General features: G+C 71.1%; 64 protein-coding genes and 2 pseudogenes (1 of these 66 cut by a window edge). 46 read left to right on the top strand and 20 right to left on the bottom strand.

Annotated elements, in window-relative coordinates:
* Positions 1–64, top strand: the end of a protein-coding gene (gene gluQRS, locus VFR90_RS00475; protein WP_326403923.1) for a tRNA glutamyl-Q(34) synthetase GluQRS. It extends 953 nt beyond the left edge of the window; the window shows 64 of its 1,017 coding nt (coding positions 954–1,017); its start codon lies off the left edge, out of view; the stop codon is at positions 62–64.
* A gap of 97 nt (positions 65–161) precedes the next feature.
* Positions 162–563, top strand: a complete 402-nt coding sequence (locus tag VFR90_RS00470; RefSeq protein WP_326403922.1) for a response regulator transcription factor — start codon at positions 162–164, stop codon at positions 561–563.
* Between the two features lie 29 nt (positions 564–592).
* Here VFR90_RS00470 and VFR90_RS00465 read toward each other — a convergent pair whose 3' ends face one another.
* A complete protein-coding gene (locus VFR90_RS00465) occupies positions 593–1,231 on the bottom strand; it encodes a response regulator (RefSeq protein WP_326403921.1) in 639 nt (212 codons plus the stop codon).
* Between the two features lie 71 nt (positions 1,232–1,302).
* Here VFR90_RS00465 and VFR90_RS00460 point away from each other — a divergent pair, with 71 nt between their 5' ends.
* From VFR90_RS00460 to VFR90_RS00430, 7 genes are all read left to right on the top strand, one after another.
* Positions 1,303–2,688, top strand: coding sequence for a CHASE3 domain-containing protein (locus VFR90_RS00460; RefSeq protein ID WP_326403920.1), 1,386 nt, complete (start codon positions 1,303–1,305; stop codon positions 2,686–2,688).
* A gap of 152 nt (positions 2,689–2,840) precedes the next feature.
* On the top strand, positions 2,841–3,008 hold the full coding sequence (locus VFR90_RS00455) for a DUF1328 domain-containing protein (protein ID WP_326403919.1): 168 nt from the start codon (positions 2,841–2,843) through the stop codon (positions 3,006–3,008).
* Positions 3,009–3,073: 65 nt separating this feature from the next.
* Positions 3,074–3,433: a hypothetical protein gene (locus tag VFR90_RS00450; RefSeq protein WP_326403918.1), complete on the top strand. Its 360-nt coding sequence runs from the start codon at positions 3,074–3,076 to the stop codon at positions 3,431–3,433.
* A gap of 13 nt (positions 3,434–3,446) precedes the next feature.
* Positions 3,447–3,854 (top strand): hypothetical protein, encoded by a 408-nt coding sequence (locus tag VFR90_RS00445; protein ID WP_326403917.1) that lies wholly within the window; start codon positions 3,447–3,449, stop codon positions 3,852–3,854.
* The gene (locus tag VFR90_RS00440) at positions 3,851–4,522 is read left to right on the top strand and encodes a hypothetical protein (protein WP_326403915.1); all 672 of its coding nucleotides are present in this window, start codon (positions 3,851–3,853) and stop codon (positions 4,520–4,522) included. The genes VFR90_RS00445 and VFR90_RS00440 overlap by 4 nt, the downstream gene beginning before the upstream one ends.
* 9 nt (positions 4,523–4,531) lie before the next feature.
* Entirely contained in the window at positions 4,532–4,771 is a 240-nt protein-coding gene (locus tag VFR90_RS00435; protein WP_326403914.1) for a hypothetical protein, read from the top strand.
* Complete coding sequence (locus VFR90_RS00430) at positions 4,768–5,310, top strand: ferritin-like domain-containing protein (protein WP_326403913.1); 543 nt, start codon at positions 4,768–4,770, stop codon at positions 5,308–5,310. Before VFR90_RS00435 ends, VFR90_RS00430 begins: the two co-directional genes overlap by 4 nt.
* A 71-nt stretch (positions 5,311–5,381) precedes the next feature.
* Here VFR90_RS00430 and orn read toward each other — a convergent pair whose 3' ends face one another.
* Positions 5,382–5,957, bottom strand: a complete 576-nt coding sequence (orn, locus tag VFR90_RS00425) for an oligoribonuclease (RefSeq protein WP_326403912.1) — start codon at positions 5,955–5,957, stop codon at positions 5,382–5,384.
* A 62-nt stretch (positions 5,958–6,019) separates the two neighbouring features.
* On the opposite strand from orn, the gene VFR90_RS00420 reads away from it, so the two are divergent.
* The 7 genes and pseudogenes from VFR90_RS00420 to VFR90_RS00395 all read left to right on the top strand — a co-directional run bounded on the left by VFR90_RS00420 (position 6,020) and on the right by VFR90_RS00395 (position 10,618).
* A complete protein-coding gene (locus VFR90_RS00420; RefSeq protein WP_326403911.1) occupies positions 6,020–7,285 on the top strand; it encodes a M48 family metallopeptidase in 1,266 nt (421 codons plus the stop codon).
* A 10-nt stretch (positions 7,286–7,295) separates the two neighbouring features.
* Entirely contained in the window at positions 7,296–7,631 is a 336-nt protein-coding gene (locus VFR90_RS00415) for a 4a-hydroxytetrahydrobiopterin dehydratase (protein WP_414676470.1), read from the top strand.
* A 13-nt stretch (positions 7,632–7,644) separates the two neighbouring features.
* Positions 7,645–8,559, top strand: a complete 915-nt coding sequence (gene rsgA, locus VFR90_RS00410) for a ribosome small subunit-dependent GTPase A (protein ID WP_326403909.1) — start codon at positions 7,645–7,647, stop codon at positions 8,557–8,559.
* A 116-nt stretch (positions 8,560–8,675) separates the two neighbouring features.
* Positions 8,676–8,909, top strand: a pseudogene (locus VFR90_RS17660) (cyclic nucleotide-binding domain-containing protein); the annotation flags it as partial.
* 58 nt (positions 8,910–8,967) lie between these two features.
* The gene (locus tag VFR90_RS00405) at positions 8,968–9,480 is read left to right on the top strand and encodes a response regulator (protein ID WP_326403908.1); all 513 of its coding nucleotides are present in this window, start codon (positions 8,968–8,970) and stop codon (positions 9,478–9,480) included.
* Between the two features lie 98 nt (positions 9,481–9,578).
* Positions 9,579–10,001: a hypothetical protein gene (locus tag VFR90_RS00400; protein ID WP_326403907.1), complete on the top strand. Its 423-nt coding sequence runs from the start codon at positions 9,579–9,581 to the stop codon at positions 9,999–10,001.
* 26 nt (positions 10,002–10,027) lie between these two features.
* The gene (locus VFR90_RS00395) at positions 10,028–10,618 is read left to right on the top strand and encodes a serine O-acetyltransferase (protein ID WP_326403906.1); all 591 of its coding nucleotides are present in this window, start codon (positions 10,028–10,030) and stop codon (positions 10,616–10,618) included.
* Positions 10,619–10,666: 48 nt separating this feature from the next.
* On the opposite strand, the gene VFR90_RS00390 is transcribed toward VFR90_RS00395, so the two are convergent.
* Both VFR90_RS00390 and VFR90_RS00385 read right to left on the bottom strand, forming a co-directional pair.
* A complete protein-coding gene (locus tag VFR90_RS00390) occupies positions 10,667–12,004 on the bottom strand; it encodes a DEAD/DEAH box helicase (RefSeq protein WP_326403905.1) in 1,338 nt (445 codons plus the stop codon).
* A gap of 376 nt (positions 12,005–12,380) precedes the next feature.
* Positions 12,381–13,286: an amino acid ABC transporter substrate-binding protein gene (locus VFR90_RS00385; protein WP_326403904.1), complete on the bottom strand. Its 906-nt coding sequence runs from the start codon at positions 13,284–13,286 to the stop codon at positions 12,381–12,383.
* 112 nt (positions 13,287–13,398) lie between these two features.
* On the opposite strand from VFR90_RS00385, the gene VFR90_RS00380 reads away from it, so the two are divergent.
* Genes VFR90_RS00380 through VFR90_RS00370 form a run of 3 tightly spaced genes read left to right on the top strand, consistent with a single transcriptional unit; the run spans position 13,399 to position 15,730 of the window.
* Positions 13,399–14,367, top strand: a complete 969-nt coding sequence (locus VFR90_RS00380) for an MBL fold metallo-hydrolase (protein ID WP_326403903.1) — start codon at positions 13,399–13,401, stop codon at positions 14,365–14,367.
* Complete coding sequence (locus VFR90_RS00375) at positions 14,364–15,161, top strand: SDR family NAD(P)-dependent oxidoreductase (RefSeq protein WP_326403901.1); 798 nt, start codon at positions 14,364–14,366, stop codon at positions 15,159–15,161. Before VFR90_RS00380 ends, VFR90_RS00375 begins: the two co-directional genes overlap by 4 nt.
* On the top strand, positions 15,158–15,730 hold the full coding sequence (locus tag VFR90_RS00370; protein ID WP_326403900.1) for a TMEM165/GDT1 family protein: 573 nt from the start codon (positions 15,158–15,160) through the stop codon (positions 15,728–15,730). Before VFR90_RS00375 ends, VFR90_RS00370 begins: the two co-directional genes overlap by 4 nt.
* Here VFR90_RS00370 and VFR90_RS00365 read toward each other — a convergent pair.
* A pseudogene (locus VFR90_RS00365) lies at positions 15,727–16,173 on the bottom strand (MFS transporter); the annotation flags it as partial. The gene VFR90_RS00370 and the pseudogene VFR90_RS00365 sit on opposite strands and share 4 nt — an antisense overlap.
* Positions 16,174–16,283: 110 nt before the next feature.
* Positions 16,284–16,745: a MarR family winged helix-turn-helix transcriptional regulator gene (locus VFR90_RS00360; protein WP_326403899.1), complete on the bottom strand. Its 462-nt coding sequence runs from the start codon at positions 16,743–16,745 to the stop codon at positions 16,284–16,286.
* A gap of 55 nt (positions 16,746–16,800) precedes the next feature.
* Here VFR90_RS00360 and VFR90_RS00355 point away from each other — a divergent pair, with 55 nt between their 5' ends.
* Positions 16,801–17,394: a PaaI family thioesterase gene (locus VFR90_RS00355; RefSeq protein WP_326403898.1), complete on the top strand. Its 594-nt coding sequence runs from the start codon at positions 16,801–16,803 to the stop codon at positions 17,392–17,394.
* Positions 17,395–17,524: 130 nt separating this feature from the next.
* Positions 17,525–18,175 (top strand): gamma-glutamylcyclotransferase, encoded by a 651-nt coding sequence (locus tag VFR90_RS00350; RefSeq protein ID WP_326403897.1) that lies wholly within the window; start codon positions 17,525–17,527, stop codon positions 18,173–18,175.
* Here VFR90_RS00350 and VFR90_RS00345 read toward each other — a convergent pair.
* The 3 genes from VFR90_RS00345 to VFR90_RS00335 form a co-directional block, all read right to left on the bottom strand.
* Complete coding sequence (locus VFR90_RS00345) at positions 18,172–18,825, bottom strand: nucleotidyltransferase family protein (protein WP_326403896.1); 654 nt, start codon at positions 18,823–18,825, stop codon at positions 18,172–18,174. The genes VFR90_RS00350 and VFR90_RS00345 overlap by 4 nt on opposite strands.
* Before the next feature lie 185 nt (positions 18,826–19,010).
* Positions 19,011–21,227, bottom strand: coding sequence for a xanthine dehydrogenase family protein molybdopterin-binding subunit (locus tag VFR90_RS00340; protein ID WP_326403895.1), 2,217 nt, complete (start codon positions 21,225–21,227; stop codon positions 19,011–19,013).
* A 10-nt stretch (positions 21,228–21,237) separates the two neighbouring features.
* Positions 21,238–21,699: a (2Fe-2S)-binding protein gene (locus VFR90_RS00335; RefSeq protein WP_326403894.1), complete on the bottom strand. Its 462-nt coding sequence runs from the start codon at positions 21,697–21,699 to the stop codon at positions 21,238–21,240.
* Positions 21,700–21,879: 180 nt separating this feature from the next.
* On the opposite strand from VFR90_RS00335, the gene pdxH reads away from it, so the two are divergent.
* Positions 21,880–22,536 carry a pyridoxamine 5'-phosphate oxidase gene (gene pdxH / locus VFR90_RS00330; RefSeq protein ID WP_326403893.1) on the top strand — a complete coding sequence of 219 codons (657 nt, stop codon included), beginning with the start codon at positions 21,880–21,882 and terminating at the stop codon, positions 22,534–22,536.
* Here the strand turns inward: pdxH and VFR90_RS00325 are convergent.
* The 3 genes from VFR90_RS00325 to msrA all read right to left on the bottom strand — a co-directional run bounded on the left by VFR90_RS00325 (position 22,533) and on the right by msrA (position 25,732).
* Positions 22,533–24,635 carry a TonB-dependent receptor gene (locus tag VFR90_RS00325; protein ID WP_326403891.1) on the bottom strand — a complete coding sequence of 701 codons (2,103 nt, stop codon included), beginning with the start codon at positions 24,633–24,635 and terminating at the stop codon, positions 22,533–22,535. The genes pdxH and VFR90_RS00325 overlap by 4 nt on opposite strands.
* 108 nt (positions 24,636–24,743) lie before the next feature.
* On the bottom strand, positions 24,744–25,133 hold the full coding sequence (locus tag VFR90_RS00320; protein ID WP_326403889.1) for a hypothetical protein: 390 nt from the start codon (positions 25,131–25,133) through the stop codon (positions 24,744–24,746).
* A gap of 41 nt (positions 25,134–25,174) precedes the next feature.
* Positions 25,175–25,732 (bottom strand): peptide-methionine (S)-S-oxide reductase MsrA, encoded by a 558-nt coding sequence (gene msrA, locus VFR90_RS00315; RefSeq protein WP_326403887.1) that lies wholly within the window; start codon positions 25,730–25,732, stop codon positions 25,175–25,177.
* A 120-nt stretch (positions 25,733–25,852) separates the two neighbouring features.
* Here msrA and VFR90_RS00310 point away from each other — a divergent pair, with 120 nt between their 5' ends.
* Entirely contained in the window at positions 25,853–26,707 is an 855-nt protein-coding gene (locus tag VFR90_RS00310) for a YdcF family protein (protein ID WP_326403886.1), read from the top strand.
* A 175-nt stretch (positions 26,708–26,882) separates the two neighbouring features.
* Here the strand turns inward: VFR90_RS00310 and VFR90_RS00305 are convergent, their stop codons facing one another.
* A complete protein-coding gene (locus tag VFR90_RS00305; RefSeq protein WP_326403884.1) occupies positions 26,883–28,484 on the bottom strand; it encodes a UbiD family decarboxylase domain-containing protein in 1,602 nt (533 codons plus the stop codon).
* Positions 28,485–28,739: 255 nt separating this feature from the next.
* On the opposite strand from VFR90_RS00305, the gene VFR90_RS00300 reads away from it, so the two are divergent.
* From VFR90_RS00300 to tolA, 20 genes are all read left to right on the top strand, one after another.
* The gene (locus tag VFR90_RS00300; protein WP_326404192.1) at positions 28,740–29,594 is read left to right on the top strand and encodes a lytic transglycosylase domain-containing protein; all 855 of its coding nucleotides are present in this window, start codon (positions 28,740–28,742) and stop codon (positions 29,592–29,594) included.
* A gap of 115 nt (positions 29,595–29,709) precedes the next feature.
* Positions 29,710–30,960, top strand: coding sequence for a serine hydroxymethyltransferase (gene glyA, locus VFR90_RS00295; protein ID WP_326403883.1), 1,251 nt, complete (start codon positions 29,710–29,712; stop codon positions 30,958–30,960).
* A 32-nt stretch (positions 30,961–30,992) separates the two neighbouring features.
* Positions 30,993–31,436, top strand: coding sequence for a transcriptional regulator NrdR (gene nrdR / locus VFR90_RS00290; protein ID WP_326403882.1), 444 nt, complete (start codon positions 30,993–30,995; stop codon positions 31,434–31,436).
* Between the two features lie 133 nt (positions 31,437–31,569).
* Complete coding sequence (locus tag VFR90_RS00285) at positions 31,570–32,097, top strand: GspH/FimT family pseudopilin (protein WP_326403881.1); 528 nt, start codon at positions 31,570–31,572, stop codon at positions 32,095–32,097.
* Between the two features lie 8 nt (positions 32,098–32,105).
* Entirely contained in the window at positions 32,106–32,510 is a 405-nt protein-coding gene (locus tag VFR90_RS00280; RefSeq protein WP_326403880.1) for a type IV pilin protein, read from the top strand.
* Positions 32,495–33,121 carry a PilW family protein gene (locus VFR90_RS00275; protein WP_326403879.1) on the top strand — a complete coding sequence of 209 codons (627 nt, stop codon included), beginning with the start codon at positions 32,495–32,497 and terminating at the stop codon, positions 33,119–33,121. The genes VFR90_RS00280 and VFR90_RS00275 overlap by 16 nt, the downstream gene beginning before the upstream one ends.
* Positions 33,118–33,831: a pilus assembly PilX family protein gene (locus VFR90_RS00270; RefSeq protein ID WP_326403877.1), complete on the top strand. Its 714-nt coding sequence runs from the start codon at positions 33,118–33,120 to the stop codon at positions 33,829–33,831. Before VFR90_RS00275 ends, VFR90_RS00270 begins: the two co-directional genes overlap by 4 nt.
* On the top strand, positions 33,828–34,301 hold the full coding sequence (locus tag VFR90_RS00265; protein WP_524538605.1) for a prepilin-type N-terminal cleavage/methylation domain-containing protein: 474 nt from the start codon (positions 33,828–33,830) through the stop codon (positions 34,299–34,301). The genes VFR90_RS00270 and VFR90_RS00265 overlap by 4 nt, the downstream gene beginning before the upstream one ends.
* 60 nt (positions 34,302–34,361) lie before the next feature.
* Entirely contained in the window at positions 34,362–35,474 is a 1,113-nt protein-coding gene (ribD, locus tag VFR90_RS00260; protein ID WP_326404191.1) for a bifunctional diaminohydroxyphosphoribosylaminopyrimidine deaminase/5-amino-6-(5-phosphoribosylamino)uracil reductase RibD, read from the top strand.
* A gap of 13 nt (positions 35,475–35,487) precedes the next feature.
* A complete protein-coding gene (locus VFR90_RS00255; RefSeq protein ID WP_326403874.1) occupies positions 35,488–36,108 on the top strand; it encodes a riboflavin synthase in 621 nt (206 codons plus the stop codon).
* Positions 36,109–36,211: 103 nt separating this feature from the next.
* Positions 36,212–37,306, top strand: a complete 1,095-nt coding sequence (gene ribBA, locus VFR90_RS00250; RefSeq protein WP_326403873.1) for a bifunctional 3,4-dihydroxy-2-butanone-4-phosphate synthase/GTP cyclohydrolase II — start codon at positions 36,212–36,214, stop codon at positions 37,304–37,306.
* 136 nt (positions 37,307–37,442) lie between these two features.
* Entirely contained in the window at positions 37,443–37,925 is a 483-nt protein-coding gene (ribH, locus tag VFR90_RS00245) for a 6,7-dimethyl-8-ribityllumazine synthase (RefSeq protein ID WP_326403872.1), read from the top strand.
* A complete protein-coding gene (nusB, locus tag VFR90_RS00240; protein WP_326403871.1) occupies positions 37,922–38,419 on the top strand; it encodes a transcription antitermination factor NusB in 498 nt (165 codons plus the stop codon). The genes ribH and nusB overlap by 4 nt, the downstream gene beginning before the upstream one ends.
* Complete coding sequence (locus VFR90_RS00235) at positions 38,416–39,606, top strand: pyridoxal phosphate-dependent aminotransferase (RefSeq protein ID WP_326403869.1); 1,191 nt, start codon at positions 38,416–38,418, stop codon at positions 39,604–39,606. The genes nusB and VFR90_RS00235 overlap by 4 nt, the downstream gene beginning before the upstream one ends.
* Positions 39,607–39,744: 138 nt before the next feature.
* Positions 39,745–41,187 (top strand): serine/threonine-protein kinase, encoded by a 1,443-nt coding sequence (locus VFR90_RS00230; RefSeq protein ID WP_326403868.1) that lies wholly within the window; start codon positions 39,745–39,747, stop codon positions 41,185–41,187.
* Positions 41,184–41,699 carry a TssQ family T6SS-associated lipoprotein gene (locus VFR90_RS00225; protein ID WP_326403866.1) on the top strand — a complete coding sequence of 172 codons (516 nt, stop codon included), beginning with the start codon at positions 41,184–41,186 and terminating at the stop codon, positions 41,697–41,699. Before VFR90_RS00230 ends, VFR90_RS00225 begins: the two co-directional genes overlap by 4 nt.
* A gap of 80 nt (positions 41,700–41,779) precedes the next feature.
* The gene (gene ybgC / locus VFR90_RS00220) at positions 41,780–42,154 is read left to right on the top strand and encodes a tol-pal system-associated acyl-CoA thioesterase (RefSeq protein WP_326403865.1); all 375 of its coding nucleotides are present in this window, start codon (positions 41,780–41,782) and stop codon (positions 42,152–42,154) included.
* The gene (gene tolQ / locus VFR90_RS00215; RefSeq protein WP_326403864.1) at positions 42,151–42,840 is read left to right on the top strand and encodes a protein TolQ; all 690 of its coding nucleotides are present in this window, start codon (positions 42,151–42,153) and stop codon (positions 42,838–42,840) included. The genes ybgC and tolQ overlap by 4 nt, the downstream gene beginning before the upstream one ends.
* Before the next feature lie 78 nt (positions 42,841–42,918).
* Positions 42,919–43,353 (top strand): ExbD/TolR family protein, encoded by a 435-nt coding sequence (locus tag VFR90_RS00210; protein WP_326403863.1) that lies wholly within the window; start codon positions 42,919–42,921, stop codon positions 43,351–43,353.
* Entirely contained in the window at positions 43,353–44,210 is an 858-nt protein-coding gene (gene tolA, locus VFR90_RS00205) for a cell envelope integrity protein TolA (RefSeq protein WP_326403862.1), read from the top strand. Before VFR90_RS00210 ends, tolA begins: the two co-directional genes overlap by 1 nt.
* Before the next feature lie 120 nt (positions 44,211–44,330).
* On the opposite strand, the gene VFR90_RS00200 is transcribed toward tolA, so the two are convergent.
* The 5 genes from VFR90_RS00200 to bufA1 form a co-directional block, all read right to left on the bottom strand.
* A complete protein-coding gene (locus VFR90_RS00200; RefSeq protein ID WP_326403861.1) occupies positions 44,331–45,227 on the bottom strand; it encodes a DUF4399 domain-containing protein in 897 nt (298 codons plus the stop codon).
* Positions 45,228–45,365: 138 nt separating this feature from the next.
* Entirely contained in the window at positions 45,366–45,830 is a 465-nt protein-coding gene (locus tag VFR90_RS00195; RefSeq protein WP_326403859.1) for a DoxX family protein, read from the bottom strand.
* The gene (locus VFR90_RS00190; RefSeq protein WP_326403857.1) at positions 45,827–46,660 is read right to left on the bottom strand and encodes an HvfC/BufC N-terminal domain-containing protein; all 834 of its coding nucleotides are present in this window, start codon (positions 46,658–46,660) and stop codon (positions 45,827–45,829) included. Before VFR90_RS00190 ends, VFR90_RS00195 begins: the two co-directional genes overlap by 4 nt.
* Positions 46,657–47,628 carry an MbnB/TglH/ChrH family RiPP precursor modification enzyme gene (locus VFR90_RS00185; RefSeq protein ID WP_326403856.1) on the bottom strand — a complete coding sequence of 324 codons (972 nt, stop codon included), beginning with the start codon at positions 47,626–47,628 and terminating at the stop codon, positions 46,657–46,659. The genes VFR90_RS00190 and VFR90_RS00185 overlap by 4 nt, the downstream gene beginning before the upstream one ends.
* Positions 47,629–47,676: 48 nt before the next feature.
* Positions 47,677–47,961: a BufA1 family periplasmic bufferin-type metallophore gene (gene bufA1, locus VFR90_RS00180; RefSeq protein WP_326403854.1), complete on the bottom strand. Its 285-nt coding sequence runs from the start codon at positions 47,959–47,961 to the stop codon at positions 47,677–47,679.
* A 132-nt stretch (positions 47,962–48,093) separates the two neighbouring features.
* Here bufA1 and VFR90_RS00175 point away from each other — a divergent pair, with 132 nt between their 5' ends.
* The 3 genes from VFR90_RS00175 to VFR90_RS00165 all read left to right on the top strand — a co-directional run bounded on the left by VFR90_RS00175 (position 48,094) and on the right by VFR90_RS00165 (position 50,636).
* Complete coding sequence (locus VFR90_RS00175; RefSeq protein WP_326403853.1) at positions 48,094–48,699, top strand: sigma-70 family RNA polymerase sigma factor; 606 nt, start codon at positions 48,094–48,096, stop codon at positions 48,697–48,699.
* The gene (locus VFR90_RS00170) at positions 48,696–48,899 is read left to right on the top strand and encodes a zf-HC2 domain-containing protein (RefSeq protein WP_326403852.1); all 204 of its coding nucleotides are present in this window, start codon (positions 48,696–48,698) and stop codon (positions 48,897–48,899) included. Before VFR90_RS00175 ends, VFR90_RS00170 begins: the two co-directional genes overlap by 4 nt.
* Positions 48,900–49,025: 126 nt before the next feature.
* On the top strand, positions 49,026–50,636 hold the full coding sequence (locus tag VFR90_RS00165; protein ID WP_326404190.1) for a histidine kinase famiy protein: 1,611 nt from the start codon (positions 49,026–49,028) through the stop codon (positions 50,634–50,636).
* 55 nt (positions 50,637–50,691) lie between these two features.
* On the opposite strand, the gene VFR90_RS00160 is transcribed toward VFR90_RS00165, so the two are convergent.
* Positions 50,692–51,066 carry a DUF2784 domain-containing protein gene (locus VFR90_RS00160; protein ID WP_414676468.1) on the bottom strand — a complete coding sequence of 125 codons (375 nt, stop codon included), beginning with the start codon at positions 51,064–51,066 and terminating at the stop codon, positions 50,692–50,694.
* A 104-nt stretch (positions 51,067–51,170) separates the two neighbouring features.
* The coding region (locus VFR90_RS00155; RefSeq protein ID WP_326403851.1) for a hydantoinase B/oxoprolinase family protein at positions 51,171–52,186 on the bottom strand (1,016 nt) is incomplete at its 5' end.

Here is a 52,186-nt window from a genome sequence, read left to right as displayed (position 1 = left end):
GCGCGCGGTCGCCGCCTGGGGCGAGCGGCTCGCGCTGCCGACGACGCCCACCGCCTGGCCGTAGGTGCCGTCCTACAGGGCGGAGCGTGCGCTACCGATGGCCGGAACGCTTGGCATGCCTAGACTTCGGCTGCTTCCACCCCTGCAAAAAGCCTCATCCCATGCCCTCCCGCCGCGTGTTCATCGTCGAGGACAGCCCGGTCATCCGGTCGAACCTGATCGACACGCTCGAGGAGCTGGCACCCGTCACGGTGGTCGGCTGGGCCGAGCGCAAGTCCGAAGCCGTGCAGTGGCTGCGCGGCCACGAGCAGGAGTGGGACCTGCTGGTGATCGACATCTTCCTGAAGGAAGGCTCGGGCCTCGGCGTGCTCGAGGCGTGCAAGGAGCGCGCGCCCGAGCGCAAGGCGGTCGTCTTCAGCAACTACGCGACGGTCGACCTGCGCCAGAAGTGCATCGAGCTCGGCGCCGATGCGGTGTTCGACAAGTCGAACGAGATCGACCAGCTGATCGCCTACTGCGGCTCCACCGAATCGACGGCCAACGGCTCGACGGCGCATTCATGACCCGCGCCGCGCGCGCGCGGGCCGGGCGGCTACTGGATCAGCCCGTTCTTCAGCGCGTAGTAGGTCAGGTCGCTGTTGGTGCTGAGGTTCATCTTTTCCATCACGCGCGTGCGGTAGGTGCTGACCGTCTTCACCGACAGCGACAGGCTCTCGCCGATCGCGCCGATGGTCTCGCCCTTCGCCAGCCGCAGGAACACCTGCAGCTCGCGCTCGGACAGCTGCTCGTGCGGCAGCGCGTCGGCGTTCTTGCCGCCGATCTGGTCGGCCAGCAGCTCGGCCACCGCCGGCGTGATGTAGCGGCGCCCGCGCGCCAGCGTGCGCACCGCGGTGCAGATCTCCTCGGGCTCACATTCCTTGTTCAGGTAGCCGCTCGCGCCCTGCTTCAACAGCGCGGTCGCGTAGTGCGTCTCGGGAAAGGAGCTCAGGATCAGGATCGGCAGCTCCGGCTGCCGGGCGCGGATCGCCGCGAGCGCATCAACGCCGTTCTGGCCCGGCATCGAGACGTCGAGGATCAGCACCTCGAATCCGCCGGCGCGCACCAGGTCGAGCGCCTCGCGGCCGTTGGACGCTTCGGCGACGACCTCGAGGTCGATCTGCTCGTCGAGGAACTGCTTCAAGCCCGCGCGCACGATGGCGTGGTCGTCGACGATCGCGATGCGGATGCCCATGATGCGGTGTGGGTAGGGATGGAGAACGATTCTAGGAGTCGGTCCCTGCGCGAACGTTCGAAAGGGGTGCGATGAAGCTGCCGATGGTCGAACGGCCCGAGCCGGTGCGCGTGCTGGGTTGGAGCTTCGCGCTGGCCGCGATCACCGCGCTTGCGCTGCTGGTCATCAGCGAAACCTCCTACCGGCGTTCGATGGCCGCGCTCGAGGAAACCGAGTCGCTGTACGAGAACCGCAGCGAGATCGGCCGCGTGCTGCGCTACACGATCGACGCCGAAACCAGCCAGCGCGGCTTCTTGCTGACCGGCAGCGACGACTACCTGCGCCCCTACCGCGAAGCCAACCGCCAGATGAGCGTCAGCCTGGAAAAGCTCGCTGCCCACGTGCGCCGCTACCCGGTCGAGGCCGATGCCTATTCGAAGCTGTTCGTGCTGACGCGCACCCGCATGACCGAGCTGGCCGAGACCATGGAGCTCTACCAGCAAGGTCGTCACGATGCCTGGCGGGCCATCGTGGAAAGCGGCATCGGCAAGGAGAACCAGGACCGCATCCGCGACCAGATCTTCGCGATCGTCGATCTGGAGAACCGGCGCCTGGCCCGCTACCAGAAGCAGGTGACGCAGTCGCTGTTGATCAGCCGGCTCGGCGTCGCGACGCTCACCGTGCTCAGCGTGCTGGCCTTCTACTTCTACCTGCGCCAGACGCGCGCCTTGATGGGCGAGCGCGAGCGCCAGCGTGCCGTGCTGCAGCAGGAACGCGACCACCTCGAAGCGCAGGTGCGCCGCCGCACCGAAGACCTGAGTTCGCTGACCCGCAACCTGCAGACGACGCAGGAGGCCGAGCGCAGCCGGCTCGCGCGCGAGCTGCACGACGAGCTCGGCGCGCTGTTCACTTCGGCGAAGCTCGATGTCGCGCGCCTGCAGGCGCGGCTCGGCCCCGCCACGCCCGAGGTGGCCGAGCGCCTCAAGCACCTGATCGCAGCGCTCAACAGCGGCGTCGAGCTGAAGCGCCGCATCATCGAAGACCTGCGGCCTTCGGCGCTCGGCCACTTCGGGCTGAAGGCCTCGCTCGACATCCTGGCGCGCGAGTTCGCGCAGCGCTCGGGTCTTGCCGTCGATGCGCAGATCGCGCCGGTGAGCCTGGGCGAGGAGCAGGACCTCACGGTCTACCGGCTCGTGCAGGAATCGCTGACCAACATCGCGAAGTACGCGCAGGCCAAGCGGGTCGAGATCCGCGTCGCCGAGCGCGAGCACGGCGTCGAGCTGCTGGTCGGCGACGACGGCCACGGCTTCGACCCGGCGCAGGTGCGCCGCGGCGCGCACGGCCTGAGCGGCATGCGCTTCCGCGTCGAGGCGGCCGGCGGCCGCATGAGCGTCGTGACCGGCTCCGGTCAAGGCACCCGCGTGCAGGCTTGGTTGCCCGCGGCGACTGCGCCGGCCGAGACGGCCGCCGCGGCCTGAGTGGCGCTGTGGGCGCGCTCCTACAGCGCCCGGTAGGCAGCGACGACATGCCCGCAAGCGCGCGGACGATGGGCCGCATGCAGGGGCGCTCCTAAATTCGTGTCCACGGCGCGGCGATCCCGTCGCGCTACGCCGACACACAGGAGCACCCCATGCTGCACTACGCCGTCGTCTTTTTCGTCATCGCACTGATCGCCGCGCTGTTCGGCTTCGGCGGTATCGCGGCCGGTGCCGCGGGCATCGCGCAGACGTTGTTCTTCATCTTCGTCGTGCTGGCGGTGATCAGCTTCATCTTCGGACTGATCCGCCGCGGGCGATGACAGGCCTCGGCCCCATCGCCTTCCAAGCGACCTCGACCTCGTCAACCCCAACCAGGAGCTCGACCATGAGCGCACGTCAAGCCGCCACCTCCACCACCACATCGAACGGCCGCAGCCTGCAGGGCTCGATCGAGAGCCTGGCCGACAGCGCAGAGCAGGCCGTGCACAGCCTGCGCGAGCGCGTCGAGCCGAGCGCGTCGCGCTGGGCGACCCAGGCCGAGGACCTCGCCCACCGCGGCATCAACGCCGCGCGGCAGAGCAGCGAGCAGCTGCGTGAACGTGCGCTCGCGGCGAGCGACCGCAGCTTGCAGTACGTGAAGGCCGAGCCGGTCAAGTCGGTCCTCATCGCCGCGGCGGCCGGTGCGCTGCTGATGGCGGTGCTCAGCGCCTCGCGCTCGCGCCGCAACAACCGCTCGTCGTACTGAGCGGCGGCTCGCCATGGGCGCAGCTTCTGGAGCCGGCCTGTTTCCGCTGCTGCGCCTGCTGGCGGGCCAGGCCCCGCTGCTCGTCGAGCACGCGGAGGCCTACGCCGAACTCGCTGCCGAGGAGGTCACCGCCGCGGTCGCCACGGCCCGGCGGCGTCTGGTCGCCTTCGTCGCATGCCTGCTCGCCGGATTGTTCGCGATCGGCTTCGGCGGTGTCGCGTTGATGCTTTGGGGCGCACTGCCGCCCGAGCCGGAGGCGCCCGCACGCTGGCTGCTGTGGCTGGTGCCGCTCGCCTGTGCGATCGGCGCGTTGGTGGCCGCGAAGATCGCGCAGTCCCAGCGCCCGACCCCGGTGTTCGCCGAACTGAAATCGCAATGGCGGCAGGACGTCGCGCTGCTGCATGAAGGGATGCAGCGATGAACGAAGACGCGGGCGACGCGCGCCCCGAGATGGGTGCCGAGCAGCTGCCGGCGCTTGCGAGGCTCCAGGCCAACCGCGAGCGGCTGCGCCGCTCCTGGATCGGCGAGCCCGAGGCGCCACGGCCTGAGCCGAACCCCGAAGCCCAGCCGGAGGCCCACGAATCCTGGCTGTACCGCATGCGCGGCTTGGTCGAGACCGGCTGGTCGCACCACCCGTTGAAGGCGACGCTCGACAACGTCGGTGCGGTCGCAGGCCCGCTGGCCAACGCGGCGCTGCGGCCGCAGGTGCAGCAGCACCCGGTGCGCGTGCTGGCGATCGCCGCCGGCATCGGCGCCGCGATCGTGTGGGTGCGGCCCTGGCGCGTGCTGACCCGCGCGGCACTGAGTTCGCTGCTGCTGTCGGCCCTGCTGCCGCGGCGGCAGATCCTGCGCTGGCTGCTGTCGGGCGGCTGGCGCAAGAGCTTCGGGGCCGGAGCGGCGCGCCGCACGGCGGGCCTGCATGCGCCGCGCTCGGCGGTGCCGGATGCGGCCCCGATGCCGCCCCGGCCGGCGACGCCGCCGGGCGCGGGCAACCAGGCGATGTCCGACAGCGCAGCACCGGTGGCTGCGAGCGCGTCCTACGCGCCCCGTACCTCGACACCGATGGCGGCCGACCATCCGGCTTCCTAGAGTGGCTGCATGGATGTCGTGCTGCAGTGGCTCTCCGATTCGCCGTCGCTGGTGGCCTGGTTCGCGCTTCTGGTGATCGTGTTCGCGGTGTTCATCGGGCTCGGGCTCTACGCCACCAGCCATGACGACGCCGACGAACTGCCACCTGAACGACCCGCCGGTCCCGACCGGCGCCGCCCTCGCCCGCAGCCCGCGTCGCGGCCCGGCTCGCCCCGACCCGAGCTCAACCATCCCCAGGAGTCCCGATGAACCTGAACGACGCCCCCCAGACGCTGCGGCTCGATCGCGAAGCGATCAAGGCAGCCGCCGCCGAGAACCTCGACCAAGGCGCGGTCACGCCCAGCTTCGGTCCGCAGCGCGAAGCCATCGTGCAGCTGCTCAACGACGCGCTCGCCACCGAGCTCGTCTGCGTGCTGCGCTACAAGCGCCACCACTTCACCGCGACCGGCCTCGCCTCGCCGGCGGTAGCCGCGGAATTCATGGTGCACGCGAACGAGGAAGCGGCGCATGCCGACCGGATCGCCGAGCGCATCGTGCAGCTGGGCGGCGAACCGGACTTCGCGCCCGACACGCTGCGCCAGCGCAGCCATGCCGATTACGACACCTCGGCCGATCTGAAGGCGATGGTGCGCGCCAACCTGGTCGCCGAGCGCATCGCGGTCGAAACGTACCGGCAGCTCATCCAGCTGATCGGCGACGCCGACCCGACCACGCGCAGCATGCTCGAAGGCATCCTGCGCGACGAGGAAGAGCACGCCGACGAGATGCGCGACCTGCTCGACCGCTGAGCCGCGACGCTGCAGCGAACGAGGGGCGTGTGCCGCGAGGCGCACGCCCCTTGCGGCTTGCGGCCGGCGCCTCAGAGCGCCAGCAGGTGGCTGCGATAGTGGATCAGCTCGTCGATCGACTCGTGGATGTCGGCCAGCGCGGTGTGCGCCTGCGCCTTCTTGAAGCCTTCGAGCGCCTTCGGCTTCCAGCGCCGCGCCAGTTCCTTGAGCGTGCTCACGTCGAGGTTGCGGTAGTGGAAGAAGCGCTCGAGCGCCGGCATGTCCTTCGCGAGGAAGCGGCGGTCCTGGCAGATCGAGTTGCCGCACATCGGCGATTTGCCCTTGGGCACGAAGCGGCCGAGGAACTCGATCACCTGGCGCTCGGCCTCCGCCTCGTCGATCGTCGAGGCGCGCACGCGGTCGGTCAGGCCGCTCTTGCCGTGCGTGCCCTGGTTCCAGGCGTCCATGCCGTCGAGCACCGCGTCGCTCTGGTGGATCGCGAACACCGGCCCTTCCACGCGGACGGCCAACGCGGGGTCGGTGACCACGACGGCGATCTCGATGATGCGGTCGGCGAGCGGATCGAGGCCGGTCATCTCGAGGTCGATCCAGATCAGGTTCTGCTCGTGCGGCGCAAGGCTCGCGGCGGGGGTGCTGCTGCTGTTCATGAGGGGCTTCGTGGAAGGCGCGGATTGTCGCGCGGCGGGAAGCGGCACGTAGACTCGCCCGCATGTCGTCCACCCTGCCGACGCTGCTCTTCACGGCCTTCCTCGTTGCGTCGCTGCTCACGCGGTGGTGGCTCGCGACGCGGCAGATCCGCCACGTCGCCAGGCACCGCAACGCGGTGCCCGACGCCTTCGCGAAGACCGTGACGCTGCAGGCGCACAGGCGCGCCGCCGACTACACCCTCGACAAGCTGCGCTTCGGCCTGCTGACCTCCGCGATCGGCACGGCCGTGCTGATCGGCTGGACGCTGCTCGGCGGGCTCGACGCGCTGAACCGCACGCTGCTCGCGAGCGTCCAGCCGGTCGTTGGCGACATGGCCTACCAGCTGGCCCTGCTCGCGTGCTTCGCGTTGATCGGCATGGCGCTCGAGCTGCCGCTCGATGCCTGGAGCACCTTCCGCATCGAGCAGCGCCACGGCTTCAACCGCAGCGGCTGGCGGCTGTGGCTGGCCGATCACGCGAAGGGGGTGCTCGTCGGCGCGCTGCTCGGGCTGCCGATCGCGGCGCTGATCCTGTGGCTGATGGGCAGCGCCGGCCGGCTGTGGTGGCTGTGGGGCTGGGGCGCCTGGGTGGCGTTCAACCTCGCGGTGCTGGTGCTCTACCCGACGCTGATCGCGCCGCTGTTCAACCGCTTCGTGCCGCTGGAAGACGGCGCCTTGAAGGCGCGCGTCGAGGCGCTGATGACGCGCTGCGGTTTCGCCGCGCGCGGCCTGTTCGTGATGGACGGCAGCCGCCGCTCGGCCCATGCCAACGCCTACTTCACCGGCCTGGGCGCGGCCAAGCGCGTCGTGTTCTTCGACACGCTGCTCGCCAAGCTATCGCACGGCGAAGTGGAGGCGGTGCTCGCGCACGAGCTCGGCCACTTCAAGCATCGCCACGTGGCCAAGCGGATGCTGTCGATGTTCGCCTTCAGCCTCGCCGGCTTTGCGCTGCTGGGCTGGCTCGCGACGCAAAGCGGCTTCTATGTCGGCCTCGGCGTCGCGCCGAACCTCGGCGCGCCGAACGACGCGCTCGCGCTGCTGCTGTTCATGCTGGCCGGCCCGGTGTTCGGCTTCTTCGTGACGCCGCTGCTGGCGGGCCTGTCGCGCAAGCACGAGTTCGAGGCCGATGCCTACGCCTGCGCGCAGTCGCGCCCGGGCGACCTCGGCAGCGCGCTGCTCAAGCTCTACGAGGACAACGCCTCGACGCTGACGCCGGACCGGCTGTACGTGCGCTTCTACTACTCGCACCCGCCGGCTTCCGAGCGGCTCGCGGCGATGGGTGCCCTGTGACGGCCGCGCCGTGACGCTGCGGCTCGCCGAGCAGCACTGCCTGCCGCAGGACGGCGGCAGCGCCTACACCCCGTACGAGATCAAGGTGCACCTCGCGATGGTCGCGGGCTGGTCGCTGGTGGAGGGGCCGCCGCAGGCGATCGAGAAGACCTACCGCTTCGCGCACTGGCACGAGACCGTCGCCTTCGTCAACGCGCTCGCATGGATCGCGCAGCGCGAGGACCATCATCCGCAGCTCGCCGTCGCCTACGACCGCTGCGCGGTGCGGCTGGACACCCACGCAGTGGGCGGGTTGTCGCTGAACGACTTCATCTGCGCCGCCAGGTTCGACGCGCTCGTCACATGAAGACGCAGCGTTGATGGCGGCAGGCATCGCGATCGTCGTGGCCGGCCACGGCCGCCATTACTTGGTCGAGGACGCGCAAGGCAGGCGCCACCTCGGCCACCCGCGCGGCAAGAAGAGCGAGGCGGTCGTCGGCGACCGCGTGCGCTTCGAAGTCACCGGCGACGCCAGCGCGGTAATCGAGGCGATCGAGCCGCGGCGCAACCTGCTGTTCCGCCAGGACGCCTGGAAGACCAAGGCCTTCGCCGCGAACCTCGACCGGCTGCTGGTCTGGCTCGCGGTCGACCCGAGCTTCGGGGAATCGCAGCTCGCGCGCGCCCTGATCGCCGCCGAGTCGGCGGGCATCGCGACGACCGTCGTCCTGAACAAGACCGACCTCGCCGGCCATGCCGAGCAGGCCGCGCGTCTTGGGCCGTACCGGGCGATGGGCTACGAGGTCGTCGAGCTTTCGTTGAAGACCCGGCGCGACGCGGCGCAGGAGCGGCTTGCGCCGCTGCTGAAAGGTGCGACGACGCTGGTGCTCGGGCCTTCGGGTGCCGGCAAGAGCAGCCTGATCAACGCGCTGCTGCCCGATGCCGGCGCGCAGGTCGGTGAGATCTCACGTGCACTGAACTCGGGCCGCCACACGACGACGAGTTCGCAGTGGTACTGGCTCGATCGCGAGCACGGCAGTGCGCTGATCGACAGCCCGGGCTTCCAGTCCTTCGGTCTGCAGCACGTCGAGCCGGCCTCGCTGGTCGCCTGCATGCCGGACCTGCGCGCGCATGCCGGCGACTGCCGCTTCTACAACTGCACGCACCGCAGGGAGCCGGGCTGCGCGGTGGTCTCGGCAGTGCAGCAGGGCGCCATCAGCGAAAGCCGCTGGCGCATCTACCGCGAGCTGCTCGGCGAGCACGACGCCACCCGCGACGAAGGCCCGCGCCGCGCCTGATCGCGCCGCGACTGTCGCCCCGCGCCGACAGCCTCCCTAGAAGCTCTGTCGGTCAACCGACAGATCGCTCGCAGTTGCAGCGCATTGCGGGGTTCGAAGCCTGCGAGCCGGCGGTCGTGCGTTCGTGGGTCGAAGGCGGCGTGCTGGTGCGCGCGGCACGCGGCGAGTTCGTCTGCCGCCGCGACGACCAACGCCACGAGCTGCTGCTCGTCGTCGAAGGCGCGGTGACGCTGGGCCGGCTGCTCGGCCAGCCGAACGGGCACGTCGCGCTCTACCTGCGCCCCGGCGATCTGCAAGGGCTCGTCGCGCCGTTCGACGGCGGGCCGACCCGCTACGACGGGATGGCGCACGAAGCCTCGCTGCTGTTGACCATTCCGCGGGGCATCGTCACCGAGGCGATGCGCCGCGATGACGCCGTGCGCGACGCTGGTGCGCCACCTCGCGCACCGCAGCCGCATCGTGCACAACCGCCTCTACGACACGGTGCGGCTGCCGCTGGGCGCGCGGCTCGCGCGGCTGGCCGCCGAGGGCGTGCTGCGCGGGCGCAGCGTGCTGCTGGTCGACGACGACCCGGTCGTGCGCCTGATCCTCGGCAGCCACTTGCGCCATGCCAGCGCCGAGGTGGACGAGGCGACGGACGGCAAGGAGGTCGTCGATTGCGCGCTGCGCCAGGGCCGCAGCCACGACGCGATCGTGATGGACGAGCACATGCCGGCGCTTTCGGGCGCGGCCGCGACCCGACGCATCCGTGCGCATCAGGGCAGCCAGGGCCAGCGGCCGACGCCCATCCTCGGCGTGTCGTCGGACGCAGGCGCAAGGACGCGCCGCTTCATCGGCGCCGGCATGAATGCGCATCTCGCCAAGCCTTTCGGCCGCGACGAGTTCATCGCCGCGGTACAGCGGCTGCTCGCCAGCGGCTGAGCCTGCGCTGCCCGCCCTGACAACCGGCACGTCGGACAACGCCTACATGCCGTCAGCGCTTCGGCCGCTTCGGCGCCCGGCGGCGGGTCGCGACAGTCATGCACTTCCTTCGTTGTGGGTGCCATGCCGTGAACCTCTCACCCAGCCGTCACCCGGCTTTCATCGCCATCGCCTGCCTGTCGCTGCTTGCGGCATGGAGCACGCCGGAAGCCGACGTGGCGCCAGGCCAGTCGACCTTGGCACTCGTCGAAGCCCTGCCGCCGACGCTGCGCACGCCGCCCAAGCTCGAAGCAGATTGCCTGACGCACGCCGCCGCACAGCGCGCGCTGTGCGTCTATGCGGCCACGCGCAGCGGCTCGATCGACGCTCCGCCGGCACCCCACATGGCCGCGGACAGCGCGGGCGCGCTTGGCGCGGCGCGCTCGGCGAAGTCGGCCACGCGGTCGACGCATTCGAGCGTGCTCACGACCTCGCTGCTGGACGAAACCCATCGTCTGGAACGCTCCTTGCTGCCCCGTTGATGCGACGCCCGCCCGACTCCGCTCCCATGAGCTATCCACCGATCACGCGCACGCCGCCGCCTTCCACCTTGTCGCTGCACGCCGAGCCCGGGCTGTGGGCCCTGATCCGCGAAGACCTCGCCAACCATGGCGGCCGCTGGGGCGCGCAGGGCTTCTGGGCGCTGGCGGTGCACCGCTTCGGCACCTGGCGCTACCGCATTCGTTCGCCGCTGCTGCGCAAGCCGCTGTCGGCGCTCTACAAGCTGCTGTTCAAGCTGGTGCAGATCGCGGCGGGTATCGAACTGCCTTGCGAAGCGAAGGTCGGCCGCGGTGTCGTCATCGACCACTTCGGCGGGATCATCGTCAGCGGCTACGCGGTCATCGGCGACGGCGTGCGGCTGCGCCAGGGCGTGTCGATCGGCCTCGCTCACTGCGAGGAACCGTGCGCCCCGGTGATCGGCAAGCACGTCGAGATCGGCGCCGGCGCCAAGCTGATGGGCCGCATCACGATTGGCGACCACGCGATGATCGGCGCCAACGCTGTGGTGCTCAAGGACGTGCCGGCGCATCACCTCGCGATCGGCGTGCCGGCGCGCATCCGCTCGCGCAAGCGCGAAGAGGCGGCGATGCCGGCCTGACCGGCAGGGACCCTGCGCCGTGACCGGGAGGGTCCCTGCGCCGCCGCGTCAACGGGTGCGGGCGGCGGGTTCGCGGCGCAGGTCGCGGCCGTAGCCGTTGCCGCCACGGCCGGCGGGGCGCCGTTGTCCATGGCGCTGGCCGGGCAGCGGCTTGGCGGGGCGCGGCCTCGGCGGCGTGGGTTCGAGCCCGGGAATCACCTGCGCCGCGATCGGCTGGCGCGTATAGGCCTCGATCGCGCGGATCTTGCCGCGCTCGCGGTGCTCGGCGATCGTGATCGCGATGCCACTGCGGCCGGCGCGGCCGGTGCGGCCGATGCGGTGCACGTAGTCCTCGGCCTTCATCGGCAAGCCGAAGTTGATGACGTGGCTGATGCTCGGCACGTCGAGGCCGCGCGCAGCGACATCGGTGGCGACCAGCACGCGCACGTGGCCGTCGCGCACGTTCTGCAGGCGGCGGTTGCGCACCGCCTGCGGCATCGCGCCGTGCAGCGCGATCGCGCTATGGCCCTGCTGCTGCAGCTGCTCGGCGATCAGCTCGGTGTCGCCCTGCGTGCTCGCGAACACCACCGCCTGGTCGACCTCGGTATCGCGCAGCCAATGCTCAAGGAGCTTGTGCTTGTGACCCAGATCGTCGGCCCAATGCAGGGTCTGGGTGATGTCGGCATGCACGTCCTGCGCGGTCGCGAGTTCGAGCCGGCCCGGCTTGCGCATCAGCTTGGTCGCGAGCGCCATGATGCGCGGCGCGAAGGTGGCCGAGAACATCAGCGTCTGCTCGCGCGCGGCCGTCGCGTCCTGGATGGCCGCGAGGTCGTCGGCGAAGCCAAGGTCGAGCATGCGGTCGGCCTCGTCGACCACGAGCACCTGGGTCTGCGACAGCACGATCTGCCCGCGCGAATGGAGGTCAAGCAGCCGGCCCGGCGTCGCGATCACCAGTTGCGCGCCACGCAGGTCGTAGAGCTGCTTGCCGAACGGCATGCCGCCGACCACCGTGGCCACTCGCAGTGTGCGCAGCGCATCGCGCAGCGGGTTCTGCTTGGCCTCGCCACGCAGTTGTTCGCTGGCGCCGCGCATCAGGTCGATCGCGTCGGCGCAGACCTGCTGCGCGAGCTCGCGCGTCGGGCACAGCACGACCGCGCGCGGCGTCGCCGCGCGGGTCGCTTCGGCCGGGCCGGCATGGAGCAGGCGATGCAGCAGCGGCAGCAGGAAGGCGGCGGTCTTGCCGCTGCCGGTCTGGCTGCTGACCATCCAGTCGCCGCCGGCCATCGCGGCGGGGATGGCCTGCGCCTGCACGTGCGTCGGCTGGGTGAAGCCGAGCGCGGTCACCGCATGCAGCAGCGGCGCGCAGAGTTGGAGTTCTTGAAAGGTCGAAATGGGAGAGGCAGTCACGAAGCAATTCCGCCGGCTTGACCGGCGGTTCCGTCGGGTCGCGCCTTGCATGCGGCAAGTGCGCGACGGTGGTCCATACATCGGGCCACAGACGGAAGGCGACTTGCGTTGCCATGGCCCTTCGAAAAGGAGACGCGGGAAGCGCCTCGGGGGCCGGACTGTGACGATGCTCGAGCTTCGCTTCGGAGAAACGAAACGCGCCGCTGTTCGAGCGGCGCGGACGGATTGTGGCACGGGGCCAGGCTATCCCGAGCGCAGGCGCGAGCAAAAACCCTCGAATGGCGAGCCGTCGCTGCTTCAGGCCCGCTTGTGCCCGCGGCGGGCGCTGCGCGAGTCGACGCGGCGCGGGCGCGTCGCCCGCGCCGCAAGTCGCCTGTTATGGAGCCGCCGGCTTGTCCGACAGCGCCTTCATGTTCTCCTGCAGTTCCTTGCTCATCGGCACGCCGAGGTTGATGCCCTTCGGCGGGATCGGCGACTGGAACCACTTCTTGTAGAGCTTCTCGAATTCGCCGCTCTTCATCAGGCCGGCGAGCACGCCGTCGACAAGGCCCTTGAACGCCGGGTCATCGCGGCGGACCATGATCGCGTAGGGCTCGACCTGGATCGGCTCTCCGACCACCGCCAGCTCCGCCGGGTTCTGCGACGAGGCGCGCAGGCCGTACAGCAGGATGTCGTCCATCGCAAAGGCTTCGGCACGGCCGCTCTGCACCATCAGCGCCGACTCCGCGTGGTCCTTCGCGCCGAGCAACTCGAAGCCGACCTTCTTCTCGTCGTTGAGGCCGCGCATGATCTTGTAGTTGGTCGTGCCCGTCGTCGAGACAACGTTCTTGCCGGCCAGGTCCTCGAGCTTCTTCACCGGCGAGCTGCTTTTCACGAGGAAGCGCGTGCCGGTGTAGAAGTAGTTGGTCGCGAAGGCCACCTGCTTGCCGCGTTCGACGTTGTTGGTCGTCGAGCCGCATTCGATGTCGATCGTGCCGTTCTGCAGCAGCGGGATGCGGTTGGCGGAGGTCACGGCCTGCAGGTTCACCTTCATGTCGGCGCGGCCGGTGACCTTCTTCACCTCGTCGGCGATGCGGTTGCAGATCTCGAAGCCGAAGCCGACCGGCTGGGCCTTGTCGTCGAGGTAGCTGAACGGGATCGACGACTCCCGATACGCCATCGTGAAGGCACCGCTTTGCTTGACTTTGTCGAGCGTGCCTCCGGCTTGGGCCCAGGCTCCCTGAGCGGCGAGTCCGACCACGGCGCAAGCCGCGACACGCGAGACAAGAGATGAGATCTTCATGGCACATGCTCCCCTGATGGATGTGAGAGGGGCGGAGTGTGGCCGCGCCGCGCGCTCAGGCAAAGCGCCCAGGCAACACGACGGGGAAGCCCCGATTCCTAGAATCGCGCCGATGCAGCAAGCCCGCCCCGACGACCTCTTCGAAGACCTCGGCCACGGCATCACCGCGATCGACACCGGCTTCGTGCGCCCGCGTTTCGACGCCGCCTACCTGATCGTCCACGCGGGCCGCGCCGCCTATGTGGACACCGGCACGAACGACGCGCTGCCGAGGCTGCTCGGGGCGCTCGCCCGCCAGGGGCTCGAAGCGGCCGACGTCGATTACCTGATCGTCACCCATGTCCACCTCGACCACGCCGGCGCCGCCGGCAGCCTGATGCGCGAGCTGCCGAACGCGAAGCTGGTGGTCCACCCGCGCGGTGCGCCGCACATGATCGACCCGAGCGCGCTGGTGAAGGGCGCGAGCGCAGTCTATGGCGACGAGGAGGTCGCGCGTACCTACGGCGTCGTGCAGCCGGTGCCCGCCGACCGGGTGCTCGCGACGCACGACGGCATGACGCTCGATCTGGCCGGCCGGCCACTGCATTTCATCGACGCGCCCGGCCACGCCCGCCACCACCACGGCATCTGGGACGAGGCGAGCCGCGGCTGGTTCACCGGCGACTGCTTCGGCATCTCCTACCCGGAGTTCGCGAGCGCGCACGACCGCTTGGTGATCCCGACGACGACGCCGGTGCAGTTCGACCCCGTCGCGATGAAGCACACGATCGGCCGGTTGCTCGAAAGGAACCCAGCGCGCATGTACCTCACGCACTACGGCTGCATCGACACGCCGTCGAGCTTCGGCGCGCAGCTGCTCGAGCAGGTCGACGCGATGGTGGCGATCGCGCGCGCGGCCGGCGGCGCCGACCGGCACGCCAGCCTGCGCGAACACCTCGGCCGGCTCTACCGCCAGCGCTGGCGCGAACGCGGCAGCACGCTCGACGACGCGGCGATGGACGCGCTGATCACGGTGGATGTCGAGTTGAACGCCCAGGGCTTGGGCGTGTGGCTCGACCGCCCCGCGAAGGCGAGCGCATGAACGTCAAGGCGGCGACCCACTACGGCCTTGCCGGCCGCGCGACGGTCGTGACCGGCGCGGCGCAGGGCATCGGCGCGGCCTGCGCCGAGCGCTTCGCGCGCGAAGGCGCGCCGGTTGCGCTGTGGGACATCGATCGCGCGAAGGCCGAGGCGCTGGCCGCGCGCCTGCGCGGCGAGGGCGCGCAGGCCGTCGCGATCGGCTGCGACGTGGCCCACGCTGCGGGGGTGAAGGCCGCGCTCGACGCGACGCTCGCCGCCTTCGGCCGTGTCGACGTGCTGGTCAACAACGCCGGGATCTTCAAGGCCGCCGATTTCCTCGACGTGACCGAAGCCGACTGGGACCGCGTGATTGCGGTCAACCTGAAGGGCCACTTTCTCGTCGGCCAGGCCTGCGCGCGCGCGATGGTCCAGCGCGGCGGCGGCGCGATCGTCAACATGAGTTCGGTCAACGGCGTGCTCGCGATCCCGAACATCGCCAGCTACAACGCCAGCAAGGGCGCGATCGACCAGCTCACCCGCGCGATGGCGCTGGCGCTCGCCGAGCGCGGCGTGCGGGTCAACGCGGTCGGCCCCGGCACGATCGCGACCGAGCTTGCCGCGCAGGCGGTGCTCACCAGCGAGGCGGCGCGCTCGCGCATCCTCACGCGCACGCCGCTCGGGCGGCTCGGCGAGCCGCAGGAGATCGCCGAGCTGGTCGCCTTCCTCGCCAGCGACGCGGCGAGCTATCTCACCGGCCAGATCGTCTATGCCGACGGCGGCCGGCTCGCACTGAACTACACCGTCTCGCCTTCATGAGCGCGGCCGCCTTCGCGGTCTCGACCGGTGTCGTCGCTGCGAGCGAAATCGGCGACAAGACACAGCTCCTCGCCCTCCTCCTCGCCGCCCGATTCCGCAAGCCGGGGCCGATCGTCGCCGGCATCCTGATCGCGACGCTGGCGAACCATGCCGCGGCGAGTGCGCTCGGGGCCTGGGTGCAGCGTGCGGTCTCGCCCGAGCTGCTGCGCTGGGCGCTGGGCCTGAGCTTCTTCGCGGTCGCGGCTTGGACGCTGAAGCCCGACGAGGCGCCCGACGACACCGCGACACCGCGCGCCTCGGCCTTCGGCGTCTTCGGCATCACGACCGTCGCGTTTTTCCTTGCCGAGATGGGCGACAAGACGCAGATCGCGACGGTGATGCTCGCGGCCAAGTACGCCTCGGTGTGGTGGGTCACCGCCGGCACCACGCTGGGCATGCTGCTCGCCAACGTGCCGGTGGTGCTGCTCGGCGACAAGCTGCTGCACCTCGTGCCGCTGCAATGGGTGCGCCGCATCGCCGCCGCGCTGTTCGCGCTGCTCGGCGTGCTGGTGCTCGCGGCTGGCGGCTAGGCGTTCGCGGGCGCTAGCCGGGGCGCGGCGCGCGCCTCGCGGATCGGCAGGTGCAGCAGCGCGGCACCGAAGGCCAGCAGGATGTCGATGACCCACAACGCGTCGTAGCTGCCGGTCCATTCGAACGACTTCCCGCCGAAGTAGGCCCCGAGGAAGCCGCCGATCTGGTGCGCGAGCATCGCGATGCCGAACAGCGTCGCCATGTTCGCCGGCCCGAAGAACTTCGCGACGAGCCCGGCCGTCGGCGGCACGGTGGACAGGAAGGTCACGCCGATCACCGCGGCAAAGGCCAGCATCACCGCCTCGGTCTTCGGCGCGAGCAGGAAGGCCAGGACCGCGACACCGCGTGTTGCATACACGAGCGCAAGCAGCGACTTCATCCGCCAGCGCCCGCTCTGAAAGCCGATGGCCCAGCCCATCGCGAAGCTGCCGACGATGTTGAAGGAACAGCCCCATCGACTGCCGCACGCCCATCGTCAGCGCGAAGCAGCCGGCGGCGGCCAGCAGCACGAGGCCGGTCGCCGGCACCCGGGCACGCGAGGCCGCGGCGGGCTCAGGCATCGCCGGGCCCGGTGGTGTCGATGCGGTGCAGGCAGTCGTCGAGCAGCGCGTGCAGCGCCGCGACCCGTTCGGCGCCGAGCCGTGCGTTCAGCGCGAGCTGCGCCTGCTTCCACGCGCGCTGCGCCTCGGCCCGCAGCGCACGGCCCGCGGCGGTGGCTTCGACCAGGCGGCTGCGCGCGTCGTCCCCCGGGCCGAGCTCGACCCAGCCGGCCGCGAGCAGCGGCTGCAGGTTGCGGGTGAGGGTCGAAGGGTCGAGCCGCATGCGCTGGGCCAGCGCCGAAGGCTGGATCGGGCCGAGCTTCACCACGTGCGAAAGCAGCGAGTACTGCGTGTTCTTCAGGCCGGTGGCGCCGACGTAGCCGTCGTAGTGCCGCGTCACCGCGCGGCTGAGCTGGCGCAGCTTGAGGTTGGTGCAGCCCTGCGGCGAGGGCGCTGTCGCGGAGTCGATCGCCATCGGAAGATTGTAGGTGCAATACTTGCAGCTACATCCATCCATCCGGGGACCCGCGATGAACCGACGACTGAACGACACCGAAGCGCAGGCCCAGCTCGAGCGCTGGCAGGCCGACGAGGCGCGCGTGCGCGCACAGATGCTCAGCAAGGGGCAGCAAGCCGGCTTCCGGCGCCCGCACGAAGTGGCGCACCTGTCGGGCATCGAGCTGTTCGAGGCGATGTTCCGCGGCGAGCTGCCGTTCGCGCCGATCGGCGAGACGCTCGACTTCCTGCCGGTGCACATCGAGCCCGGCGTAGCGATCTTCCAGGGCCGGCCGCAGCAGCGCCACTACAACCCGATGGGCACCGTGCACGGCGGCTGGTACGCGACGCTGCTGGACTCCTGCGTCGCCTGCGCGATCCACGCCGCGCTGCCGGCGGGCAGGGCCTACACCACCGTCGAACTGAAGATCAACCTCGTGCGCGCGCTGACCGACAAGACCCCGTTGGTGCGCGCCGAGGGCCGGCTGATCCACCTCGGCCGCAGCATGGGCACCGCCGACGGTCGGCTGGTCGGGCACGACGGGACCTTGTATGCCCATGCCTCGACCACCTGCTTCATCCTCGAAGTGCCCGGCGCGCGCGGCGGGCCGGGCGGCCCTGCGGCGTGACGCGCTTCTCGCCCTCGACGCGCGCGCACGACAAGCACCGTTTCCACCCCACAGTTCCGCGGACCGTGACGCCCCCGGCCGCTTGACGCGGCGCGGGCCGGACTTCACCCTTCGAGCCATGCAGCAAGGCATGGATTTCGACGCTTCACCGGCCGCGGTCGACGACGCGCCGGCCTGCGGCGTCGAGCCGCTGCGCGACCCGCGCCCGCTGCTGCGAAAGACGCTCGACGACTGGCAGCGCCACCATCCCGGCGGCGACTTCTGGGTGTTCGGCTACGCCTCGCTGATCTGGCGCCCCGAGTTCGCCGCGGCCGAGCAGCGCCGCGCGCGCGTGCACGGCCACCATCGCGCCTTGCAGATGCGTTCGCGCATCAACCGCGGCACGCCGCAGGTGCCGGGGCTCGTGTTCGCGCTGGTCGCCGGCGGCTCCTGCGCCGGCATGGTCTACCGCATCGAGCGCGCCCGCGTCGAAGCCGAGATGCAGCGCCTCTGGGACCGCGAGATGCCCACCGGCGTCTACGACCCCAAGTGGCTGCCCTGCCAGACCGCGCAGGGCCCGGTGCGCGCGCTCGCCTTCACCTTGAGCCGCAGCAGCCCCAGCTACACCGGCGAGCTCGACGACGCGAGCTTGCTGGGCATCCTGCGCCACGCGCGCGGCAAGTTCGGCAGCACGCTGGACTACCTGGTCGAGACCGGCTGCTGCCTGCGCAAGCACGGCATCCGCGACGCGACGGTCGAGCGCCAGCTCGCGCTCGCCCGCGCACACGGGCTGGTGCGCTAACGCGGTACGGCCTGCGCCTCGCCGCCGGCGAAGCGGCGCAGATCGGCCGGCGTGTCGATGTCGATCAGCACGCCCTCGTCGTCGAGTTCCACGCCGTGCGCCGGGTAACGCGCGACCAGGCGCCGCGCGCCTTCGTCGCCGCTGAGCTGCACCAGCTCCGAATACAGCTCCGCCGCGAAGCCGACCGGGTGACCGCGCCGGCCGCGGTGCTGCGCGTACGCGACCGGATGCCCGGCCAGTTCGGCCGCCACCAGGCGCAGGCTCTCCGGCCGCAGCGCGGGCATGTCGCCGGGCAGGATCAGCCAGCCGCTCGCATGCGGCCGGGCTGCGACGCCGATCGCGATCGACGTGCCCATGCCTTCGGGCGACGAGCCCTGCGACGGCAGCGGCGCCACGTCGCGCGCCGCCACCGTGCGCGTGACTTCGGCGAGCAGCGCCGGGGCGGTGACGACCACCAGCGGCAGCCGGCTTTGCAGCACCACGGTGAGCGTGCGGCCGATCACCGTGCTGCCGCCGCCCAGCGGTTGCGCGAGCTTGTGGGTCGCATCGTCGCCGGCGGCTGCTGCGAAGCGCGTGCCGCGGCCTGCGGCCAGCACCACGACGACCGCCGCCGCCTCGTCCACCTTCCGAACCGCACCCTTCACGACCACGCCGCGCTCCTTCTCGGGCCGCGCCTCCCTGACGGCGCAGACCCCATCAGACCGCGAGCGGCGCGTGATCGAAACTCGGTGCTGTACCTAGGGCCCAGCCCTGAAGAAGGTGCGCTTGTGCACGCTCCATCGCGTGACGGTCCGAGGCTCGAAGCCGCGGGCGTCACACGACAGGAGGATTTCCCTCAGGCCACGTCGTCGAAGGGCAGCTTGCGCAGCCGCTTGCCGGTGAGCGCCGCGACCGCGTTGGCGATCGCCGGCGCGATCGGTGGCACGCCCGGCTCGCCCAGGCCGGTGGGCGCCGCGGTGCTGGGCACGAAGTGCACCGCGACCTTCGGCGCGTCGCCGATGCGCACCGGCGGGTAGTCGGTGAACTGCGACTGCTCGACGACGCCGTCCTTCAGCGTGATCGCGAAGCCTGGCTGCGTCATGCCGATGCCGAACACCGCGCCGCCCTGGATCTGCGCCTCGGCGCCGGTCGGGTTGACGACCTGGTTCGCGTGCACGCCGGCCGTGACCGCGTGCACCTTCGGCCGCCCTTCAGCCATCGACACGTCGACGACGTAGGCGACCACCGAGCCGAACGACTCGTGCACCGCGACGCCCCAGGCGTGACCCGTGGGCAAGGGCTTGCCGTAACCGGACCGGTCGACCGCAAGCTTCAGCGCCGCGATGTGGCGGCCGTGCTTGGCAGGATCCAGCCGCGCGAGCCGCCAGGCGACCGGGTCCTCGCCCGCGGCGCGCGCCACCTCGTCGGCCAGCGTCTCCATCACGAAGCCGGTGTGGGTGTGGCCGACCGAGCGCCACCACAGCACCGGCACCGGCGCCTCGGGGTGGCTGACGCGCAGGCGCATCGGCATGCCGTAGTGGTTCTCGACGACGCCCTCGGTCATCGTGCCGTCGATGCCGTCCTTCACCAGGAAGGACTCGAAGGGCGTGCCCTTGAGGATCGACTGGCCGACGATCGCGTGGTCCCACGCGAGCACCTTGCCCTTCTCGTCGAGCCCGATCTCCACGCGGTGCACATGCATCGGCCGGTAGTAGCCGCCCTTGATGTCGTCCTCGCGGCTCCACATCACCTTGATCGGCACGCCCGGCTCCTTCTGCGCCCAGGCCTTGGCGATCGCCGCGGCTTCGCGCAGGTAGTCCGAGGTGGGCACCGCGCGCCGGCCGAAGCCCCCGCCGGCGGGCAGCGTGTTGAGCGTCACCTGCTCGGGCTTGAGGCCCAGCGTCTCGGCCACCGCGAGCTGGTCGATCGTCTGGAACTGCGAGCCGGCCCAGACGGTGGCGCGGTCCTTCTTTACCTCGAAGGTCGCGTTCAGCGGCTCCATCGGCGCGTGGGCGAGGAAGGGGAACTCGTAGTCGGCGCTGATCTTCTTCGCCGCGCCCGAGAGCGCCGCGACGTCGCCGCGCAGCGCGGTCATCTTCGGCTGCCTTGCCTCGTCGCGGTAGCTGGCCAGCAGCGCATCGCTCGAGGTGGTGCCGCCGGCCGTCCATTGCACCTTCAGCGCGTCGCGCGCCTGCTTCGCCGGCCAGTAGCCGCTGGCGATGATCGCCAGGCCGCGGCCGCCACGGTCGGTCGGCACTTCGATCACGTCGGCCACGCCCTTGATCGCCTTCGCAGCGCTCGCATCGAAGCTCGCGACCTGGCCGCCGAAGGTCGGTGCGCGCATCAGCAGCGCGACCTTCTGGTTGGGCAGGCGCATGTCGATGCCGTAGCGCTTCTGGCCCTTCGCGGTCGCGACCGCATCGATGCGGCCCTGTCCCTTGCCGATCAGCCTGTAGTCGGCCGGCGCCTTCAACGTCACCTTCTTGGGCACCGGCTGCTTCGCGGCGGCTTCCGCAAGCGATGCATAGCTGGCCTTCCTGCCGCCGTGGCTGACGAAGCCGGCGGCCGTCTTGCACTCGGCCGGCGCCACCTTCCACTGCTCGGCCGCGGCGGCGACCAGCATCTGCCGCGTCGCCGCGCCGATCTCGCGGTGCTGCTGCCAGGAGTTCGGCACCGCGCTCGAGCCGCCGGTCATCTGGATGCCGAAGACCGGGTCCTTGTAGGGGTCGCCGGCCGGCGCGAGCGTCGAGCGCACCTGCTTCCAGTCGACGTCGAGTTCCTCGGCCACGAGCATCGGCAGCGCGGTCAGCGCGCCCTGTCCGAAATCGAGCCGGTTGACGCGGATCTCGACGGTGTTGTCGGGAAGGATGCGCACGAACGGCGACGGGTCGGCCGGCGGGGGCGCGCTCGGCTTCGCGCCTTCGGCCGCTTGCGCGTCGAGCCCGCTGGCATACACGGCGAGCCCGCCGCCGGCGAGCGCCGCGAGGCGCAGGAAGTCGCGACGCTCCAGCGCAGCGGCGGACGAAGCGTTCGATGCGCCCGCGAGGCGCTTGGCGATGACGGCGTGTTCCATCCCGGCCTCCTCAGGCGAGCGTCTTCGCGGCGTCATGGATCGCCGCGCGGATGCGTTGGTAGGTGCCGCAACGGCAGACGTTGCCGGCCATGGCGGCGTCGATGTCGGCATCGCTCGGCTTCTTCTTGCTCTTGAGCAGGCCGGTCGCGCTCATGATCTGGCCGCTCTGGCAGTAGCCGCATTGCGCGACGTCGTGCTTGACCCACGCCGCCTGCACCGCGCGGCCGACGCGATCGCCTTCGATCGCCTCGATGGTCGTGACCTTCTTGCCGGCCACCGCCGAGACCGGCATCACGCAGGAGCGCGTCGGCGCACCGTCGACGTGCACGGTGCAGGCACCACAGGCCGCGACGCCGCAGCCGAACTTGGTGCCGGTCATGCCGATCTCGTCGCGCAGCGTCCAAAGCAGCGGCGTCGCGGGATCGACATCGACGGCAACCGGCTTGCCGTTGAGGTTGAAGCGGGTCGTCATGCGTCTCTCCTACTGCACTGCTGCGAGCGCGAAGGCGCGGACTGTGCGCCGCGGCGGCGGGCGTCCGCGGCTGTCACGGCAATTCCGAGCGCGGGCGAGGGAGAAGTGTGCCAAGGTCTCGCCGACGAGCCCGGCAGCATCTTCGCGGCCCGCGCGCGCACCGCGCCTAGACTGCCCCGCATGACTGCCACCCCCTCCCCGCCTCCGCTTGCCGACCTGCGCAAGAGCTATGAGCTCGGCGCCCTCGACGAAGCCGATGCCGCCGCGGATCCGATGCAGCAGTTCCAGCGCTGGTTCGACGAAGCGCGCAGCGCGCAGGTGCTCGAGCCGAACGCGATGACGCTGGCGACCGTCGGCGCCGACGGCCGGCCTTCGACGCGCGTCGTGCTGGTCAAGGGCCTCGATGCGCGGGGGCTGGTCTGGTACACGAACTACGAAAGCCGCAAGGGCCGCGAGCTGGAGGCGCATCCCTGGGCCGCGCTGCAGTTCCATTGGGTCGCGATGGAAAGGCAGGTGCGCATCGAAGGCCGCGTCGAGAAGTCCGACCCCGACGAAGCGGACCGCTACCACGCGAGCCGGCCGCTCGCCTCGCGCATCGGCGCCTGGGCCTCGCCGCAAAGCCGCGTGATCGCCTCCCGGCAGGTGCTGGAAGAGCTGACCGCCGAGGCGCAGGCCCGTTTCGCGAGCGAGCCGCCGCGCCCGCCGCACTGGGGCGGCTACCGGCTCGTGCCCGATCGCTGGGAGTTCTGGCAGGGCCGGCGCAGCCGGCTGCACGACCGGCTGCGCTACACCGCGCAGCCCGACGGCCACTGGCTGCGCGAGCGGCTCGCGCCCTAGAAGCTCACCCGCAAACCGGCGCTCAGGCTGCGGCCCGGCAGCGGCGCGAGGCCGCGCACCGTCGAGATCGACGCGGCGTTGAAGGCGAGCTCGTCGGTCGCGTTGTCGAGCTTCAGGTAGACGAGCGCGTCCGTCCCCGCCACCACCAGCCGCTTGCTCGCAGCGAAGTTCAGCAGCGTGTAGCCGTCGGTCGGCACGTCGTCGGACGGCACGCGCTTCTGGCGCTCGGCACGCACGACCTCGGCGCGCAGCATCCAGCCGTCGAGCGAGTAGGTCGCGCCGGCCTTCAAGCGCAACGGCGCGATCCGCGGCAGCGGCTCGCCGGTGCTGCGGTTGGTGGCGCGCAGCAGGTCGAGCGTGCCGTCGAGGTCCAGCGCGCCCTGCCCTTCACCGCCGTCGATCGCGCGCCAGCCCCCTTCGATCTCCGCACCCACGAGCCGCGCCTTCACCGCCTGGAAGGCGTGGATCGGAAAGGCCTCGCCCTCGTCGCCGACGAACTCCGGCTCCCCGGTGCGCAGCAGCGCGATGTAGTTCGAGTAGCGGCTCGCGAAGCCGCCGACGCGCAGATGGCTCGGGCCGGCGCGCCATTCGAGCGCGGCCTCGGCGTGGTCGCCGCGCTCCTCGCCGAGGTTGGCGTCGCCGCGCTCGAAGGCGGCCGTCGCGACGTGCACGCCGTTGGCGAACAGCTCGTAGTTCGTCGGCGCGCGCTCGGTGCGCGCAAGGTTGCCGGTCGCGCGCCAGCCGCTGCCGAGCGAGCCGGCGAGATCCAAGACGCCGCCGAGCGCGACGCTTGCGCCGGTGAAGCGCCGCTGCCGCGGCGCGCCGAAGCGCGGATCGGCACCGTCCGCATCGCCGTCGGAGGCGACGCGCGTGCGCTCGACGCGGCCGCCGAAGCTCAGCCTCGACGCGCCTTCGAAGGCAAGCTCCTCGTGGACGAAGGCGGCCAGCTGACGGGTGCGGGTGGTCGGCACGAACGCCTCCTCGCCGAGCGCCTCGAAGCGCGCGTTCTCCCCCTGCAGGCCGAGCACGCCCTTCAGGGGCCGGCCGCCGAACGCGATCGGCCGGTGTTCCAGCTCGAAGCGGCCGTCCGCGCCCTTGTTCTTGAACGTGGTGCCGACGTCGCCGCTGCCCTCGATTTCCTCGTGCCGGTAGTCGGTGCTCTGCAAGCGGCCGCGCACGGCGACGAAGGGGCCGGCGAGATCGCGCACTTCGCCGGCGAGCGCAAGCTTGTCGCGCTTCATGCGGATCTGCACGTCCTCCTCGGCGACGATGCCGTAGTCGTTGCGGTAGGTGTCGGCCGCGAGGCCGAGGTAGCCGTGGTCCCAGACCAGCGAGCCGCCGAGTGCGCCACCCTTCGCCTCGCTGGCCGAGTTGACGATGCGGTCGCGGCGCTCACTGCCGCCGCCTTCCACCGGGCGATCGAAACCGGGCACGCGCAGGTCGTCGGTCTTGCGCCGAAAGGCGTCGGCGTGGAGCACGAAGCCGCCGCCACTGGCGTTCGTCGGCTTCGCGCCGGCCTCGACGAGGCCGCTGGCCGCGCGCTCGCGCGCCGCGCCGCCACCGCGCCATTCGACGGCGCCGTCCACGCCGTCGAGCGGCGCGATCGGGATGCGGTTGTCGATCGCGTTGACGACGCCGCCGATCGCGGAGCCGCCGTAGAGCAGCGCGGCCGGGCCGCGCAGCACCTCGATGCGCTGCACGACCAGCGGATCGAGCGGCACCGCGTGGTCGAAGCTGAGGGCCGAGGCGTCGAGCGTCGCGCCGGCGTTGTTCAGCACGCGGATGCGGTCCCCGTCCTGGCCGCGGATGACCGGCCGGTTGGCGTTGGGGCCGAACCAGCTCGACGACATGCCGGGCAGGCCGTTCAGGCTGTCGCCCAAGCTGCTGCCGCGGCGTAGCACCAGGCCGTCGCCGGCGAGGACGCTCGACGGCGTCGCGAGACCGTCGCTCGCGAGCGGGTTGCCGGTGACGATCACCGGCGGCAGCGTCGGCGACGGCGATTGCGCGAGAGCGATCGAGGCTGCGCCGGCCAGCGGCAGCAGCGCGAAGCGAAACCCGCGGCGCGCGGCGCGCGGGGCGAGGAAGGAAGCAGAAGGCATGCGCAGACCCGCGGTTGCCGCGGGCTCCGAAAAAGACTGACGGGTGCGCGTCGAGGTCGGCCCGGGGCCGGCGTCGAGGCGCTGGAACGCGGCGGGGGCCGCGGATCGTCAGGCCGCCCGGGGCGGGCCGCGTGCGAGGTAGAGCGGGTCGGCGCTGCGCGCCTGCCCGCGGCGCGGCGCGGCGACGGGCGCAGGCCGTGGCGCGTCGGCCGGCAGCCCGAGCGTGGCGACGAGCAGGGAGTCGGCCAGGGTGAGCTGGTCGAACAGCCGGCATTGCTCGGCCTGCGCGCCGTCGTGGCCGAACGCGGCCGCGGCGTGGCCGGCTTCGCCTGCGAGCTCGCGGCCTTCGGCCAGCCGGTGCTCCGCCGCGACCGCCGGCCCGTGCACCGCGCGGTGCGCGAGGCCCAGCGATTGCGCCGCCAGCAGCAGCACGACCAGCGCGGCGGCCGCCCAGCCGCCGAGTACGGCGCGGTGCGGGCGGCAGGTCGGGGGACGCATCGATCGAGTATCGACGAGCCGTCAAGCCCCGCCAGACGGGGTCAGGCCTTGCGGTACTGGCCGAAGGTGTGCCGGAACTTCTCGAGCTTCGGTGCGACGACGAAGGCGCAGTAGCCCTGGCCCGGGTGCTGGGCGAAGTAGTTCTGGTGGTAGGCCTCGGCCGGCCAGTAGTTCGCTTCGGGCCGGACCTCGGTGACGATCGTGCCGCGCACGGCACCGCTGGCCTGCAATTCGGCGATCACCTCGCGCGCGATGCGTGCCTGCTCCTCGTTGTGCGTGTAGATGCCCGAGCGGTACTGCGTGCCGACGTCGTTGCCCTGGCGGTTCGGCGTCGTCGGGTCGTGCACGACGAAGAAGATCTCGAGCAGCTCCCGGTAGCCGATCACCTTGGGATCGAAGCGCACGCGGATCACCTCCGCATGGCCGGTGTCGCCGCGGCAGACCTGTTCGTAGCTGGGCTTCGTCGCATGGCCGTTGCTGTAGCCGGACTCGACCGCGACGACGCCCTTCACGTCGAGGAACACCGCCTCGGTGCACCAGAAGCAGCCGCCGCCGAGGGTCGCCACCTCGGTGTCGGCATTCGTGTTCGCGGTCGTCATCGCAAGCTCCTTTCTCGGTGGGTCGCAGCGCGATGCATCATCCGCGCGCCGCGCGGCAGGTGCCGCGCAGGGTTGTTGTCGGGGCCACGCGAGCCCGGCTTACAGCGGCGATCCCATCCGATGCAAGGCCTCGAAGCGCTCAAGCCGATCGTCACCGCCTTGCTGCTGCCGCCGGTGCCGTGGCTGCTGCTCATCGTGCTCGGCGCACGTGCGTTGCCCAGGCGCCCGGCGCCGGGGTGGGTGGCCATCGTCGCGGGCGTACTGCTCGTCTGGCTCGGCTGCTGCACCGCGCCGGCGCGCTGGGTGCATCGGCAGCTCGCGCTCGATCCCCCGCCGCTCGACGGCGCCGCGCTCGCCGCGATGCAGCAGGACGCCGACGCGGCGCACACGACGATCCTCGTGCTGGGCGGCGGCATGACCGCGTCGCAGGAAGAGCCCGGCCGAGGCGAGTTGAACCGCCATTCGCTCGAGCGGCTGCGCGCCGGCATCCGGCTCGCGCGCGCCAGCGGCTGGCCGCTGGCCTTCTCCGGCGGCCAGGGCTGGGCGCAGCGTGACGGCCTCGCCGACAGCGAGGCCGCGGCAGCCCGGCGCAGCGCCGAGCGCGACTTCGGCTTCACGCTCGCGTGGCTCGAAGCCGATTCGCGCGACACCGCCGAGAACGCCACCCGGTCGGTCGCGCTGCTGCGCGAGCGCGGCGCCAAGCGCGTGCTGCTGGTCAGCCATGGTTCTCATCTGCCGCGCGCGCGCAGGCTGTTCGAGCGGGCGGGCGGCGGCGCGCTGACGGTCATCGCTGCGCCCGTGCCCAGCTTCGGCGATGCGCAGTCGCCGTGGCTCGAGTGGCTGCCGAGCAGCCAAGGCTTCGAGACGATGCGCAGCGGCTTGCGCGAGGCGCTCGGCCTCGCCTTCGTGCGCCTGGCCTCGGGCGTGCAGCCGCAGGAGGCGAGCCCTGAAAGGTCAAACCCCTCCCGGCCTTGACGGTGGGAGGGGTGAGGCGGCTCGAAGGCCACCGGGTGGAACTCCGGGCGTCTCGGCCCGGGGGTCCTGGCGCGCAGAGACTGCGTCCATGAGGTGCCTGTTCGACAGGCGCGGCCAGCTTAAACCCGCGTCGACCGCTCGCGCCAACGCAATGCTTCTATGGCCCGGCGCGAAGTCATTGCTCCTGCGCGCCGCCCAGCCGAGCGCCGCCGCGACGGCCCAGCACGTCCTCGACCAGCGCATCGACGCGCTGCTCGACCGCCGCATCCATCACGATCGCACGGCCCCATTCGCGCGTCGTCTCGCCGGGCCACTTGTGCGTCGCGTCGAGCCCCATCTTGCCGCCCAGCCCGGAGACCGGCGACGCGAAGTCGAGGTAGTCGATCGGCGTGTGCTCGACAAGCGTGGTGTCGCGCACCGGATCCATCCGCGTGGTGATCGCCCAGACCACTTCCTTCCAGTCGCGGATGTCGATGTCGTCGTCGGTCACCACGATGAACTTCGTGTACATGAACTGCCGCAGGAAGCTCCAGAGCCCGAACATCAGCCGCTTGGCGTGGCCGGGGTAGGCCTTCCGGATGCTGATCAGCGCGAGGCGGTAGCTGCAGCCCTCGGGCGGCAGGTAGAAGTCGGCGATCTCGGGGAACTGCCGCTTGAGGATGGGCACGAACACTTCGTTGAGCGCGACGCCGAGCACCGCCGGCTCGTCCGGCGGCTTGCCGGTGTAGGTCGAGTGGTAGATCGCGTTCTCGCGATGCGTGACGCGGTCGAGCTCAAACACGGGGAACCAGTCCTGCTCGTTGTAGTAGCCGGTGTGGTCGCCGAACGGGCCCTCGAGCGCATGCAGGTAGCCGCCGCGTTCGCAGAGCTTCACGCCGTACTCGCTTTCGCCGACGAAGCCTTTCGCCGCCGGCGCGAGGTGGCCTTCCAACACGAACTCCGCGGTCGCCGGCACCTGCAGGCGGTGCTCGCCTTCGCCGACGCCGCAGGCGACCAGCTCGGTGCGGCTGCCACGAAGCAGGCCGGCGAACTGGTATTCGCCGAGGGTGTCGGGCACCGGCGTCACGGCGCCGAGGATGGTCGCTGGGTCGGCCCCCAGCACCACCGCGACCGGAAACGGCCGGCCTGGATTCGCCTGCGCGAACTCGCGGAAGTCCAGGGCACCGCCGCGGTGGGCCAGCCAACGCATGATCGTTTGGCGCGGGCCAATCACCTGCTGGCGGTAGATGCCGAGGTTCTGCCGCTTGCGCGGGCGCGCGACGCTCTGCGGGCCGCGCGTCACGACGAGCCCCCAGGTGATCAGCGGGCCGGCGTCGCCGGGCCAGCAGGTCTGTACCGGCAGCCGGGCGAGATCGATGTCGTCGCCTTGCCAGACGACCTGCTGGCAAGGGCCGGAGCGCAGCACCGCCGGCTTCATCGACCAGACCGCCTTGATCATCGCGGCCAGCTTGCCGGCGTCCTTCATGCCGGCCGGCGGCTCGGGCTCCTTCAGCCGGGCCAGCATCTCGCCGACCTCGCGCAGCTCGGCCACGTCGGCCCGGCCCATGCCCAGCGCGACCCGCTCGGGCGTTCCGAACAGGTTGACCAAGGCCGAGAATTTGTAAGAGGTGGCGCCGTCGAACGGTCGTTCCAGAAGCAGAGCCGGGCCGCCGGCGCGCAGGACCCGGTCAGCGAGCGCCGTCGCCTCAAGCCGCACCGACACCGGATCGGGCAGGCGGCGCAATTCGCCGCGCTCGGCGAGGGCTTGCAGAAACCCGCGTAGGTCGGCGTACTTCATGCCTTAGCGCTATAACTCATGGCAGCCTTAAGCTTGACCGGTAATTAGCCGGCTCTTTAGACTGCCAGCCGCTCTACGGGATAACCCGGGACCGACGCCACCGTCGGGTGCCGAACCACGGGCCCGCGGGATGCCCTGAGAGGCGGCGGCTGCGGATTATGGCGAGGCCTGCCGCACCGGTTCGGCCCTCATGCCTGCTGAAGGAGAGACATGAATAAAGACAACTCATTGGAACGGCTGCTTGTTGCCAGCCAGATGCGCCTGCGCTCGATCGGCCGGCCGGTGCGCGTGTTTGCCGGCGACGTCGGACACGGCTTGCTCGAGGTCTGCCACAACTCGCTTGCGGTGATCGGCCTGGCCGTCGTCGCGACGATCCTTTTCTTCGCAAGCCGCGCCGACCTGCGGCAGTCCATGGAAGCCCGCGCTTACGGTTGGCTTCAGGCACGCCAGGAGGCGCCGGTCGAGCCGGCCGTGGCCGATGCTCGAATCGACACGGTGCGAGTGAGCGACGCGAGTGCCGTCAGCCGCGCCACCGCGATCGATCCGACCGAGCTGGACCGCCAGCAGGCCGCCGTGGCGAGCTGGCTCGCGCGGCGCTACCGGGTCGCGCAGGAGCCGGTCGGCCGGCTGGTGCACGAGGCCTGGCAGATCGGCCAGCGCACCCGGATCGAGCCGACGCTGATCCTCGCGATCATGGCGATCGAGTCGAGCTTCAACCCGTTCGCGCAAAGCCCGATGGGCGCGCAGGGGCTGATGCAGGTCATGACCCACGTGCACGACGACAAGTACGAAGCCTTCGGCGGCAACCACGCGGCCTTTGACCCGGTGACCAATCTGCGCGTGGGCGTGCAGGTGCTGCGCGAGTGCATCGCGCGCGCCGGCAGCATCGAGGCGGGGCTGCGCTACTACGTCGGCGCGGCGAACCTGCCGGCCGACGGCGGCTACGCAGGCAAGGTGCTGGCCGAACAGGCTCACCTGCGGGCAGTCGCCGCGGGGCGGCGTGTCGCGATCAATGCACCGAACACGCCGCCTCCGCCGGCGGTCGAGACTGTGGCGCCTGCAGAACAGAAGGCCGCGTCGCTCGGCGATCAGCAGTTCGCGTTGCGCTGAGCCGAAGGCGAGCCTCACCTCGCCGTCGTTAAACTGCGGCGGACTCCGCAGGCGCCCGGCCTCGGAGCTTTTCGCGGGGCCGGCGATCCGTCCCTGCTCCTCCGAGGACCGTGCCATGTTCGACCGCAGTGCTTCCACCGTCGCCCAGATCGATCCGGAAACCTGGGCCGCGATCCAGGCCGAGAACCGGCGCCAGGAAGAGCACATCGAACTGATCGCCTCGGAGAACTACACCAGCCCGGCGGTGATGCAGGCGCAGGGCAGCCAACTCACCAACAAGTACGCCGAGGGCTACCCCGGCAAGCGCTATTACGGCGGCTGCGAAAACGTCGATGTCGTCGAGCAACTGGCGATCGACCGGCTCAAGCAGCTCTACGGCGCGAACTTCGCCAACGTGCAGCCGAACTCCGGCTCACAGGCCAACCAGGCGGTGTTCCTCGCCCTGCTGAACCCCGGCGACACGATCATGGGCATGAGCCTCGCCGAGGGCGGGCACCTGACGCACGGCATGGCGCTCAACATGAGCGGCAAGTGGTTCAAGGTCGTGAGCTACGGCCTCAACGCCAAGGAAGAGATCGACTACGACGCCATGGAGCGTCTGGCCCACGAGCACAAACCCAAGCTCATCATCGCCGGCGCCTCGGCCTATGCGCTGCGTATCGACTTCGAGCGTTTCGCGAAGGTGGCCAAGGCGGTCGGCGCGATCTTCATGGTGGACATGGCGCACTACGCCGGCCTGATCGCCGCGGGCGTCTACCCGAACCCGGTGCCGTTCGCCGACGTGGTGACCTCCACCACCCACAAGAGCCTGCGCGGCCCGCGCGGCGGCATCGTCGTGATGAACAACGAGGACGTCGCCAAGAAGATCAACAGCGCCGTGTTCCCCGGCCTTCAAGGCGGCCCGCTGATGCACGTGATCGCCGGCAAGGCGGTGGCGTTCAAGGAAGCGCTGACGCCCGAGTTCAAGGCCTATCAGCAGCAGGTGGTGAAGAACGCCGACGTGCTGGCGAAGACGCTGGTCGAGCGCGGCCTGCGCATCGTCTCGGGCCGCACGGAAAGCCACGTGATGCTGGTCGACCTGCGGCCGAAGAACCTCACCGGCAAGGAAGCCGAAGCGGTGCTCGGCATGGCGCACATGACCTGCAACAAGAACGGCATCCCGAACGATCCGCAAAAGCCGATGGTCACCAGCGGCATCCGCCTCGGCAGCCCGGCGATGACGACGCGCGGCTTCAAGGAGGACCAGGCACGCGCCACCGCGCACCTGATCGCCGACGTGCTCGACAAGCCGCACGACGAGGCCAACCTCGCAGCGGTGCGCGCCAAGGTCGCCGCCTTGACACGCGACTTCCCCGTCTATCGCTGAACCACCGGAGGCGGCCACGCGCCGCCTGAACCATGCGCTGCCCCTTCTGCAGCAACGAGGACACGCAGGTCGTCGAGACCCGCGAGTCCGACGAGGGCGACGTGATCCGCCGCCGCCGCCGTTGCATCGCTTGCGACAAGCGCTTCACCACCTACGAACGCGCGGAACTCGCAATGCCCGCGGTCGTCAAGAAGGACGGCACGCGCGGCGAGTTCGACCGGCAGAAGATCCGCGCCTCCATGCAGCTCGCGCTGCGCAAGCGGCCGGTGAGCACCGACCAGGTCGATGCCGCGCTCGCGCGCATCGAAGAGAAGCTGCTTGCGACCGCGGCCAACGAAGTGCCTTCCGCCAAGATCGGCGAGATGGTGATGCGCGAGCTGAAGAAGCTGGACAAGGTCGCCTACGTGCGCTTTGCGTCGGTGTACCGGAGCTTCGAAGGCGTCGACGAATTCAGCCGCCTGATCCGCGACATCTGAGGCGCCACCTCTTCGGGCGAACGGCTGCATCGCCCGCGCGACCCTCTCCGGTGGGGCAGCCACGGCACGCATGAGTCCGTAAATTTCTTCCATCGCGAACGGACCGATCCGTCGCGAAACACAGGGAAGAAACATGACGAACCCACGACGCGCCGGCGCGCGCGCGATGCGCGGCTTCACCCTCGTTGAAATCAGCGCGACGCTCGCCGTCGCGGCGACCCTGGCAACCGTCGCGCTGCCTAGCTTCGGGCCGATGGTCGAGCGACGCCAAGTCGAGGGCGCGACGAGCCAGCTCGTCGCCGATCTCCACTTCCTGCGCATGCAGGCCGTGACGCGCAACCGCCCGCTGCGCATCAGCTTCGGCCATCACGCCGACGGCAGCAGTTGCTACGTGCTGCATGCCGACGCACCGGCCCAGCAAGACTGCACGACCGAGGCGGAGCCCATCAAGACGGTGCGGCTCGCGGCAACGTCGCGCCTGCGGCTCGAGGCCAACGTCGCGTCGATCGTGTACGACCCCGGCTACGGCACCAGCACGCCGGCGGGGACGCTGAAGATGAGCGCTGCCGGCGGTACCGCGCTGCACGGCGTCGTCAACATGATGGGCCGCGTGCGCGTCTGCGCGCCCGGCGGCGGGTTCGCCGGCTACCGAGCATGCTGAGGATCACGATGGCACGCGGCTTCAGCCTGATCGAGCTGCTGGTGGCGCTGAGCGCCGCCGCGGTGCTTGCGGGCATCGCCCTGCCGAGCTTTTCGCAGGCATTGCAACGCAGCCGCCGCATCGAAGCGGTGACGGCGCTGATGCAGCTGCAGCTTGCGCAGGAGCGTTGGCGTTCGAGCCATCCCGGCTATGCCGACGACCTGGCGTCGCTCGGCCTCGACGCCGCGGCAGGCCGGCACTACCGGCTCGCGATCCTCGACAGCGGTATCCAGCGCTACACCGCCGTGGCGACGGCGGTCGGCGCCCAAGCCGGCGACGCAGCCTGCACCAGCCTCGGCCTGACGCTCTCCGGCGCCACGCAAACCCTGCATTCGACCGGCCGCGCGAGCACCGCCGAATGCTGGAGACGCTGATGCCGCACACGCCACGTCGGCGCTGCGCCGGCTTCACGCTGGTGGAGCTGCTGGTCGGCTGCGCCCTCGGACTTGCGCTCGGCGCGATCGCGCTGTCGCTGTTCGCACAGCAGGTTCGCGCACAACGCGAGCGGCTGGTCGAAGCGCGGTTGCAGCAAGACTTGAGCGCCGCGGCCGATCTGCTGGTGCGCGGCCTGCGCCGGGCCGGACATCGCGGGCTCACTTTGGACACGGGCCCGAACCCCTATGGCGCGATCGAACTGGGCGACAGCTCGGTCGTCTTCGGCCACTCGCGCGACGGCGTCGAGGACGGCCGGCTCGACCCCCACGAGCGAGCCGGCTTCCGCCTTGCCGACGGTGCCCTGCAGGCGCAGGTCGGCGGACGCTGGCAGGCATTGACCGATCCGGCCGTGGTCGCGATCGAGCACTTCGGCGTGGTGCTCGACCAGCGCCGCATCGATGACGGCTGCGCGAGGCTCACGGTTCGCCTGCTGCGTCTCGAGATCGTGGCGCGCCCGGCCCGCCAGCGCGAACCGCTGCGCCGAATGCACGCCAGCGTCATGCCGCGCAACGACGACACCGACGAGGCCGCATGCGCGGCGCCCGCATGAGGCGCGGCCAAGGCGGCCTGGCCGCGATCGCCTTCGTCGCGCTGCTGCTCTTCGTGATGAGCCTCGCGTTGCTGTGGAGCGGCCGCGGACTGCTGTTCACCCAGAAGGCGGCAGCGAACCAGTCGCGCCAGGCGCTGGCGTTCGCCGCCGCCGAGTCCGGCCTCGCATGGGCCGAAGCGCGCCTGAACGACGGACGCGCGATCGACGAGCGTTGCGGCGCAACCGCCACCGGGCCGACCTACCGCGACCGCCATGCCGCGCCGTGGGTGGCGAGTCCGTCGGACGGCGTATCGCCCGAAGCGGCCGCCGGCTACGAGCCGCCGCCCGGCCCCCGCGCGCTGTGCCGCATCGACCCGCTCGGCATCGATTGCCGCTGCCCGGCTCGCCCCGTCGGCTCGCGCGAGGCGGTCGAGCTCGACGCGGCGCCCGGCGCACGCTTCTCGGTCGAGCTCGCCGCGGTGACGGGCGATCCGCGCAGTCTCTGGATCGTCTCGCGCGCCTGCAGCGGCGCCTGGTCGGCCTGCGGCGCCGGGCTGGCCGACGAAGCGCAGGCGGTGGTGCGTGCCCGGCTCCGGCTCGTCGAGCGCCAGCCGAACGGCGATCGGGCCGCCGCCTTGCGCCGTGACCCGCTGGTCCTCGTGCCGGCGAGCTGGCGCGACGGCCGCTGCCTCGCGGCGTCGATGCTCGAGCCCTGCGGCTTCGAACCATGAGGAGGCCCGCTTCTCCTGGCTTCGCTTTGGTCGAAGCGCTGGTCGCCGCCGCGATCTTCGGCCTCGGCGCGCTGGCGCTGACGCAGCTGAACGCTTCGCTCGTGCGCCATGCCGAAGCCGCGCAGCATCGCAGCGAGGCGACGCTGCTCGCACAGGCGCAACTCGACGAACTGCGGGCCGCGCTCGCGGGGCTTCCGCCCGAAGCGCCCCTTCCGGTCGACATCGGCCACTTCGACGGCGCAGCGGTGATCGGCGCGGACGCGCCGGCGAACGCGACGACCGCCTTCGATCGCCGCTGGCGCGTGCAGGCGGCTGCAGCCGACGACCCGGCTCTGCGCCGCATCGACGTGCAGGTGCGCTGGGTCGACCGCGACGGTCGGGTGGACCCGGGCGTCGCGCTCGCCCTGCTGCTGCCGGCACGCGACCCCGCGCGGCGGCTGCCCGCTGCGCCCGGCGAGCCGCCGCGCTGAATCGCGACGGCGCTCGGCTCGAAGCGCAGCAGGGCTGGCGTTATCGTCGCCGGCATGCCGATGCCGACCGACGCACGATCTCGCGAGCTGTGGGCGCAGGCGCTGGTCGAAGCCGAGCAGGCCGTGGGCGTGAGCGACCCGAATCCGCGGGTCGGCTGCCTGATCACCGATGCCGAAGGCCGCGTGCTGGGCCGCGGCTCGACGCAGGCCGCCGGCGGCCCGCACGCCGAGGTGATGGCCCTGCGCGCGGTGGCCGAAACCGGCGCGACGGCGCGTGGCGCGACCGCCTGGGTGACGCTCGAACCCTGCTCGCACCACGGCCGCACGCCGCCGTGCTGCGAGGCGCTGACTAAAGCCGGCATCGCGCGCGTGGTTGCGGCGCTGCGCGATCCGAACCCGCTGGTCGGCGGCCAGGGGCTGGCGAAGTTGGCCGCCGCAGGCCTCGAGGTCCACCTGCTCGACGCGGACGACCCGGTCGCGATCGCCGCGCGCGAACTCAACATCGGCTTCGTCTCGCGCATGGAACGCGGCCGGCCATGGGTGCGGATGAAGATCGCCGCGTCGCTCGACGGCCGCACCGCCCTCGACGACGGCGCGAGCCAATGGATCACCGGCGAAGCCGCGCGCGCCGACGGCCACGCCTGGCGCCGCCGCGCCAGCGCGGTGCTCACCGGCATCGGCACCGTGCACGACGACGACCCTCGGCTCGACGTGCGGCTCGTGCCGACGCAACGGCAGCCGCTGCGCGTCGTCGTCGATTCGCGGCTCGAGATCGCGCCTGCCGCGCGCATCCTGCAGCCGCCCGGCGAGGTGCTGCTGGTGCACGCAGGCGAGGCCGACGCGAGCTTCGCCGGCGCGCAGACGCTCGCGCTCCCCGGCCGCGCCGGCAAGGTCGATCTAGTCGCGCTTCTGGACGAACTCGCGCAGCGCGGCGTCAACGAACTGCACGTCGAAGCCGGCCACAAGCTGAACGGCTCCTTCGTGCGCGAAGGCCTGGTCGACGAGTACCTGATCTACCTTGCGCCCAAGCTGATCGGTGCCGGCCGCGAGATGGCGCGCTTCGGGCCGCTCGCACGGCTGGCCGATGCGGTCGCGCTCGACTTCCATGCGGTCGATCGCATCGCCGCCGACCTGCGCGTGCTCGCGCGGCCGCGCTCGGCGTCGAGCCGCTGAGACAATCGCCGCCATGTTCACCGGCATCGTCGGCGGCGTGGGCCGCATCGTTCGCATCGAGGAGTTCGACGGCGGCTCTTCGCAGCACGGCAAGCGGCTCGCGATCGAGGCGCCGCCCGGCTTCCTCGACGACGTCGCGCTCGGCGACAGCATCTCGATCGCCGGCGCCTGCATGACGGTGACGAGCTTCGACGCGGGCGCCGCGCGCTTTTCGATCGACATCTCGGCCGAGAGCCTGTCGAAGACCGCCGGGCTCGACCGGCCCGGCCCGGTCAACCTCGAAAAGGCGCTGCGCGCGTCCGACCGGCTCGGCGGTCACCTGGTCAGCGGCCACGTCGATGGCCTCGGCCGCGTCGTGCGCTTCGAGCCCTTCGGCGAATCGTGGCGGCTGGCGATCGCGATGCCGCGCGAGCTCGGCCGCTTCATGGCCGTCAAGGGCTCGATCGTCGTCGACGGGACGAGCCTCACCGTCAACCGCGTCGAGGACGGCACCGACGCGACCGAAGTCGAGATCAACCTGATCCCGCACACCCTTGCGACCACGACGCTCGGCAGTCTCGAAGCGGGCCGCGCCGTCAACCTCGAGATCGACCTGATCGCCCGCTACGTCGAGCGGCTGCTCGCCGCGCGCTGAGCGAGCTCCTGCGCGCCCGAACGGCACTTTTGCCGCATCGGCGCCGACCGGGCGATGCCCGCGCGCGACGCGGCGGCCGCATGCCCCCTCCTAGAATCCGCGCATGCCGATCGCCCCCATCCCGGAGCTGATTGCCGAGATCGCCGCCGGCCGCATGGTCATCCTCGTCGACGAGGAAGATCGCGAGAACGAAGGCGATCTGGTCATCGCCGCCGAGCACGTGACGCCCGAGGCGGTGAACTTCATGGCGCGCTACGGCCGCGGTTTGATCTGCCTGCCGCTGACGCGGGAACGCTGCGAACGACTCAACCTGCCGCCGATGGCACCGCGCAACGGCACGCGCCACGGCACCGCCTTCACCGTGTCGATCGAAGCGGCCACCGGCATCACGACCGGCATCTCGGCCGCGGATCGCGCGCGCACGGTGCAGGCCGCGGTCGCGCGCGACGCGAAGGCCAGCGACCTGGTGCAGCCCGGCCACATCTTTCCGCTGCAGGCGCAAGACGGTGGCGTGCTGATGCGCGCCGGCCACACCGAGGCCGCCTGCGACCTCGCACAGATGGCCGGGCTGACGCCCGCCGGCCTGATCTGCGAGGTGATGAAGGACGACGGCACGATGGCCCGACTGCCCGACCTCGAGGTGCTGGCACAGGAGCACCGGCTCAAGATCGGCACGATCGCCGACCTGATCGAGTACCGCAGTCGCCATGAAACGCTGATCGAGCGCGTCGCGCAGCGGCCGCTCGACACCGCGCAGGGCCGCTTCGAATGCCATGCGTTTCGCGACCGCTCGGGCGGCCTGCACCTCGCGCTCGCGCTGGGCCGCTGGGCCCCGGCCGACGAAGTGCTCGTGCGGGTGCACGAGCCGCTGTCGGTGCTTGATTGGCTCGACGAGGGCCGCTGCGGCCATTCGTGGCCGTTGCCGGCGGCGCTGGCCGCGCTGCAGCGCGCCGGCCGCGGCGTGGCGGTGTTGCTCAACTGCGCCGAGTCCGACGAAGGCCTGCTGCACCGGCTGGTCGCGGGCAGCGACCGGCCGACGCCCGCGCGCGCGCCGATGGACCTGCGCACCTACGGCGTCGGCGCCCAGGTGCTGCGCGAACTCGGCGTGCAACGCATGAAGCTGCTCGGAAGCCCGAGGCGCATGCCGAGCATGGCCGGCTACGGGCTCGAAGTCACCGGCTTCATCGCGGCCGACTGATGTTGACCACCCCCGTTGCGGCTTCGCCGCGCCCCCTCGACGGGGCGCCCCGAACGGCCCGGCAGAGCCGGATCCGTCGCTGCTGCCGGCAGGGACGGCTCGTCGGTCAGCGCTTCTGTCTTTGAGGAACATCGGCATGCAAAGCGCGGACGGCGGCGAAACCATCTTCGGCCACACGGTGGCCGAGCTCGAAGGCGACAGCCTGCGCATCGCGATCGTCCAGGCGCGCTTCAACGTGCACATCACCGACCGGCTCACCCAGGCCTGCCTCGGCGAGCTGGCCGAGCTGGGCGTCGCGAAGAAGTACATCGAGCACCACTCGGTGCCGGGCGCGCTGGAAATCCCGATCGTGCTGCAGACGCTGGCGCAGCGGCAGGACTTCGATGCGCTGATCGCGATCGGCTGCGTGATCCGCGGCGAGACCTACCACTTCGAGCTGGTGTGCAACGAGAGCGCGGCCGGCATCACCCGCATCGGGCTCGACCACCAGACGCCGATCGTCAATGCGGTGCTGACCACCGAGAACGAGGACCAGGCGCTCGCACGCGCCGACGACAAGGGGCGCGATGCGGCCCGGGTCGCGGTCGAGATGGCGAACCTGATGGAGGAGCTGTCGTGAGCGAGGCCCCGCCGGCCCAGCCGGACGGCGCAGCCGCCCAGAAGAAGGGGCCCACCCGCTCGGCGCGCCGCCGCGCGCGCGAACTCGCGCTGCAAGGGCTCTACCAGTGGCTGCTGACCGGCGAAAGCACCGCCGGCATCGCCGCCCATGTGCGCGAGCAGGACGGTTATGCGCGGGCCGACAGCGAGCACCTCGAGGCGTTGCTCTACGGCTGCATCGAGGAGGCGAAGGCGCTCGATGCGCAACTGGGCCGCCACGTCGACCGCAAGACGAGCGAGCTGTCGCCGATCGAGCATGGCGTGCTGATGATCGGCGCCTACGAACTCGCGCACTGCATCGAGATCCCCTACCGCGTCGTCATCAACGAAGCCGTCGAGCTGGCCAAAAGCTACGGCGGCACCGACGGCCACAAGTACGTCAACGGCGTGCTCGACAAGGTGGCCGGCGAGCTGCGCGCGATCGAGGTGCAGGCGCGGCGCGCGGCCGCGGGATGAGAACCGCCCGGCGGGTCGACCGGATCGACCCGTTCTACGTGATGGAGTGCGCCAAGGCGGCGCAGCGCATCGCCGCGACGCCCGCCTGCGACCCGGCCCGCGGCGGCGAGCCGATGCTCTACCTCAACATCGGCGAGCCCGACTTCGGCGCGGTACCGGCGGTCGCCGAGGCCGCGCGCGCCTGCCTCGCCGACGTGCGCACGCAGTACACGCAGGCCGCGGGGCTGCCGGCGCTGCGCGAGGCGATCGCGGGCTGGTATGCGACACGCTGGTCGCTCGACGTGGACCCGGCGCGCATCGTGGTCACCGCCGGCGCCTCGGCCGCGTTGCAGCTCGCGACGCTGCTGCTGTTCGAAGCCGGCGACGAAGTGCTGATGCCGGACCCGAGCTACCCCTGCAACCGCCACTTCGTCGCCGCCGCCGACGCGACGCCCGTGCTGCTGCACTGCGGGCCGCCACAGCGGTACCAGCCCGATGCCGGGCAGATCGACGCCGCCTGGACCGACGCGACGCGCGGCGTGCTGCTGGCCTCGCCGTCGAACCCGACCGGCACCTCGATCGCCTTCGACGAGCTCGCACGCATCGTCGATGTGGTGCGCGTACGCGGCGGCGTCACGCTGATCGACGAGATCTACCTCGGCCTCAGCTACGAGGCCGCCTACTCGCGCAGCGCGCTCGCCCTGCCCGGCGCGGCCGACGCGCTGATCTCGATCAACAGCTTCTCGAAGACCTTCTGCATGACGGGCTGGCGGCTCGGCTGGCTGGTGCTGCCGGCCGCGCTGGTGCCCGCGGTCGAGAAGCTCGCGCAGAACCTCTACATCTGCCCGTCGAGCCTCGCGCAGCACGCGGCGCTGGCCTGCTTCACGCCCGAGTCGCTGGCTGAGGTGGAACGGCGCCGGCTCGTGTTCCAGGCGCGGCGCGACTTCATCGTGCCGCGGCTCGAGGCGATCGGCCTGCGCGTGCCGGTGCGGCCCGACGGCGCCTTCTACGCGTGGATCGACGCCTCGGCGCACACGCAAGACAGCTGGCGCTTCGCGTTCGAGCTGATGGAGCGCGCCCACGTCGCGCTGACACCCGGGCGCGACTTCGGCCGCCACGGCGTCGAGCGCTACCTGCGGCTTTCCTACGCGACGGGGCTCGAGCAGCTCGACGCCGCGGTGGGCCGCCTGGAGCGCGTGCTCGGCTGACGCCGCCGCCCGGCGCCGTGCGGCGGCGCCGCTTCGCGAAGCATTCCGCGCGATATGCCACGGCACGTCGCATCACGCCGCCCGGCATCGGCCGCGCCGTCTTGAGAGCGCGCACGACGTTGGTCTAAGCTCGCCCGCGTGGAAACTTTGAAGACGTCCACGGCCCCGAAGGGCTCGCTCGCGCATGCCGTCGAAACGGCGGAGGTCGAAGACACGGTGCTGATGGCCGACCTGCCGGCGCGCGAGTCGCTGCCGGGGGAGATGCCGACGATCGGCCAGATCGGCCGCTACGCGCTCAAGTACCGCATCGGTGACGGCGGCCTGGGCACCGTGTACGCCGCCGAGGACCCGCTGCTGTCGCGGCGCGTCGCGATCAAGACGCTGAACCTCACGCCCGGCCACCCGACCGGCGAGCTCGGGACCGACGCGCGCGAGCCGTTCAACGCGATGTTCCTGCACGAGGCGCGCGCCGCGGCGCACCTGAGCCACCCGCACATCGTCACCGTCTTCGATGCGGGCCTGAGCCCCCAGGGCGCCTACATCGCGATGGAGCTGCTCAAGGGCAAGGACCTGCGGCACCTGCTCGCCGAAGGCTGGCGGCCCACCGTGGGCCAGGCCGCACTCATCATCCGCCGCGTCGCGGATGCGCTGGCCTATGCGCACAGCAAGGGCGTGGTGCATCGCGACATCAAGCCGGCCAACATCTTCATGGTCGGGCGCACGCAGCCGAAGGTGCTCGACTTCGGCATCGCCAGCATCGCGCACGGCCGCGAGAGCGGCGGGGCGAGCGGCGGCTCGCCGCACTACATGGCGCCCGAGCAAGTGCGCAACGCCGCGACCGACCGGCGCACCGACGTGTTCTCGCTCGGCGTGGTGCTGTACGAGCTGCTGACCGGCTTTCGCGCCTTCGACGGCGGCTCGCTCGCGGCGATCGCGAGTGCGGTCACCGACTTCGATCCGCCCCCGGCCGACGAGGTGAGCCCGCAGGCGCCGCGCGCGCTCGCAGCGATTGCCGCGCGCGCGATGGCGAAGCGGCCCGAAGACCGCTTCCGCTCGGCGCGCGCGCTGTCGAAGGACTTGCAGGACTGGCTCAAGGCCAACCCGCAGACGCTGCAGTCCGGCGAGGACGACGCGCCGGCCGCTGCGAAGCTCTGGCCGCGCGCGATGGTCGCTGCCGGCATCGCGATCGGCTGCGGCGTGATCGGCGTCGCCGGCTGGGAGGCGCTCGAGACGAAGGCGCGCAACGAGGCGCTGCAGGCGCTTGCGGCCACGGCATCGGCGGCTGCGGCGGCCGAAGCCGCCAGTGCGGCCGAAGCGGCGAAGCAGGCATCGGCACCCGCGATCGCCGCCGCGCCACCGGCGTCCGCGGCCAGCGGCACGCTGTCGATCGCGGTGAGCCCATGGGCCGAGGTCGAGATCGACGGCCGGCGGGTCGGCACCGCGCCGCCGCTGAACCGCTGGGAGCTCGCAGCCGGCGAGCACGAGGTGACCTTGCGCAACTCCGGCTACGAGCCGCACACCGTCAGGATCAACGTCGGCCCGAACGAGAATCTGCTGCTCAAGCACCGATTCGGACCATGACCTCTTCCCCCTCCTTGCGCCGGCAGTCGAGCCTTGCGCTGCTGCTGGCCTCGGGGCTTGCGGTGGTCGCGGCTTGCGCCCCGACGCTGCCGCCGGCCCCGGCCGCACCGCCGGCGCCGATCGCACCGCCTCCCGAGCCGCCGCCTCCAGCGCCACCGCCCGCGCCCCCGCCTCCCCCCGCGCCGGCACCGCCGATCGGCGTCGTGGAACTCGCGTCGCGTGCCGGCGAGCAGGCGCTGCTCGCCGGCCTGCGGGCCTACGACGACGGCCAATACGTGCTGGCCGAACAGAAGCTGCGCGCGGCCCTGAAGGCCGGCCTTGCCGCGCCGAAGGACCGCGCGGCCGCGCACAAGACGCTCGCTTTCGTCTACTGCACCAGCGATCGCCTGCCGCGCTGCGAAGCGGCGTTCCGCGCGGCGCGCGCCGCCGATGCGAAGTTCGCGCTGAGCAAGGCCGAGGCGGGGCACCCGGTGTGGGGCCCCGTCTACCGCCGCGTGCTCAACCCGCGCTGACGATCTTGCGCACGGCCTTTCCCCTGGCTCGGCTGGGTGCGGAGCCCGCGGGCGAGCCGACCGAAGCATTCCGCTTCCCGGTGCGCGTCTATTGGGAGGACACCGACGCCGGCGCCGTCGTCTTCTACGCGAACTACCTGAAGTTCTTCGAGCGCGCGCGCACCGAATGGTTGCGCTCGCTCGGCTTCAGCCAGGAGGCGATGCGCGCGCATGACGGCGTGATGTTCGTCGTCAGCGAAACGCGCGTGCGTTACCTGCGCCCCGCGCGGCTCGACGACGCGCTCGACATCACCGTCGCCGTGCTCGCGCAGCGCCAGGCGAGCATCGACGTCGCGCAGCGCTGCCTGTGCGCGGGGCAGCTGCTCGCCGAAGGCACGATCCGCATCGGCTGCGTGGACGCAGGAACCTTCCGTCCGCGTCGCATTCCGAGTCCGCTCCTCCAAGCCCTGACATGAACACACAAGACCTCTCGATCGTCAACCTGCTGCTGCATGCGAGCTTCGTCGTGCAGCTGGTCGTCGCGCTGCTGCTGGCGGTGTCGCTCGCGAGCTGGACGGTGATCTTCGGCAAGCTCTTCGGCTTGAAGCGCGTGCGCGACTCGAACGAAGGCTTCGAGCGCGAGTTCTGGTCCGGCCAGAACCTGCAGGACCTGTACGCCGACGCCTCGAAGAAAGCCGACGACGCGGGGCCGATGTCGCGCATCTTCGCGTCGGGCATGCGCGAATTCCTCAAGCTGCGCGAGCGCCGCGTCAACGATGCCGGCGCGCTGCTCGACGGCGCGCGCCGCGCGATGCGCGCGAGCTTCCAGCGCGAGCTGGACACCGTCGAATCGAAGCTGAGCTTCCTCGCCTCGGTCGGCTCGGTGTCGCCCTATGTCGGCCTGTTCGGCACGGTGTGGGGAATCATGCATGCCTTCACCGGCCTGGCGAACCTGCAGCAGGTGACGCTCGCCACCGTGGCGCCGGGCATCGCCGAGGCGCTGGTCGCCACCGCGATCGGCCTGTTCGCCGCGATCCCGGCGGTGCTCGCCTACAACCGCTTCGCGCGGGACATCGATCGCATCGCGATCCAGATGGAGACCTTCATCGAGGAGTTCTCCAACATCCTCCAGCGCAACATCGGCCAGGCGGCGGTGCACTGACATGACGACCCCCACGCTCACTTCGTTCACTGCCCCCCGAGGGGGCGCTCAGTGCCTTCGGGCGGCTGGACGGCACTGATGGCCAACGTCGCGATGCGCCCCGGCGGCAGCCGCCGCCGCACGATCAACGAGATCAACATGGTCCCGTTCATCGACGTGATGCTGGTGCTGCTGATCATCTTCATGGTCAGCGCGCCGCTGATCTCCCCGAGCGTGATCGACCTGCCGTCGGTCGGCCAGGCCAAGCGGCAGCCCGACAAGGTGATCGAGATCGTCGTCAACAGCGACGACACGCTGAAGCTGCGCATGAACGGCAAGGACGAAGCCGCGCGCGTCGGGCTCAAGGAAGTCGCCGCGCGCGTGGCCACGCTGCAAGGCGGCAGCGTGAACACGCCGGTCGTGATCCAGGCCGACCGCAACGTGAAGTACGAGCAGGTCGTCAAGGTGATGGACACCCTGCAGAAGGCCGGCGTGCAGCGCGTCGGCCTCGCGGTCAAGGCGACCGGAGCCTGATGAACGCGGCAACACCCGACGACCTGCGCCCGCGCAAGCCGGACCGCCTCACGCGCGGCGCGGTGCTCGCGCTCGTCGCGCATGCGGTGCTGGTGCTCGCGCTGACGCTGGGCGTGAGCTGGCGCACGTCGGAGCCGGCGGGCGTCGAGGCCGAGCTGTGGGCCGCCGTGCCCCAGGCGGCGGCGCCGCGCGCGGTCGAGCCCGAGCCGCCGAAGCCGCTGCCGCCCGAGCCGAAGCCGGAACCCAAGCCCGAGCCGAAGCCGCCGGCCGAAGCCAAGCCCGAGCCGCCGCCGAACCGCGATGCCGAGATCGCACAGGAAAAGCGCGAGCAGAAGGAAAAGCTCGAGCGTCAGCGTCTCGAAGAGGAGAAGCGCGAAGCCGAGAAGAAGAAGGAAGCGCAGGAACGCCAGCGGGCCGAACAGCAGGCGGCGAAGCTGGAAGCCGAACGAAAGAAGAAGGCCGAAGCACAGCGCATCGCGCAGCTCGAAGCGCAGCGTCAGGAGAACCTCAAGCGCATCCTCGGCCAGGCCGACGCCACCGGCTCGGCCACCGACACCGGCAGCGCCGCGCAATCGGCCGGTCCGTCGGCCAGCTACGCCGGCCGCATCAAGGCACGCATCAAGCCGAACATCGTGTTCAGCGACGACGACATCCCCGGCAACCCGGTCGCCTCGGTCGAGGTGAAGGTCGCGCCCGACGGCACGATCACCGCGCGCCGACTCGTGCGCAGCAGCGGCGTCGCCGCCTGGGACGACGCGGTGCTGCGCGCGATCGACAAGACCGAGACGCTGCCGCGCGACACCGACGGCCGCGTGCCGCCGTCGATGGCGATCGACTTCCGGCCGCGGGATTTTTGAAGCCGGCTGGCCCCTGGCAAGTCCGCCTCAGCCTGCGGCGCGCCCGATGGCGGCCAGCGGCGCGGCCGGGCCCTTGCGCATGCGACGCCGCGGCGACCGGCCGGACCGGTTGCCGCGGTGTCACAGCCGCTCTTGCGACTGAACGACGATGCCCGTCAGCGCCGGCGGAAGCAAGTCACGGCGCGTCTTGCCGTCGACGAACCGCAACTGCAATTGGTAGCCGCCGTTGGCGAGAACGAGGTTGGCCTGCGTTGCCCCGTTGGAGAGGTCGACGGTCTTGACGAGCCGGTCGCCCTGCAGCACGTCAAGGATGAAATGGCCGGAGCGCTCGGCCGTCAGCGTGGAAGCACAGACGCCGAAGCCGTCGACGCCGAAGCGCACGTTGAACGGGCTCGTCACCGCCTCTCCGTCGCGAAGGTTGAGCACCTGCAGCGGCTCGGCCGGTCCGCGAGGGCGGGCGAGTTCGTCTTGGTACCAGGAGCGGCAGGTCGCGTCGAAATTCTGCCGATCGATGCGCAAGGGCTCGCCCGAGCGCCGTCCGATCACTTCGATCTCGACTTCCTTGCTGTAGACGAAGTACGGCCGGTGGTCATGGTCAGCGAACAGCAGGCGCAGCGTGTGCCGGCCGGCAGGCAGGTCGAGGACGGCGCCGGTCTGACCCTTGCCGAAGTGCTTGTGCGTATCGCTGAACGGAATCTTCGCGCCGATGTCGATCGGCAGCGGGGTGTCGATGAGGATGTGGTGGTGGCCCGTGCCCGGGAGTACCGCGCCGGCCGGCGCGACGCCCATGCCGCGTACGGCGAAGTCGACCGCGAACGGACTGCGCAGCCGGTGCGCCCGCTCGATGTTGGAGAACGCAACCATCGTCGGTTCGCGCAAGTCGACGCGAGTGCGTTCACGGGTGTAGCGCAGCCAGCACTGGCGCTGCAGTTCGTCGGCCGGCAGCGGGGCCGCGACGGCGATCGGGGGAAGAAGGCAGACGCCCAACACCAACCCGCGCAAAGAAAGAATGCTCATGTCGCTCCTCGACGTCCGTCGCCAACTTCGGCTGCATGACGCGGCCACTTGAGGACGAATTTCGCGGATGCGGCTGCAAGCTCCTGATGCATCTCGAGGAGGCTTGGGAAGGCAAGCCGAACCTTTCCGGGCACGTGTTCAGCGGGCCCGCCCCGCGACCCTGGGCCACCACCAGGCGTCGAGCGAAAGCTTCCCTGGCCCCCACAGCACCACCGCGGCGAGCAGGCAGCCCCAGAAGACGTGCTGCTGCAGCGCGGGCTCGGGGATGTCCTCCAGGCTCAACACCGCGACGACGTTGACGACCGACAGCCCGAGCGCGCCGAAGCGGCCGAAGAGGCCCAGCACGAGCAGCACCGGCAGCACCAGTTCGCCGCCGGTGCCCGTCCAGGCCGCGAGCTTCGGGGACAGCAGCGGCACCTTGTATTCGTCCTGGAACAGCGCGAGCGTCGTGTCCCAGTCCTGGAGCTTCGTCAGGCCCGAGCGAAAGAACGCCAGGCCCACGTGCACGCGCGCGGCCAGCAGCGCGAGCGGCTGCAGCGCGTCCAGGACGCGGGCGGCGAAGCGGCTCGCGGCCAGCGGGGTGTCAAGCCAGGTCGGGGTCATCTCGGGTCCTCCTCGTTCACAGGTTCGACGCGCCAGAGCCAGCCGCGCGGCAGCGCGCGCAGCAGCCAGTCGCTGAAATCGAAGGGCGCGGCGTCGTTCGCGGTCGCCGTCGTGTTCGCCGCAGTCCTTGCCTCAGCAAGCGACCAGCCGGCATCGATTGCGCGCATCCACGCGAAGCTCGCCGCGTCGATCGGCTCGATCATGGCGCGCCACTGCGTGCGGGCGACGACCACCTGCTGTGGCGCCGCGTCGGCCAGCGCCGCGCGCAGCGCCGCCTCGTCATGACCGACGTCGCGCCGGTGCGCCGCGCGGATGTCGGCAACCGCATGACGGCTCGCGAGCAACCGCAGCGACGGCGCAAGCCGCAAGCGCAAGGCCTGCGGATCGCGCTCGGCCAGCAGCGCGAGCGAGGCATGGTCGAGCTCGGCATCGGCCGCCGATTCGCAGTCACGCACCAGGAGATCGAGCCGCGCGACGTCGGCGAGGAAGGGCCAGGGGTCAAGGTCGCGCTCGGCCTCGATGCGCGCCGGCAGCGCCTCGCCCCACTGTGCAAGATCGCCGCGGCGCGGCGGCGATGCACGCCACAGGCTCTTCGCGAGCCGCGCGAACGGCTCGTCGCCGAGCAGCGCGGCGACGGTCGGGCAGGCCGCGGCGAGCGCGCGCTCGGCGAGGCTGGCCGCGTTGGCGCGGTAGGCCGAAAGGCCGCGGCGGCGGCGCTCGCCCTGCTCGCGCACGGCGGCGGCGGCATCGATCGGCGCGCCGAGCAGCGCGGCGACGAAAGCCTGCTGGCGTGCACGCTCGCGCTGGCGAGCGGCGTCGTCGCGGTTCATCGCGGCGCCCGCCGGGCGTCGGGCGCCGCGGCTTCGCCGATCAGCGCCGTGGCGTGCGCCGCCTCGTCGAGCAGCACGTCGAGCGCCGGCAGGTCGGTGTCCCATTCGATCAGCGTGGGCCGCGCGCCGATGCACGCGAGGGTGTGCGCGTAGACCGCCCACACCGCCTCGCTCGTGCGGCTGCCGTGGTCGTCGATCACGAGGCTTGCCGTGTCGCAGTGGCCGGCGAGGTGGATCTCGCCGATCGACGCGGCCGGCAGCGCATCGACGAAGCGGCAGGCCGCCTCGACGGCGCGGCGGGTCTCGTCGTGCGCGTCGCCGCTCGCGCGCGCCTCGTTGATCGCGTTGACGACCAGGTTGTTCAGGTCGAGCAGCAGGCCGCAACCGCTGCGCCGCGCGAGCGTGGCGAGGAAGTCGGTCTCGGGCATCGCGTCCGCGGCGTCGAACGAGAGGTAGGCCGAGAGGTTCTCGACCAGCAGCGGCCGGCGCAACCGCTGCTGCACGCGATCGACGTTGTCGCAGAGGATGTCGAGCGAGGCCGGCGTGAACGCGATCGGCAGCAGGTCGCTCGCATGCACGAGCTCGGGACGCGCCGAAGCCTCCGGCCGCCACGCCGCACGCGCGAAGCAGGCGTGATCGGAGACCCGCACCGGCTCGATCGCATCGACGAGCGCGCAGAGCTTGTCGAGATGCCAGTCGTCGATGCCGACCGCCGAGCCGAGCGCGAGGCCGACGCCGTGCAGGCTCACCGCGTGCGAAGCCCGCACCCCGCGCAGCACCGCGAGCGCCGCGCCGCCCGCGGCGAAGAAATTCTCCGAATGGACCTCGACGAATCCGAGCGCCGGCCTGCGCTCGGCGAACTCGGCGTAGTGCGGCTGACGCAGACCGATGCCGACGGCGGGGGCCGTCGCCGCATCGGTCGGCGCCCGCCGCGCGGCGGCCTTCGACGATGGGGCTTTCGCGTTCATCGTGAAGGTCGGCGTGCGGCGCGGCGATACGTCTTCAGCGTGCGCCGATCACTTCTTCATCGACTCGAGCTTCTTTTTTGCGTCGGCCGCGCTGAGGCCGCCCATCGAAGCGCAGCTGCCCTTGGCGACGTACTTCCATTCGCCCGCGGCGTTGTCTTCCTTTGACTGGCCGGCGCAGGAATGCGTGCCGGCGAGGTTGGCGCAGTCGTTCTGGCCGGCCTTGGCGATGCCGTAGCACTTCTCCTTGCCGGCATCCTGCGCGGCCGCGGTGCCGACGAGGCCGAGCGCGAGGATGGAAGCGAGCGCCGACGAGGCAATGAGACGTTGGGACATGGTGAGCTCCTGGTGGTTGCTTGTTGGATGCGCCGCGAGACGCGACGTGAGCCTCGGTCGCACGGCCGGCTTCATCCTTACACTGCGCCGCGCCGCGAGCGAGGCATCGCCCCGCGCGGCACTCCACCTTCGATGGCCGTCGCCGACCTCGCCACCCTGCTCGCGACGCTGCGTCCGCAGCTGCTGCGCTATGCCCGGCTGCAACTGCGCAACGATGCCTGGGCCGAAGACGCGGTGTCCGAGACGGTGATCGCCGCGCTCGAGAAGCCCGAAGCCTTCGAAGGTCGCGCGCAGCCGAAGACCTGGCTGATCGGCATCCTGAAGCACAAGCTCGTCGATCAGGTGCGCAAGCACGGCCGCGAAACGTCGCTGACGAGCGAGGACGACGAGGCGCCGATCGAGGATCTGCTGTTCGACGAGACGAACCACTTCCGCGACGTGCCGCTCGAATGGGGCGACCCGCAGGCGGTGGTCACGCAGACGCAGTTCATCGCGGTGCTCGATGCCTGCGTCGAGAAGTTGCCGAACCAGCTCGGGCGCGTCTTCCTGATGCGCGAATGGCTCGAGCTCGAAACCGACGAGATCTGTAAGGAGCTGGCGATCACCTCGACCAACCTTTGGGTCATGCTGCACCGCGCACGCCTGAGGTTGCGCGAATGCCTGCAGATCCAGTGGTTCGGGGAAGCGGCGGTAGCCGCGACCGGGCCCGCCGCCAAGCCGAAACCGAAACGTCGATGAAGCTGCCCCTGCGCCGCACCTGCCGCGAAGCCGCGCTGCTGATGAGCACGCGCAACGATCGCGAACTGCCCTGGACCGAGAGGCTGGCGCTGCGCCTGCATCTCGCGGCCTGCGACGCCTGCCCCGCCTTCGACCGGCAGATGCGCCTGATGGACGAAGCGATGGGCCGATGGCGCGCCTACGTGCAGCGCGACGAGTAGTTCCGCGAAGCGCGGCCGTCGCGCCGAACAAGCGCAAAAGTCCTACAGCGAGAAGCGCCGGCTGCGGCGTGCGCGCACCACGGCGCCTGTCTACATTGCCGGCCGATCAGGACTCGCCTCGTGTCGATGAGCGAATACGACCCCTTCCGCGCCCCGCCCCCCGACCGCCCCGCGATCCGCCTCGGCACCGACACGCTCGGCAGCGAGGACCACGACATCTTCTTCGCCGCCGTCGAGACGACGCGCATGCCGATGCTGATCACCGATCCGCGCCGGCCCGACAACCCGATCGTCTTCGCCAACCAGGCCTTCCTGCACATGACCGGCTACACGCCGGCCGAGCTGATCGGCCGCAATTGCCGTTTCCTGCAGGGGCCCGAGACCGACCCGGCCACCGTCGATGCGGTGCGCGAGGCCGTGCTGTCGCAGCGCGAGATCGCCACCGAGATCCTCAACTACCGCAAGGACGGCAGCAGCTTCTGGAACGCGCTGTTCATCTCGCCGGTGCGCAACCGCGCCGGCGAGCTGACCTACTTCTTCGCCTCGCAGCTCGACGTGAGCCGCCGCCGCGACGCCGAGGTCGCCTTGCGGCAGGCACAGAAGATGGAAGCGCTGGGCCAGCTCACCGGCGGGATCGCGCACGACTTCAACAACCTGCTGCAGGTCATCTTCGGCCACCTCGACGTGATCCGGCTGGTCGGCGCGGGCGACGCCTCGGTGCAGGCGAAGAGCCTCGCGAGCATCCGCAACGCCGCCGAGAAGGGCAAGGCCCTGACGCAGCAGCTGCTCGCCTTCGCGCGCAAGCAGCAGCTGCAGGGCCGGGTGATCAACCTCAACGGTCTGGTCGCGCAGCTCGGCGAGCTGGCGGCGCGCACGCTGGGCCGCAATGCCGAACTGAAGACCGAACTGGCCGCCGACCTGTGGAACTGCCGGATCGATCCGACGCAGGCCGAAGTCGCGATGCTCAACCTGCTGATCAATGCGCGCGACGCGATGCCGCACGGCGGCACCGTGCGCATCGAGACCGCGAACTGCGAGGTCGGCGAAGGCGAGCTGAACGGCTCGGGCCTGCCGCTGCCGGGGCGCTATGTCTGCGTCTCAGTCATCGACGACGGCGAAGGCATCGCGCCCGAGCTGCTGGGCCGCGTGATGGAGCCCTTCTTCACCACCAAGGAAGACGGCGCCGGCACCGGCCTGGGCCTGGCGATGGTGTACGGCTTCGCGAAGCAGTCGGGCGGCGCCGCGACGCTGTACTCGGAGGTCGGCGTCGGCACGACGGTGCGGCTGTGCTTCCCCGCCACCGACGCGGAGTCCGCCCACGCCGAGCCGCGCGCCGCCGCGGCCCACCTCACCGGCAGCGAGCGCGTGCTCGTGGTCGACGACCGCCCCGAGGTGGCCGAGATGACCGAGCTGATGCTTTCCAGCCTCGGCTACCGCACCACCTGCTTCACGCGCGCGGCCGACGCGCTCGCGCACCTCGAACAGAACCGGCAGTTCGACCTGCTCGTCAGCGACTTGATCATGCCGGGTGGCATGAACGGCGTGATCCTCGCGCGCCGCGCGCGGCAGCTGCTGCCGAAGCTGAAGGTGCTGCTGACCACCGGCTTCGCCGACGCCTCGCTCGAGCGCAACGGCGGCGGCGACAGCGAGTTCGAGATGATCTTCAAGCCCTATGGACAGGGCGAGCTGGCGCGGCGGGTCCGCCAGGTGCTGCAGGGTCCGACCGGCGTGAGCTGACCGTTCTAGGCCGCCGAGGCCGACGCCCCGGGCCCGCACGGACAGGCCACAAGAGCTAGGGCCGAGCAGGGCCTCCAGCCCTGCGGCGCCGCGGCGGGAAGCGCCACCACGCCGCCGCGACCGCCAGGGCGAACACGGTGTAGGCGGCCGTGAAGGACCACGCCGGGCCCTCGTAGAAGATCAACCACTGCAGCCAGTGCTCCACGAAGCTGCGGGTGTAGCCCGCCGCGCCGCCCTGCATGCGCAGCCACGATTCCAGCGTCGTCAGCGGACACGTCGCACCGAGCCAGGCCTGCGCGACGACGCAGCCGATCGCCGCGAGATGCGCCAGCCGGAACCACCAGCCACGCACCCAGCGCCAGCCCAGCGCACCGCCTGCAACGATGGCGAGCAGGCCGCCGACGACGAAGCCCACCACGCCGAAGTGCAAGGCGAGGACGGCATCGGCAAGGAATTGCCAAGGCGTGGCCGGGCTGGAAGTGGGCAGGCGGTCGGATTCTGGAACCGCCCGCCCCGGTCTCGCGCCGGTGCGCGTCAGTGGTGCGCGCCCCAGCCGCCGCCACCGGGCGTTTCGACGACGAACACATCGCCCGCTTGCATCTCGACGCTGCCGATGTGGCCCAGCGCCTCGACGCTCCCGTCGGCGCGCTCGACGCGGTTGACGCCGGGGGCGCCGTCCGCCGCGCCGGCCAGCCCGAACGCCGGCACCACGCGCCCGTTGGAAAGGATGCTGGCGGTCATCGGCTCGAGGAAGCGCAGGCGCCGCACCGCGCCGTCGCCGCCGCGATGCCGGCCGGCGCCGCCCGAGCCGGCACGGATGGCGTAGCTCTCCAGCCGCACCGGGAAGCGGAACTCGAGCACTTCGGGATCGGTGAGCCGCGAGTTGGTCATGTGGGTCTGCACGACGCTCGTGCCGTCGAAACTCGGCCCCGCGCCGCTGCCGCCGGCGATCGTCTCGTAGTACTGGTGGTGCGCGTTGCCGAAGGTGAAGTTGTTCATCGTGCACGGTCCTGCGGCCATCACGCCGAGCGCGCCGTAGAGCGCGTTGGTCACGCACATCGAGGTCTCGACGTTGCCGGCCACCACCGCCGCCGGAGAACGCGGGTTGAGCATCGAGCCTTCGGGGACGATCACCTTCAGCGGCTTCAGGCAGCCGGCGTTCAGCGGGATCTCGTCGCTCACCAGCGTGCGGAACACGTAGAGCACGGCCGCCATGCACACGGCCCTGGGTGCGTTGAAGTTGTTGGTCTGCTGCGGCGAGGTGCCGGTGAAGTCGATCTCCGCCGAACGCGAGGCCGCGTCGACCCGGATCGCGACGTGGATCTGCGCCCCGTTGTCCAGCAGCAGCGTGAACTGGCCGTCCTTCAGGCGGGTGATCACGCGGCGCACCGACTCCTCGGCGTTGTCCTGCACGTGCCGCATGTAGGCCTGCACCACGTCCAGCCCGAACTGCCCGACCATCCGCCGCAGTTCCTGCACGCCCTTCTCGTTGGCCGCGATCTGCGCCTTGAGGTCGGCCATGTTCTGTTCGGGATTGCGGCTGGGGTGCT

Source organism: Methylibium sp. (assembly GCF_035762065.1).
Taxonomy (GTDB): domain Bacteria; phylum Pseudomonadota; class Gammaproteobacteria; order Burkholderiales; family Burkholderiaceae_C; genus Methylibium.
This window is presented reverse-complemented; position numbering and strand designations above follow the sequence as displayed.

What these genes read in the sequence shown, in the direction of transcription:
- VFR90_RS00470 (WP_326403922.1), top strand. Translation starts at nt 162, where the DNA reads ATGCCCTCCCGCCGCGTGTTCATCGTCGAGGACAGCCCGGTCATCCGG.
- VFR90_RS00465 (WP_326403921.1), bottom strand. Translation starts at nt 1,231, where the DNA reads ATGGGCATCCGCATCGCGATCGTCGACGACCACGCCATCGTGCGCGCG.
- VFR90_RS00460 (WP_326403920.1), top strand. Translation starts at nt 1,303, where the DNA reads ATGAAGCTGCCGATGGTCGAACGGCCCGAGCCGGTGCGCGTGCTGGGT.
- VFR90_RS00455 (WP_326403919.1), top strand. Translation starts at nt 2,841, where the DNA reads ATGCTGCACTACGCCGTCGTCTTTTTCGTCATCGCACTGATCGCCGCG.
- VFR90_RS00450 (WP_326403918.1), top strand. Translation starts at nt 3,074, where the DNA reads ATGAGCGCACGTCAAGCCGCCACCTCCACCACCACATCGAACGGCCGC.
- VFR90_RS00445 (WP_326403917.1), top strand. Translation starts at nt 3,447, where the DNA reads ATGGGCGCAGCTTCTGGAGCCGGCCTGTTTCCGCTGCTGCGCCTGCTG.
- VFR90_RS00440 (WP_326403915.1), top strand. Translation starts at nt 3,851, where the DNA reads ATGAACGAAGACGCGGGCGACGCGCGCCCCGAGATGGGTGCCGAGCAG.
- VFR90_RS00435 (WP_326403914.1), top strand. Translation starts at nt 4,532, where the DNA reads ATGGATGTCGTGCTGCAGTGGCTCTCCGATTCGCCGTCGCTGGTGGCC.
- VFR90_RS00430 (WP_326403913.1), top strand. Translation starts at nt 4,768, where the DNA reads ATGAACCTGAACGACGCCCCCCAGACGCTGCGGCTCGATCGCGAAGCG.
- orn (WP_326403912.1), bottom strand. Translation starts at nt 5,957, where the DNA reads ATGAACAGCAGCAGCACCCCCGCCGCGAGCCTTGCGCCGCACGAGCAG.
- VFR90_RS00420 (WP_326403911.1), top strand. Translation starts at nt 6,020, where the DNA reads ATGTCGTCCACCCTGCCGACGCTGCTCTTCACGGCCTTCCTCGTTGCG.
- rsgA (WP_326403909.1), top strand. Translation starts at nt 7,645, where the DNA reads ATGGCGGCAGGCATCGCGATCGTCGTGGCCGGCCACGGCCGCCATTAC.
- VFR90_RS00405 (WP_326403908.1), top strand. Translation starts at nt 8,968, where the DNA reads ATGACGCCGTGCGCGACGCTGGTGCGCCACCTCGCGCACCGCAGCCGC.
- VFR90_RS00400 (WP_326403907.1), top strand. Translation starts at nt 9,579, where the DNA reads ATGCACTTCCTTCGTTGTGGGTGCCATGCCGTGAACCTCTCACCCAGC.
- VFR90_RS00395 (WP_326403906.1), top strand. Translation starts at nt 10,028, where the DNA reads ATGAGCTATCCACCGATCACGCGCACGCCGCCGCCTTCCACCTTGTCG.
- VFR90_RS00385 (WP_326403904.1), bottom strand. Translation starts at nt 13,286, where the DNA reads ATGAAGATCTCATCTCTTGTCTCGCGTGTCGCGGCTTGCGCCGTGGTC.
- VFR90_RS00380 (WP_326403903.1), top strand. Translation starts at nt 13,399, where the DNA reads ATGCAGCAAGCCCGCCCCGACGACCTCTTCGAAGACCTCGGCCACGGC.
- VFR90_RS00375 (WP_326403901.1), top strand. Translation starts at nt 14,364, where the DNA reads ATGAACGTCAAGGCGGCGACCCACTACGGCCTTGCCGGCCGCGCGACG.
- VFR90_RS00370 (WP_326403900.1), top strand. Translation starts at nt 15,158, where the DNA reads ATGAGCGCGGCCGCCTTCGCGGTCTCGACCGGTGTCGTCGCTGCGAGC.
- VFR90_RS00360 (WP_326403899.1), bottom strand. Translation starts at nt 16,745, where the DNA reads ATGGCGATCGACTCCGCGACAGCGCCCTCGCCGCAGGGCTGCACCAAC.
- VFR90_RS00355 (WP_326403898.1), top strand. Translation starts at nt 16,801, where the DNA reads ATGAACCGACGACTGAACGACACCGAAGCGCAGGCCCAGCTCGAGCGC.
- VFR90_RS00350 (WP_326403897.1), top strand. Translation starts at nt 17,525, where the DNA reads ATGGATTTCGACGCTTCACCGGCCGCGGTCGACGACGCGCCGGCCTGC.
- VFR90_RS00340 (WP_326403895.1), bottom strand. Translation starts at nt 21,227, where the DNA reads ATGGAACACGCCGTCATCGCCAAGCGCCTCGCGGGCGCATCGAACGCT.
- VFR90_RS00335 (WP_326403894.1), bottom strand. Translation starts at nt 21,699, where the DNA reads ATGACGACCCGCTTCAACCTCAACGGCAAGCCGGTTGCCGTCGATGTC.
- pdxH (WP_326403893.1), top strand. Translation starts at nt 21,880, where the DNA reads ATGACTGCCACCCCCTCCCCGCCTCCGCTTGCCGACCTGCGCAAGAGC.
- VFR90_RS00325 (WP_326403891.1), bottom strand. Translation starts at nt 24,635, where the DNA reads ATGCCTTCTGCTTCCTTCCTCGCCCCGCGCGCCGCGCGCCGCGGGTTT.
- VFR90_RS00320 (WP_326403889.1), bottom strand. Translation starts at nt 25,133, where the DNA reads ATGCGTCCCCCGACCTGCCGCCCGCACCGCGCCGTACTCGGCGGCTGG.
- msrA (WP_326403887.1), bottom strand. Translation starts at nt 25,732, where the DNA reads ATGACGACCGCGAACACGAATGCCGACACCGAGGTGGCGACCCTCGGC.
- VFR90_RS00310 (WP_326403886.1), top strand. Translation starts at nt 25,853, where the DNA reads ATGCAAGGCCTCGAAGCGCTCAAGCCGATCGTCACCGCCTTGCTGCTG.
- VFR90_RS00305 (WP_326403884.1), bottom strand. Translation starts at nt 28,484, where the DNA reads ATGAAGTACGCCGACCTACGCGGGTTTCTGCAAGCCCTCGCCGAGCGC.
- VFR90_RS00300 (WP_326404192.1), top strand. Translation starts at nt 28,740, where the DNA reads ATGCGCCTGCGCTCGATCGGCCGGCCGGTGCGCGTGTTTGCCGGCGAC.
- glyA (WP_326403883.1), top strand. Translation starts at nt 29,710, where the DNA reads ATGTTCGACCGCAGTGCTTCCACCGTCGCCCAGATCGATCCGGAAACC.
- nrdR (WP_326403882.1), top strand. Translation starts at nt 30,993, where the DNA reads ATGCGCTGCCCCTTCTGCAGCAACGAGGACACGCAGGTCGTCGAGACC.
- VFR90_RS00285 (WP_326403881.1), top strand. Translation starts at nt 31,570, where the DNA reads ATGACGAACCCACGACGCGCCGGCGCGCGCGCGATGCGCGGCTTCACC.
- VFR90_RS00280 (WP_326403880.1), top strand. Translation starts at nt 32,106, where the DNA reads ATGGCACGCGGCTTCAGCCTGATCGAGCTGCTGGTGGCGCTGAGCGCC.
- VFR90_RS00275 (WP_326403879.1), top strand. Translation starts at nt 32,495, where the DNA reads ATGCTGGAGACGCTGATGCCGCACACGCCACGTCGGCGCTGCGCCGGC.
- VFR90_RS00270 (WP_326403877.1), top strand. Translation starts at nt 33,118, where the DNA reads ATGAGGCGCGGCCAAGGCGGCCTGGCCGCGATCGCCTTCGTCGCGCTG.
- VFR90_RS00265 (WP_524538605.1), top strand. Translation starts at nt 33,828, where the DNA reads ATGAGGAGGCCCGCTTCTCCTGGCTTCGCTTTGGTCGAAGCGCTGGTC.
- ribD (WP_326404191.1), top strand. Translation starts at nt 34,362, where the DNA reads ATGCCGACCGACGCACGATCTCGCGAGCTGTGGGCGCAGGCGCTGGTC.
- VFR90_RS00255 (WP_326403874.1), top strand. Translation starts at nt 35,488, where the DNA reads ATGTTCACCGGCATCGTCGGCGGCGTGGGCCGCATCGTTCGCATCGAG.
- ribBA (WP_326403873.1), top strand. Translation starts at nt 36,212, where the DNA reads ATGCCGATCGCCCCCATCCCGGAGCTGATTGCCGAGATCGCCGCCGGC.
- ribH (WP_326403872.1), top strand. Translation starts at nt 37,443, where the DNA reads ATGCAAAGCGCGGACGGCGGCGAAACCATCTTCGGCCACACGGTGGCC.
- VFR90_RS00235 (WP_326403869.1), top strand. Translation starts at nt 38,416, where the DNA reads ATGAGAACCGCCCGGCGGGTCGACCGGATCGACCCGTTCTACGTGATG.
- VFR90_RS00225 (WP_326403866.1), top strand. Translation starts at nt 41,184, where the DNA reads ATGACCTCTTCCCCCTCCTTGCGCCGGCAGTCGAGCCTTGCGCTGCTG.
- tolQ (WP_326403864.1), top strand. Translation starts at nt 42,151, where the DNA reads ATGAACACACAAGACCTCTCGATCGTCAACCTGCTGCTGCATGCGAGC.
- VFR90_RS00210 (WP_326403863.1), top strand. Translation starts at nt 42,919, where the DNA reads ATGGCCAACGTCGCGATGCGCCCCGGCGGCAGCCGCCGCCGCACGATC.
- tolA (WP_326403862.1), top strand. Translation starts at nt 43,353, where the DNA reads ATGAACGCGGCAACACCCGACGACCTGCGCCCGCGCAAGCCGGACCGC.
- VFR90_RS00200 (WP_326403861.1), bottom strand. Translation starts at nt 45,227, where the DNA reads ATGAGCATTCTTTCTTTGCGCGGGTTGGTGTTGGGCGTCTGCCTTCTT.
- VFR90_RS00195 (WP_326403859.1), bottom strand. Translation starts at nt 45,830, where the DNA reads ATGACCCCGACCTGGCTTGACACCCCGCTGGCCGCGAGCCGCTTCGCC.
- VFR90_RS00190 (WP_326403857.1), bottom strand. Translation starts at nt 46,660, where the DNA reads ATGAACCGCGACGACGCCGCTCGCCAGCGCGAGCGTGCACGCCAGCAG.
- VFR90_RS00185 (WP_326403856.1), bottom strand. Translation starts at nt 47,628, where the DNA reads ATGAACGCGAAAGCCCCATCGTCGAAGGCCGCCGCGCGGCGGGCGCCG.
- bufA1 (WP_326403854.1), bottom strand. Translation starts at nt 47,961, where the DNA reads ATGTCCCAACGTCTCATTGCCTCGTCGGCGCTCGCTTCCATCCTCGCG.
- VFR90_RS00175 (WP_326403853.1), top strand. Translation starts at nt 48,094, where the DNA reads ATGGCCGTCGCCGACCTCGCCACCCTGCTCGCGACGCTGCGTCCGCAG.
- VFR90_RS00170 (WP_326403852.1), top strand. Translation starts at nt 48,696, where the DNA reads ATGAAGCTGCCCCTGCGCCGCACCTGCCGCGAAGCCGCGCTGCTGATG.
- VFR90_RS00165 (WP_326404190.1), top strand. Translation starts at nt 49,026, where the DNA reads ATGAGCGAATACGACCCCTTCCGCGCCCCGCCCCCCGACCGCCCCGCG.